The organism is Pseudomonas sp. GW823-FHT06E10, assembly GCF_058794995.1.
In genome coordinates, this window is sequence record NZ_JBXAHJ010000026.1 from 1 (window position 1) to 40,755 (window position 40,755).

28 protein-coding genes, 1 tRNA gene and 1 pseudogene are annotated in these 40,755 nt (G+C 56.5%); 16 read left to right on the top strand and 14 right to left on the bottom strand.

The window, feature by feature from the left end:
- Positions 1-208 precede the first annotated feature (208 nt).
- From AC1Q6Y_RS27395 to AC1Q6Y_RS27420, 6 genes are all read left to right on the top strand, one after another.
- Positions 209-688: a DUF927 domain-containing protein gene (locus AC1Q6Y_RS27395; RefSeq protein ID WP_492625608.1), complete on the top strand. Its 480-nt coding sequence runs from the start codon at positions 209-211 to the stop codon at positions 686-688.
- Between the two features lie 138 nt (positions 689-826).
- On the top strand, positions 827-1,384 hold the full coding sequence (locus AC1Q6Y_RS27400; protein WP_492625582.1) for a hypothetical protein: 558 nt from the start codon (positions 827-829) through the stop codon (positions 1,382-1,384).
- A 590-nt stretch (positions 1,385-1,974) separates the two neighbouring features.
- Entirely contained in the window at positions 1,975-3,807 is a 1,833-nt protein-coding gene (locus AC1Q6Y_RS27405; protein WP_492625583.1) for an AAA family ATPase, read from the top strand.
- Positions 3,808-3,809: 2 nt separating this feature from the next.
- Positions 3,810-4,454: a 4Fe-4S cluster-binding domain-containing protein gene (locus AC1Q6Y_RS27410; RefSeq protein ID WP_492625584.1), complete on the top strand. Its 645-nt coding sequence runs from the start codon at positions 3,810-3,812 to the stop codon at positions 4,452-4,454.
- A 14-nt stretch (positions 4,455-4,468) separates the two neighbouring features.
- Entirely contained in the window at positions 4,469-10,780 is a 6,312-nt protein-coding gene (locus AC1Q6Y_RS27415; protein ID WP_492625585.1) for an AAA domain-containing protein, read from the top strand.
- A complete protein-coding gene (locus tag AC1Q6Y_RS27420) occupies positions 10,777-12,135 on the top strand; it encodes a hypothetical protein (RefSeq protein WP_492625586.1) in 1,359 nt (452 codons plus the stop codon). Before AC1Q6Y_RS27415 ends, AC1Q6Y_RS27420 begins: the two co-directional genes overlap by 4 nt.
- Before the next feature lie 211 nt (positions 12,136-12,346).
- Here AC1Q6Y_RS27420 and AC1Q6Y_RS27425 read toward each other — a convergent pair whose 3' ends face one another.
- From AC1Q6Y_RS27425 to AC1Q6Y_RS27465, 9 genes and pseudogenes are all read right to left on the bottom strand, one after another.
- Positions 12,347-17,491: a RecQ family ATP-dependent DNA helicase gene (locus AC1Q6Y_RS27425; RefSeq protein ID WP_492625587.1), complete on the bottom strand. Its 5,145-nt coding sequence runs from the start codon at positions 17,489-17,491 to the stop codon at positions 12,347-12,349.
- A 1,100-nt stretch (positions 17,492-18,591) separates the two neighbouring features.
- Positions 18,592-19,065 carry a DUF411 domain-containing protein gene (locus AC1Q6Y_RS27430; RefSeq protein WP_492625588.1) on the bottom strand — a complete coding sequence of 158 codons (474 nt, stop codon included), beginning with the start codon at positions 19,063-19,065 and terminating at the stop codon, positions 18,592-18,594.
- Positions 19,055-19,792, bottom strand: a complete 738-nt coding sequence (locus AC1Q6Y_RS27435; protein WP_492625589.1) for a c-type cytochrome — start codon at positions 19,790-19,792, stop codon at positions 19,055-19,057. Before AC1Q6Y_RS27435 ends, AC1Q6Y_RS27430 begins: the two co-directional genes overlap by 11 nt.
- Before the next feature lie 9 nt (positions 19,793-19,801).
- Positions 19,802-20,788, bottom strand: coding sequence for a copper resistance protein B (locus tag AC1Q6Y_RS27440; RefSeq protein WP_492625590.1), 987 nt, complete (start codon positions 20,786-20,788; stop codon positions 19,802-19,804).
- Positions 20,760-21,026, bottom strand: a complete 267-nt coding sequence (locus AC1Q6Y_RS27445) for a hypothetical protein (RefSeq protein WP_492625591.1) — start codon at positions 21,024-21,026, stop codon at positions 20,760-20,762. Before AC1Q6Y_RS27445 ends, AC1Q6Y_RS27440 begins: the two co-directional genes overlap by 29 nt.
- 12 nt (positions 21,027-21,038) lie before the next feature.
- Positions 21,039-22,952: a copper resistance system multicopper oxidase gene (locus AC1Q6Y_RS27450; protein ID WP_492625592.1), complete on the bottom strand. Its 1,914-nt coding sequence runs from the start codon at positions 22,950-22,952 to the stop codon at positions 21,039-21,041.
- A 384-nt stretch (positions 22,953-23,336) separates the two neighbouring features.
- Positions 23,337-24,773 (bottom strand): IS1182 family transposase, encoded by a 1,437-nt coding sequence (locus AC1Q6Y_RS27455; protein ID WP_492625593.1) that lies wholly within the window; start codon positions 24,771-24,773, stop codon positions 23,337-23,339.
- 112 nt (positions 24,774-24,885) lie between these two features.
- The gene (locus AC1Q6Y_RS27460; RefSeq protein WP_492625594.1) at positions 24,886-25,062 is read right to left on the bottom strand and encodes a co-regulatory protein PtrA N-terminal domain-containing protein; all 177 of its coding nucleotides are present in this window, start codon (positions 25,060-25,062) and stop codon (positions 24,886-24,888) included.
- A gap of 338 nt (positions 25,063-25,400) precedes the next feature.
- Positions 25,401-25,550 (bottom strand): annotated as a pseudogene (locus AC1Q6Y_RS27465) (cation transporter); the annotation flags it as partial.
- A 140-nt stretch (positions 25,551-25,690) separates the two neighbouring features.
- Here AC1Q6Y_RS27465 and AC1Q6Y_RS27470 point away from each other — a divergent pair.
- The 4 genes from AC1Q6Y_RS27470 (at position 25,691) to copD (ending at position 29,515) form a co-directional block, all read left to right on the top strand.
- The gene (locus AC1Q6Y_RS27470) at positions 25,691-26,380 is read left to right on the top strand and encodes a heavy metal response regulator transcription factor (protein WP_492625595.1); all 690 of its coding nucleotides are present in this window, start codon (positions 25,691-25,693) and stop codon (positions 26,378-26,380) included.
- Positions 26,377-27,765 carry a heavy metal sensor histidine kinase gene (locus tag AC1Q6Y_RS27475; protein ID WP_492625596.1) on the top strand — a complete coding sequence of 463 codons (1,389 nt, stop codon included), beginning with the start codon at positions 26,377-26,379 and terminating at the stop codon, positions 27,763-27,765. Before AC1Q6Y_RS27470 ends, AC1Q6Y_RS27475 begins: the two co-directional genes overlap by 4 nt.
- A 424-nt stretch (positions 27,766-28,189) precedes the next feature.
- Complete coding sequence (copC, locus tag AC1Q6Y_RS27480) at positions 28,190-28,573, top strand: copper homeostasis periplasmic binding protein CopC (protein ID WP_154910261.1); 384 nt, start codon at positions 28,190-28,192, stop codon at positions 28,571-28,573.
- A 3-nt stretch (positions 28,574-28,576) separates the two neighbouring features.
- Entirely contained in the window at positions 28,577-29,515 is a 939-nt protein-coding gene (copD, locus tag AC1Q6Y_RS27485; protein ID WP_492625597.1) for a copper homeostasis membrane protein CopD, read from the top strand.
- A 283-nt stretch (positions 29,516-29,798) separates the two neighbouring features.
- On the opposite strand, the gene AC1Q6Y_RS27490 is transcribed toward copD, so the two are convergent.
- Complete coding sequence (locus tag AC1Q6Y_RS27490; protein WP_492625598.1) at positions 29,799-30,074, bottom strand: hypothetical protein; 276 nt, start codon at positions 30,072-30,074, stop codon at positions 29,799-29,801.
- A 179-nt stretch (positions 30,075-30,253) separates the two neighbouring features.
- Here AC1Q6Y_RS27490 and AC1Q6Y_RS27495 point away from each other — a divergent pair, with 179 nt between their 5' ends.
- The 3 genes from AC1Q6Y_RS27495 to AC1Q6Y_RS27505 all read left to right on the top strand — a co-directional run bounded on the left by AC1Q6Y_RS27495 (position 30,254) and on the right by AC1Q6Y_RS27505 (position 32,809).
- Positions 30,254-30,874 (top strand): TlpA family protein disulfide reductase, encoded by a 621-nt coding sequence (locus AC1Q6Y_RS27495; RefSeq protein WP_492625599.1) that lies wholly within the window; start codon positions 30,254-30,256, stop codon positions 30,872-30,874.
- A 6-nt stretch (positions 30,875-30,880) separates the two neighbouring features.
- Positions 30,881-31,624: a cytochrome c biogenesis CcdA family protein gene (locus AC1Q6Y_RS27500; RefSeq protein WP_492625600.1), complete on the top strand. Its 744-nt coding sequence runs from the start codon at positions 30,881-30,883 to the stop codon at positions 31,622-31,624.
- A 165-nt stretch (positions 31,625-31,789) separates the two neighbouring features.
- Positions 31,790-32,809: a YVTN family beta-propeller repeat protein gene (locus AC1Q6Y_RS27505; protein WP_492625601.1), complete on the top strand. Its 1,020-nt coding sequence runs from the start codon at positions 31,790-31,792 to the stop codon at positions 32,807-32,809.
- 212 nt (positions 32,810-33,021) lie between these two features.
- Here AC1Q6Y_RS27505 and dsbG read toward each other — a convergent pair whose 3' ends face one another.
- Both dsbG and AC1Q6Y_RS27515 read right to left on the bottom strand, forming a co-directional pair.
- Positions 33,022-33,789, bottom strand: coding sequence for a thiol:disulfide interchange protein DsbG (dsbG, locus tag AC1Q6Y_RS27510; RefSeq protein ID WP_492625602.1), 768 nt, complete (start codon positions 33,787-33,789; stop codon positions 33,022-33,024).
- A gap of 317 nt (positions 33,790-34,106) precedes the next feature.
- Positions 34,107-34,826, bottom strand: coding sequence for a tyrosinase family protein (locus AC1Q6Y_RS27515; RefSeq protein WP_492625603.1), 720 nt, complete (start codon positions 34,824-34,826; stop codon positions 34,107-34,109).
- A gap of 464 nt (positions 34,827-35,290) precedes the next feature.
- Here AC1Q6Y_RS27515 and AC1Q6Y_RS27520 point away from each other — a divergent pair, with 464 nt between their 5' ends.
- Positions 35,291-35,761: a hypothetical protein gene (locus AC1Q6Y_RS27520; RefSeq protein ID WP_492625604.1), complete on the top strand. Its 471-nt coding sequence runs from the start codon at positions 35,291-35,293 to the stop codon at positions 35,759-35,761.
- 99 nt (positions 35,762-35,860) lie between these two features.
- Here the strand turns inward: AC1Q6Y_RS27520 and AC1Q6Y_RS27525 are convergent.
- Both AC1Q6Y_RS27525 and AC1Q6Y_RS27530 read right to left on the bottom strand, forming a co-directional pair.
- Positions 35,861-35,972 (bottom strand) — tRNA-Thr (locus tag AC1Q6Y_RS27525).
- Positions 35,927-37,210, bottom strand: a complete 1,284-nt coding sequence (locus AC1Q6Y_RS27530) for a tyrosine-type recombinase/integrase (protein WP_492625605.1) — start codon at positions 37,208-37,210, stop codon at positions 35,927-35,929. The genes AC1Q6Y_RS27525 and AC1Q6Y_RS27530 overlap by 46 nt, the downstream gene beginning before the upstream one ends.
- Positions 37,211-38,035: 825 nt before the next feature.
- On the opposite strand from AC1Q6Y_RS27530, the gene gabP reads away from it, so the two are divergent.
- Both gabP and gbdR read left to right on the top strand, forming a co-directional pair.
- Positions 38,036-39,436, top strand: a complete 1,401-nt coding sequence (gene gabP, locus AC1Q6Y_RS27535; protein WP_492625606.1) for a GABA permease — start codon at positions 38,036-38,038, stop codon at positions 39,434-39,436.
- A gap of 106 nt (positions 39,437-39,542) precedes the next feature.
- Complete coding sequence (gene gbdR, locus AC1Q6Y_RS27540) at positions 39,543-40,655, top strand: choline metabolism transcriptional regulator GbdR (RefSeq protein WP_492625607.1); 1,113 nt, start codon at positions 39,543-39,545, stop codon at positions 40,653-40,655.
- Positions 40,656-40,755: the final 100 nt, after the last annotated feature.

Here is a 40,755-nt window from a genome sequence, read left to right on the forward strand (position 1 = left end):
CAATTCAACGGCGGGCTGGCGCCAGCTCGCGCCGAAGAAAAACTTAACGTCGTGTCCGGGATTAGTTGACCACTACACCATGCCGCGCGTGGCGGCAGAAGATGAATAGGTAGAATTCTGATGAAGGGCGTGAGGGACGCTTTGAGGGTGAACTACGTTTTATTGGTTCACCCCACCAATTGCGTTTCACACACTCGCCCCTAATCCAATCTTGATGTTGGCGGTATGCACGGCACTGGCCGGCCCGTTGTTGTTTCATTTGCAACGCGATGGTAGAGGCTTCCATCTCTACGGCGACAGCTCCAAAGGCAAGTCCGCTGCTGTTCAAGCAGGTTCATCGGTATGGGGCCATGGCAAAGAGTTCATGCGGTCGTGGCGTACCACTAGCAACGGCCTCGAAGGTGTGGCTGACCTGCACAACGACACTCTGTTGGCTTTGGACGAGATTGGCGAAGCTGACCCGAAGGAGATCGGCGCAACGGTCTATTGCGTTTCCAATGGTGTTGGTAGGGCCAGAGCAACGCGTACGGGTTCCGCGCGTAAAAATCGGCGCTGGCGGCTGATGTTGCTTTCATCCGGCGAGCTGACGTTATCTCAGCACATGGCTGAGGCAGGAAGGCATAGCCGCGCAGGCCAGGAACTGCGCATGCTCAACGTGCGTGCTGACCAGTTCGAGTTCGGTGCATAGGCAAAATTACATGATTTGCCTGGAGGGCGTGAGTTCGCCGACGCCATTCTCAGCGCAAGCGTGACGCACTACGGACATGCGGGCCCGGAGTTTGTTATCAAACTGCTGGAATGCGGTGAAATTCACGAGTTGCCCACAATGCTGGTGGAGTTGCGTCGATTGTTCTCGACCGTTAACGGACAGGAAAGTCGAGCAGCAGAACATTTTGCAATTGTGGCAATGGCTGGTGAGCTGGCTAGTGCCTGGGGAATATTGCCTGTACCCGAAGGTTCAGTCCGTGATGCCATGTTGGTGCTGTACAACGACTGGCGCAGTAATCAAGGTAAGTATTTAAGCGAGGATGCCAAAATATTGACCAACATTCGCAATTTCCTTTCCCGCTACGGGGAGGCAATGTTTTCGAAGTTGCATGATAAACCATCCCTGCCCATTCGAGATCGTGCCGGCTGGTGGAAGACGGTACACACTTCGAAAGGAGACCGACGCGTTTGGCTGTTCACCAGCGAAGCACTATGCCGCGCAACGGGCAACTACGACATAAACCGCATCATCAGTTCGTTAAACGCAGTAGGCTGGATCACTGAGAGCAGCGGCGGTAAGAACGCCAAGCGGGTAAGTATAGAGGGAGAAAAGATTCCACTTTACCACCTCGCCCTAACGGATGAAGATGAAACTACGCCGGATGGGGCGTATTAAAATGGGCAAATTGCTGGAACTAGCTTGGCGTCTAACTGCAGAAGCGGTTCCCCCAGTTCCCCAACAAGAAAAACAAAGGGAACCGCTAGAACCCGCGTCCTTACTAGCGGTTCCCTCGGGATACTCGGTTCCCCCGAAAAAACATGTAGTTGATGAAACGAATTTACTTGCCGCCCCTCCGGCAACGATACGTTCGGTTATCGAGCAACGCGCCCATAACACCGCCGCCACCGCTTCACCTGAGTGGCGCCAAGCCCGTGATTTGTACATAGACCACCTGATGATTTGCCGAAGCTGCTTTGCGCCGACAGGCCACTACTGCTCCACGGGTGCTGCGCTGCGCGCCCAATACAGCGCCACAGCAGTCGCCTCTATCGAAACCTCCCCTGGCAGCAGTTGAAGAGTCTAGCGGAAGGTTAAATTCGCTTTGAGAAACGCTTGGAGCAACCAGTTAAGGGGCATTGACCAGGCGTTTACCTAAGACCAACACATTTACCACTATTTCTGACAGACCTTTCGTAGCGATGGACTGGAAAATGCTCGCGTTGGGCAATACCCTGCGTGTATCTACCAACGTTACGAGCTGAAACATGTCAGGGAATAAGATGTTTGAAAGCCCACGTTGGCTTCGTGACCTTCTGCGCTTCTTGCCGCTGAAGAGCCAGTTCGTTCTGTCAGGCAACATCCGCGACCTGCAGGCCAGTCAAGTTGTGCCTGGCACGGTAACCGCGCAGAGCTTCAACCAGACTCTCTGCAATGCCTTGCTCAATGCAGGGTATGCCCATGTACTCGCCTGGGACCCGGTATCCGGCTTCCAAGCGATCAGCATCCCTGGCACTGACCCGACGGCCGGCCATACACTGATGCAGGAACTCGGGTTGACCCCAGTTGACGGTATCGCGCCAGCAGGAGTTGACCTACTCGGCGCCACTTTACCGCGCTTGATTGGCCGTGCCGGCGAGCCCATCGCGTTGTTGATCGACTTCGCCTCGCGCTTGGTAGTGCGCAACGACTCACTTACCGCTGTCGAACATCAAATGTTCACTCAGGCTCTGGTGCTGTCCCATCAGGCTCGCAGCCGTCCAGCCACGGAATTGCGCAGACCGTTCTTCAACACCCTTCTCTGGCTGGTAGAAAAGGAAGGTGATCTGCCCGATTGGTTGCTGATCGATAATCCCCGCATGCGCCACATCCCTGTTTCCAAACCCGACCAACTGGCGCGTCGTGCACTGGCACCAGCCCTACTCAAAGGGCTCAATGGTAACCAGGGTGCCAACGAAGAGGCCACTCGCCAGGCCGTGGACGTATTCGTACAGAACACCGAAGGGCTGCTGTTGCTCGACCTCAGTGCAATCGCGCAACTGGCACGGGTCGAGGGCGTGGCCATGGAGCAGATCGCCGATGCTGTACGCCGCTACAAGATCGGTGTCACAGAGGATCCTTGGCTAAAAATCGACCGTCAGCGCATCCGCCAGGCTGACGCCATCGTCCACCAGCGGATTAAAGGCCAGCAGCACGCCGTCACTCACATGCTCGACATCGTCAAACGAGCGATGACCGGCGTCGGAGCCGGCCGCAAAGGCAATAGGCCCCGGGGCGTTGCCTTCCTCGCCGGCCCGACCGGGGTGGGCAAGACAGAATTGGCTAAAACCGTCACCAGCCTGCTATTCGGCGACGAAAGCGCCTACATTCGCTTCGACATGTCTGAGTTCAGTGCCGAGCATGCCGATCAACGCTTGATTGGCGCACCGCCTGGCTACGTGGGTTATGACGTCGGCGGCGAACTAACTAATGCGATCCGCGAGAAACCTTTCAGTGTGGTGCTTTTCGATGAAATCGAAAAAGCCCACCCGCGCATCCTTGACAAATTCCTGCAGATCCTCGACGACGGCGTGCTCACCTCCGGCCGAGGGGATCGGGTGTACTTCTCCGAAGCACTGATCGTGTTCACGTCCAACCTGGGCATCTACCGCTATGGCGACAATGGCGAACGGGTTGCCAATGTCATACCAGGTGAAGCCTTCGAGCAGGTCCAGAGCAAGGTGCGCAGTGAAATCGACCGGCATTTCAAGCTGGTTCTGAACCGTCCGGAGATTCTCAATCGCATCGGTGAGAACATCATTGTCTTCGACTTTATTCGTGAAGACATCGCCGTGCAGATCTTCGACCAGATGGTCAACACCACTTTCAGCGACCTAGAGGCGCAGGACCTCTTCATCGAACTTACAATCCAGGCGCGCCAGACCTTGCAAGGACTATGCTTGCACGACCTGTCCAACGGTGGCCGAGGCATCCGCAATCAGTTGGAGGCAAATCTGCTTAACCCATTGTCACGAGCTCTGTTCGACCAGGATGCGCGCCCAGGCGAACATTTTAGGATCACCGAGTTGAGCAATCGCGGACTGACAATGGAACGTTACTGAACATGGAGCTGAGCCTGTCGCGCGTGCACTTTCCGGTTACTACCCTCGGTCCAGGTCGACGCTTGGGCATTTGGTTCCAAGGCTGCAGCATCCGCTGCCCTGGCTGTATCTCTGCCGACACATGGGGGGCAGGACATCTCCGTTTGTCGACGGCGAAACTGCTTGAACAGATTACGCCCTGGCTGCGCGAGGCAGAGGGCATCACGATTTCCGGCGGCGAACCATTCGACCAGTTCGACGCCCTGCTCCGCCTGCTCCAAGGCCTGCGTCGTCTTAGCCAGGCCGATATCTTGGTCTACAGCGGCTACCCCCTCGAAAAGCTCGACGAAAAACTGCGCAAGGCTAACGGCCTGATCGACGCTTTGATCAGTGACCCCTATGACGAAACACTCAGCCAAACCATGGCCCTGCGTGGCAGCGACAACCAACGCGTTAGTCTCCTCACCCCAATAGGCCGGACGCGCCTGGGCGACTACGATCGCCCACTCGAGCCCGCCGACAAGGTGCTCGACTTGATGTTCGACGAAACGGGCAGCGTGTGGATGGCCGGAATTCCCCAGCGCGGTGACCTGTTGCGTTTGCGCGACCTACTGCAGGACCAGGGCCACCATTTACAGATCAGTGCACACGCACCACGACGCCGCTGAGTGGAGTACACCCCATGATACGTTTCTGCCCCAATTGCAAAACTGAGCGCGCTCTCCATGAGATGTTTTGCGAGGGGTCTATCCGGGACCAGTCCTGCGGATGGGACCTTGCCGGTGAGCTCATCCACCCTGATGGATGGCGCCCCCAGGCTATCGTCACCCAGGAGAGCATCGCCGATGTTAGCCCGGCACAGGACAACGTCCTTGCTTTAGTTTGCGAAAACGGTCACCAGATGGACGATGGCGACCTGATGTGCCTCGAATGTGGTGGGGCACTTGCGCAAGCTGTGGCGCCCTCCGTCTCTGAGTCAGAAATCGGCGAGCCAGAGACCACCACTGAAACTTTAATTGATGGTTGGCGCCTGATCCGACAGATCAGCAATACCGATGGCGTGCATGAGCGATACCTCGCCAAACACGACGAAACCGCGCAGCAAGCAGTGCTAACCCTATATCGACAGGGTGCCGAACCGGATCCGGCGATCTACGACGTGATCCGCCGTCTGCCGCGCGAACATGTCCCTGAGATCATCTCCACTGGTCGCTGGGATGACCGCGCCTTCGAGGTCATCGAAGAACTCAACGGCGGTACTCTTTTAGACCTTGGCAACGTGATTCGCGATAGCGAAAGCGTTCGCTACGTGGTCAGTGAACTGGGCCAAGCACTGCATTCTTTCAACGAGGCAGGTCTGCGCCACCGTGATCTGCGCCCGGCCAGCCTGCTGGTACGTTCCCGCGACCCGTTAGACCTGGTGATCAGCGGCTTCGGTTCAGCACGCCTTTCGGAGTTCGACTTAGATATTGTGTCGCCACTAGAAACCAGTCGATACATGGCGCCCGAGGCCATCGCTGGAGGTGTTGCTGCGGCATCTGACTGGTGGAGCCTAGGCATGGTCCTGCTCGAGCAACTGACCGAGGGTGCCTGCTTCAATGGCATTAATGCCAATGCCTTCCTTATCCACGTGCTGGCCAACGGCGTGCCGATCCCTGACGACCTCGACCCGCAACTGAATCTGCTGCTGCGTGGTCTGCTGGCTCGCGACCGCCACCAACGCTGGCAATGGCGACAAGTTGAGGACTGGCTCAACGGCATTGCGGTCGAGGCACCCGCCTCCTCCGTCCAACAGAATGACGGCGGCGAAGGCGCCACACTGCAGTTGGGGCCACGGTCTTACCACAAACCCGGCGTATTCGCCCTGGCAGCGGCACTGGCGGACAACTGGCAACAGGCTCTGGACCATCTGATACGCGGTGTGATCGTGACTTGGGCGGAGCAGGTCGGCCTAGCTCCATCCCTGATCGCAGGCTTGCGACAGATTGTCCAGCACGAGGGCATCGAAGATGACTTCCGCCTCATGCTGGCACTGAAGGCTCTCAACCCGGAAATCCCCTTGATCCATCGCGGCGACATTGTCACCCCAGGATGGCTGCTGGAACACCCACTGGAAGGCTATCGTCTGATCAGCGGTTCGGTCCCAGACCTGCTAGATCAACTACAGACTGACCATTGGCTGTCGCGCCTGAAGACCCGCGGGGAGAGCGTCCGCCAGCGAGCCCTACATCAACACATCGAGTTGGTCGAGGAGACGCTGCGGATTTACCTATTGTCGACATCGCGCGCCAAGCTGGCGACAGAGTGGCAGGAACGTCAACGACTGCTTCCAGACACCGATCACCCGGGGCTAATGTGTTTGTCGGAACGCCGAGTGATCGCTGAAGAAGATCTAATCGTGTTGCTTAGTGCCGCAATCAGCCAATTCCGTTCGGCCACCTCGATCGTCGAAGAGGCCGCTGAGCTGGCCAGGACTGCCAATGTTGGCTGGTTCGACGCGGAAGCAGCAGCCGAACTGTTGCTGCATTCGCGTATGGAGCTGTACCGCAGCGTCGATGAACGCATCCGCGGCTTTGCTCGCTGCGGAGTACCGGCTGTGGACGAGTGGGCCGAGCAATTTCGCCTGGAGCGGCGCATGCCCTTGGCTCAGACTTTGGTACTGCTGGCCATCCCGTCGAACCAGTGGCTGGAACCACAGAAGCAGCAATATGTCTCGCAAATCCTCGACTTCTTCGAGAAAAAGGTGGTAACAGCCGTGATGCGCGGCCCCCTGGTGCGCATGAGCATTGGCAAGACCACCGCACGCGTCGATGTCAACGAACTGAATAGTGAACGCAGTCCGGCCACAGCCTTACTCGACCACCTCCTGCAACGCAATGCCAACGCAGTAAACCTCGACCCGGAATGCTTCCAGCTCATCGACCGACTGGAATCACGCCTGCACGCCCTGTACCGGCAGAGCGCGCTGTACAAACGCGACACTGGTATCGATGGCCTGTACCTTGGCTTCCCATTCCTGCTCAGCCGAGATGCACGTGGCACCACGCGTACGCGGATCATCCCGTTGCTGCTATGGCCGGTGAAACTGCTGCTTGAGCTGGGCAGCCGTGGCCATGCCGCACTGGCCTTCGACAGTGAGCGTGAAGAAGTCCGGCTCAACCCCGCCTTGGAAAGCGTGCTTGGCGTCGAAACTTTTAAGCGCTGGCGCAAGACCGCCGATGAACTTCTGGGCCGCTCGTCGATCCGCGCCGCGGATGTAATGGATGCCTTCGGTATGCTCGCCACCATCCGCTCGCGGACGCTCGGCAGCTTGCCGGCCAGTACAGTGGAAATTGCTCCTTACCAAGATGAACTGAGCTGCGCTGCGGTACTGTTTCATGTGACTTTCATGGGGCAAGCCATCGGCGAAGACTTGCGCCTGCTTAAGAACCTGTCGCCTGCCGGCACCGGCTTGGAGACTGCATTGCGCCTCAAAGCCGCCGACGCGGCAATTCCCGAGGTATCGACAAACGAACTGCAGCGGTTCTTTACTGTGGCCAGCGACCCTTCGCAGGAAGCAGCGGTGATCCAAGCACGTCAGAGTCCGGGGCTTCTGATCGAGGGGCCGCCAGGCACCGGCAAGAGTCAGACCATCGTCAATATGGTCGCCGACGCCATCGGCCGTCAACGCAGTTTGCTCGTGGTTTGCCAGAAGCATGCGGCACTAGAAGTGGTGTACAAGCGCCTGATGGCCGAAGGTCTGGGCCAACGCATCGTCATGCTCAATGACGTCAACCGAGACCGCGAGCCGGTTATCCGTAGTATCCGCGAACAGCTGGAAAACTTGTTCACCGATTGCAGTCAGACGCAAGGCTGGCAGCGTCAACGCGAGGAGGTCGCGGCCCGTATCGAAGCCCTGGAGGGCGAACTTGACCGCTTCCACCAGAGCCTGCATCGCCTCGATGAACACTCCGGCCTGAGTTATCGCCAACTGCTCGGCGAACTTATTGAATTGGAGTCCGGCCCGGCGCCAATCGAGTTTCCGGCCTTGCGTCAACGCTTGGCCCCCCTGGACCCTGCCAGCCTGACCCGCATAGTAGAAAACTGCGCCCCTCTGATACGCCTGTGGTTGCCAGCTCGCTTCGAGGGCAGCCCGTTGGTACAGTTGCAGCCTTTCGCCGCCGACCGCCCGACATTACAAGCCTTCACCGACAACTTGCACAGTTTCACCCAGGCCGAGATCAACCGTCAGGCTACGCTGCAGGCGCATTCCGCCAGCTTCGAAATCGACGATCCGACGCCGTACCGCAGTTGGATAGCGACCCATGTCGCTACTCTGCTCGGTTTGAATGAAGAACAACGCCTACGCCTAGCGCGCTGGCTGCCATTGTTTCGCAGCCGCGAAGCCGTCCAGACGCCAAAAGGTGAGTCGATTCTTGGCGAACTGCTCCAGCTCGATCAGCAGCTCGGTCAACTGGACCAGGACCACTACGCAGCCACCCTGTCGCCAGCACTCAGCCTGGTCGAGAGCAAGGCGCTCAGGCATCTGGAGCACGACAGCGCCAAGGTAATGGCCACCCGCTCCTGGCTGGCGAACATCAACCCGTTGCATCTGCTGCGGCGCAAGCGCCTGCGCAACTTCCTTCAAGAGCAGGGGCAAAGCCTGACCGTTGAAGTCCTCCCGATCCTGCACGCCGCCATCTGCCTGGAAATCCAGTGGCGTCCTCTGCGCGCCGAGCTGGCGACACTGCATCAGGCATTAGAGCTGGAGACAGTAAGTCAGCAAGCCTGCCTAGAACTGATCAGTGCAGTGAAGAGCGACATCCGCAACCTGCTGGAGATCCAGGCTCTGGCCCATGCCATAGCACAATCGCCGCGCCCCCAGGAGGCCGACGAGGCCGTCCTGGCCGGGGACAAGCAACACCTCGAGGCGCTGCTGAACAATCTCGACGCCTCGCTGATGCGCCACGGCGTTCGCCAATCCAGCCTCGACCAGCTTAAGGTGCTCGGCGATTGGCTGGGCGATGACCTGGTGCAACAACTACAACACGCCATCGCGCACAACCTGAATAATCAATTGATACTTGATCGCCTGCATGAGGCGCAGCCCTTCCTCGCCGACTATCAGGCATTTCGCGGCCGTGCTGGCCAACTGGCCGCGCCGGAGCTGGAGTTGCTCGCACTGCTGCGCCAGCGCCAGGAGCAACTGGACGATATCGCACCCGAACAACTCGAATCCGCCGTGAGGCGCTTGCTTAACCGCGAAGCGCGACTGGGCTGGAAACATCGCGTCGAGCAGGCGCACCCCGAACTGCTGTTCAGCCAGGACGAGGCTCGAGCCAAGGTCGCCAGCCTCGCACAAGCCGATGCACAGATGCGCGTGCTTAACCGCGAACTGCTGGCGAATGGCATCGACCTCGCTCGCCTAGGCAATCGCAAGCAGTGGGAGGATGTCACCCGCCTGACCGGTAAGCGCTCGCGGCGCCTGCGCGAGTTCATCGAACTGGGCAGCAACCTCGGCCTAATGAGCTTGCGCCCTGTGTGGCTGATGAACCCGGACGTGGCGAGCCGCGTACTGCCCCTCAAGGCCGGCCTGTTCGATACTGTGATCTACGACGAAGCCTCGCAGATGCCCGTGGAGTTCGCCTTGCCGACCCTATTTCGCGGCCAGGTCACAGTGGTCAGCGGCGACGAGAAGCAAATGCCACCGACAGCATTCTTCTCCAGCCGCATCGAAAGCGATGAAGCCGAAGTGTTCGACGGCGACGAGCCTGATGCAGACGCTGATGAGGAACAACGCGAAGCTTTCGAAGACACCTGGAACCGTCGCGAGATCAAGGACTGTCCCGACCTGCTGCAATTGGCGCGCAACGCCCTGCCCAACACTACGTTGCAGATCCATTACCGCTCGGCCTATCGTGAGCTGATCGGTTTCTCAAACGCCTCGTTCTACGGCAATCGTCTTAACGTCCCGGTCCGTCATCCGCAGGCGAACATCCTGCGTATCAAGCCGCTGGAGCTGATCCAAGTTAGTGGCCTGTACCAGAACCAGAGCAACGCCGATGAAGCCGAACGGGTCGTCGAATACCTCAACGAACTCTGGCAGCAACCCTATGGCCAGCGGCCTTCGGTAGGTGTGGTCACCTTCAACCGCAAGCAGGCCGAACTGATCGAGGAGCACCTTGAGCAGCGTGCCGAGCAGGACGAGTTGTTCCGTACTGCATACGCCGAGGAGCGCGAGCGCAGCGAGGAAGGCGAGGACATGTCAGTGTTCGTCAAGAACGTAGAAAACGTGCAGGGCGATGAACGTGACATCATCATCTTCTCCTCCACCTTCGGTCGCAACAGCCAGGGAACCTTCCGCCGCAGCTTCGGCGTGCTTGGGCAGACTGGCGGTGAGCGCCGTTTGAATGTGGCTGTGACCCGTGCACGACGCAAGGTGGTGATGATCACCTCGATGCCGATCGCCGATATCTCCGACATGCTCAACACGCATCGCGCGCCCAACAGCCCGCGTGATTACCTGCAAGGCTACTTGGAGTACGCCCGCGTGCTCTCCTCGGGCGATTTCGGTAGCAGTGGCAGGCTGCTCGAGCGTCTGCAGACGGATCGCAACAGCAAGCAACGCGAAAAAGGTCAGCGGCGTGATGGTTTCGTCAGACTGGTCGGCGAGTTCATCCACTCCCTAGGCTGGCAGGCCGCGCCCGCGAACGAGGGCGATGCTTTCGGTCTCGACTTCGCCATCGAGAACGCCAGCACGGGTCTGTACGCCATCGGCATCGAATGCGATGCCCCATGCCACGTGCTGCTCGAACGCGCTCGCGCGCGGGAGATCTGGCGCCCATCCGTGCTTCAACGGGCCATCCCTCATATCCACCGGGTCTCGTCAAAGGCTTGGTATCACAATGGCGAAAGCGAGCGCGTACGTCTGCGTGAAGCCATCGAGCAAGCAATGCAGGCCACGCTTCCGTCGCAACAAACGCCCACTACAACCAATACGGAATCCTGCCAATGAGTGGTCCGAAGGTCGTTCGAATTGTCACCCGCGAAGAAGTTATCGCCATCTGCGAAGGCCACCTGCAACGCCTGGAGTACGCAGTGGCACGTTGGCAGGCGCAAGCCAGCAAGGTCGGGGAGCTAAGCGAACAGGAGTGCGTCGCCACCTTAGCCAGACGCAATCGCCTGAGCGCCTTGCTCGCGCAGGAGCGCTTTGCCGAACTGCAGAAGGCCGTGCCTGTTGAGATCGAGCACCTGCGCCGTGACCTGGAGGATCGCGAAGAACGCGCGATCATTCGCGCCGCCGAGCGACGCCAACGCGAACGACGCCTCCAGGAAAACGCCGCGACGTTACTCAATGCCCTGCAAGCCAACCCCAAAGGCGACGATCAAGCCTTACTGCATTCACTCTCGCGACTAGCCAAAGGTACCAGCCAGGATGACGGAGAGCGTCTACTGGCCGAGGGTTTCGCCCAACTGGCCAAGACCAGCCAGAAAGAATCTCTGAGCGAAGCCCAACGTGCCTTGGCGCAGCAACTCAAAGTCGAGGAACCTAAACTCTCCTTGGCCAACTGGATGATGGCCCGACAACCAGAGGCATCGCAGGATGTACGCCTGCAACGCATCGACCGGTATATCGTCGAACTGGAACTACTGCAAGGCACCGACAGTGCCGCCCCCTTTCTCCAGGCACTGGAAGGAGCCGGAGAAGAAACCCAAGCGCAGCGGCGCAACCTGCTGCTGGACAGCCTAGTACTCGACCTGGCCACATCCACCCGTGATTTCCATAACAAACGCGGGTGCCTCGAACAGCTACAAGACCTGTCCAGCGAAATCGAAACATGGGCAGGTGCTGAACACGCTTCTCTACTGAGTCAGATCGCTACCTGCACCATAGTCACCGACCTCGCGGCGATGGCCGGGCTAATCGAACAGTGCGAAGGCCTTATTGCGGCTCATTTACAGGCCCAGACTGCCCTCGCCCGCCGCGAAGCTGTGCTCGGAGGCCTGGCCAGTCTCGGCTACGAAGTGCGCGAAGGCATGGCTACTGCCTGGGCAGAAACCGGCAAGGTCGTTCTGCGCAAAACCTCTACTCCCGGCTACGGCGTGGAAGTTGGCGGCAAGGCCGACAATGGCCGCATGCAAGTTCGTGCAGTCGCCCTCAGCAGCGACCGTGACAAGGCCCGGGATCGAGATGTTGAAACCATTTGGTGTAGCGAGTTTCAGCGGCTGCAAGCAGTGTTGAAAGACAAAGGCAGCGAGTTGCTAATCGAGCGTGCACTGTCGGTAGGTGAGGTCCCGCTCAAAGAAACGAGTATTTCCATATCCAACACAGAAACAAGCGTTGATCAGCAAAAGATTATCAATCCGTGAGGCTTACAAATGCCTATTCAAATATTCAGACAGTCAGTTTGACGTAGCTGAGCATCGATGTCCCACACCGTTACGGATCTCAAAACCATAGTGCTCCAAAAAAACATTGTGCAGCCAAGCTGGACGAACTCATCGATAGTAGCCTGAACTGCAGCAAGACTGCGAATCTTGAAGAGCTACGCCATGGGTTGCTTCCTTTTTTCAGGTAGCTTCAGGCTTTTGCACTGCTCTTTACGACCCGGCCAGCAATTCTCGGCACGATTAATTCCCACTCTTGCGAACGATGATGGGCTCGGAAGGCCTCTTCACACCGATCAGAATGCCGCACCAAAACAGCTGCCACTTCACAATCCTCAATCTCAAGGTCCAGATTGAATGACTTTGCTGTACGGCCTACAACCTGACCGTCCGCATCCTGAATCAGATATCTCCCTTCATGAGCCTTGAACGCAAGCGTGTCGCCAGGCTCAAGCGCCGCCAATGTCTTATGTATTGATGCCGTAGGGTTCTGGCGCCCAGCATAATCGAGATCAATATCCTTCAAAGAGAGCTGTAGGTAGCGCTTCTCCAGCTCTGCGAGGAATTCACCTTGGAAGGTGCGACCCATGACCTCCTCGGTAAGTTGGCGGCTGAAGGGATTGCCCCCAGGGAATTCACACACGGTCAGGGTTTGCTCGGCGCGGGTCATGCCCACGTAGTAAAGTCGGCGTTCATCGCTAAGAGTTTCCGGCTGAGTGGACCAGCCGCCATCAAGCACTACAACGTGGCGGAACTCCAATCCTTTGGCAGAATGGATAGTACCTAGGTAAAGTCCATTCCTGGGTTGCTGGCGTAGCTCCCGGAAATAGTCGTAGAGCCAATCGACCAGCGTCTGGGCGCTCAGAGGGCATTGTCCGAACTCTGCTGTGAGCTGTTCAAAGGTGGTGGCCAATATGCCGTGCCAATCCGGCGCGAGCTGCCTTTCGCTCATGCATGCCCATGCCTCGGAAGCACTCAGCGGCTCGGTAATCCCGCGTAGTATTTCAACAGCCTGCACGAAGCCGCGCTGAGCGGTCAAAGGCAAGACACCTTCCTTGTCAGCAGCAAGGCAATACGGAACGCCATGAGCTTCACACCAAGCCTGAAGGGGAAGCAGGTACTGGTGAGTACGGGCCAACACCGCGCAGCCCTGCCAATCCTCGGTGTCCAAACTGAGCAGACGCTGCAGCTCAGACATCGCAGCTTGGGCCTGCAGGTTCGCCCTCGTGTCGCCCTCAGCCTCTATCCTCAGGCGAACCACGCGTCCTGCCCGCTCGAGGTCCAGGGTCTCCCAATCGCCGCCCTTCGGCCGTGCGCGGCGAACAGTGTCGATCTGAATCGGGTGATCCTTTTTGAGCCGATCGGGGTTGCGGCCAATGACGCTGTTGGCCGCATCGATGATGCAGCCGCTGGAGCGGTAGTTGTCGACCAGATAGTTCTTTGTGGCCGAGTAATCCTCGCGAAAGCGCTCTATGTATCGATTATTGGTATCACGCCAGGCGTAGATGTTCTGGTCATCGTCACCTACCGCCAAAATGCACAAACGTCCTTCCTCTTCGGACTTGCGCCCGGCCAATGCACTCACGAGTCGATACTGCAGGTCGTCGATGTCCTGGTATTCATCGACGAGGATGTAGCGGTAGCCTCGCATCAGTTGCTCGCGTAGATCGTCCTCGCCTTCTACCTGACGCTTGCCCTCGAGCAACTCAACAGCGTCTCCCATCACTTGGACCAGGCGCCCTTCCTCGACCGTTTCACCTCGCTCGAAGCGGGTACCAGTCAGGCGCATCGCCATGCGGTGATAAGTCATCACGTTGACCCCAAAGGCATCGGGGCCCACCAATTTGAGCAGGCGCTGCTTGATCTCGTTGGCCGCGTGACGGTTGAAAGTTAGAGCCACGATGCAGCGCGCCGGCACACGCCGAACTCGTAACAGATAAGCGATACGGTGCACGATCACGCGCGTCTTGCCGGAACCTGGACCAGCCAGAATCAGGCGGTTCACGTCATCGTCGTCGGACACAATAACCCGCTGGGCAGCGCTGAGTCTCTCGACGATGCTACGCCAGGACTCTTCACTCGTGGCTAGCTTAAGCACCTCCTCGCGACCTACGAAGTAGCGGCGAATGAACTCCTGTTTAGCTAGCGTGAAATAGTGCTGAACCAGGTCACGGGCCTCTCGCATCGAGCCGAGCCCAACCTCTGCATACTCGCGCATAACGTGAACCTGAATACGTTTTTCTCGGTAATGCTCATCAAGGCGCTGGTACTCATCCTTGAGGTATCCGGTACGTTTTTCCGCGTTGACTTCGATCGTCATAGCGCGACGCATGACAGTCATGCCGTGGTTCAGCGTAAGCACGTCTTGCTTGTGCAGGTACAGCAGTACGTGCTCAATGGCCTTGCGGCGCTGCGACTCCGGGATTCTGGAGCGCAGCTCTAGATCCTGTTCAATCAGGCTCATGAGCTCGCCGAACGTGGTGTCGACCAACAGATCCTTGTTACGTGAGCCCGGCGGCAATTTGCCAATCAGAAACGGGAGAACCACGGCAGCCAAGGCCCGCCTGCGCTCACCCAACCCTTGAATACCGTTCCAGCTGTACCCACCGCGAATACGCAGCTTGAGGAAATCCTGACTGATCTGACGCAGTTCGAAGCTGCTACGCAGTTGACTTTCGCTGTCGTGATCTTGGGCCAGACTGCGCAGCAGTCGCAGGACGTGTAGCGGTATCAGATCTTTGTTGCCGGTGGCTGTTTTGAGCGCCGAGGTCAACAGTGGCACGGTAAGATCCTGCCATTCCCCACTCTCGGCCTCCGGCGCCAATTCCTGCAGCAGGTCGAACAGGGCAGACTCAAGCTTTAAGGTGGCTTGCAGACGTTGGGTGGAAGGGAAAACAACGCCATGCCGGACGTACAAAGTGAGCTTGGAGTCGTTGACTAAAAGTCCCAAGTCCTCCATCTGGCGCAGTGTCGCTGTGACCTCTTCGGACGTGAGGCTGGTCAGTGCCATCAGGGCGTCGGTGTTGATGCGCTCATCAGCACTCGCCTCGTACAGGTAACTCAGAATGGCCTTGAATTCTTCCAGCCGTCTGGCCGGCAGTTTGGCGGTAATCAGACGCTTGTCGGCTTCCTCCTTAGTCAGCTTCAGGCTTGCCGGAAAGATCTGGGTCTGATTCTCCTCCCGCTTTAAAAACTGCCCACGCTCAAGCCAGGACACGGCCGTGACGACCTTGGTTTCAGCATCGCGTTCTCCGGCCTCAAAGCTGGTCTCGACCTGCTCGTCCATCAATACTTCGCCGGCAGTGATGACGAGCCTGCCGCCCTTGCGTCGGTCGCTTTCCTTGCGTAGTTTGCGCAGGATCTGCTGAATATCACGCAGGGTCAGTTTCGACCCTTCGCACATCCCGAACTGGTTTTCGATATCCTGAGCGTCATACAGGAGCACGCATCGAGCCTGCCCTTGATCGCGCCCAGCGCGCCCAGCTTCCTGCAAGTAGTTCTCCAGCGATCCCGGTATATCAGCATGTACCACCAGGCGAATATCGGATTTGTCTACGCCCATGCCAAAGGCATTGGTGGCCACGATGATCTTGAGTTCCCCAGCCTTGAAGGCGTCTTGAATGTCCTTCTTCTCGTGTGGCTCCAGCCCAGCGTGAAAATGCTTGCAGGCCCAACCGTGGCCGATCAAAAAATCAGCGAGTTCTTCAGCGCCTTTGCGGCTAGACACGAAGATCACCGCGCCGCCCTCGTTACGGCCTAGCTCTTCCGCAAGTAGCGCCTGAGTGTGGTGGCGCTTCTCTGAACGGGCACAGGGCAGGACTTCGAAGTGCAGATTGGTACGCTCGTGAGTACCGATGAAGCGCTTAAAGGTGATGCCCAGCTGCTCTTCGAAGTGCTGCTCGATGTCCTCAAGCACGTCAGGCTTGGCAGTAGCCGTAAAGCAGCCGATCGCCGCGAGCTGACCGTCACCGGTGAACTGCTTGATGAAACGCGAGACATAGAGGTAATCCGGGCGAAAATCTGCGCCCCATTTGGACAAGCAATGCGCTTCGTCATAGATCCAGGCGCCGACCTGGCGTTGGGCGATCGCGCGGCGAAAGGCCTTGTTGCGAAACTGCTCGGGCGAGACCAGCAGAATGCCTACATCCCCCAACTGGATTTTCTCTAGCGCCTCGGCCCGTTCAGGCATGGTCAACAGGCCGTTCAAGGTCGCAGCACATTGGACGTTGCGAGCAAGAAGACCGTCGACCTGATCCTTCATCAGTGACTGCAACGGCGAGATGATGACTGTCAGGCTGCCGTTGCGGTGAAAGCGATTCAGGGCCGGCAGTTGGTAGCACAGGGATTTGCCGCCCCCTGTCGCGAGAATCGCGAGCACGTGCATGCCCTGCATACCGGCCAGCACCACGTCATGCTGTAGGGGGCGCCCGTCGGGCTCAGTCCGAAAATCCTGAATTGGGGCGAAGTATCGCCTGAGCTCGTGGCGGGGATCATGAGTAGTGCTGCAGTAGCCGCAGTGGCTTTCTCCGCAGGGTACGTCGCGTAGCTCGGCGATCAGCCGACTGACCGCGGGAAATTGGTGGCGCACCCAGGGCGCCAGAACCGAGTTGCCGCCCGAGACGCGCAGCCAGGCCAGCGCATAAGCTAATGGCCAATGCAGTGTCTCGTCCATGAGGTCGGTTTCCAGCAACTCGTTCAGACGGGTGCTGCAGACCTTGAAAGTACGAGTCAGGGTCGGGTCAGTTTCCCTAAGTAACTCGGGAATCAGATTGCGTAATTCTGGGAGACTACTTGGCTCCTGGCCAGTGATCGAGACGAAGAGCGGCCCCAGGTAGCTCTTCGGCGTTGAGGCGAGCAGCGCTTGGTAGCAGAGCAGTTCGGTATGATGCTTAATGTTTAGATCTGCGAATGCCTGACGCTGGTCGTTGAACAGTGTCAGGGTGGAGCGGCAATCAGACAGCGGTGAGTTGAGGCTGTCACGAATGATTTTGTAGTCCTTGACCAAGCGATGATACGGGTTCTGCGGAAAAGCCAACGGCGATAGGCGCAGGGTGTCGATCACCGGCAGCTGGTGTAAGGCCAGGTTCGCAGCTTGCTCTTGGAGTATCGGCAAGTCATGGTCGATGACGTTATGGCCGAGTACGAAGCTGGCGCCATGCCCTATGCGATCCAGGGCCTCGAGGACTGCGGGCAGATCCCTGTCGACCTTACGTTCGAGCTCCTCTTCCGTGTCGGGACGCATTCCGCCAACCATAAAGATGCGGTCTGGTTGATTGGCTTTGCCGGGGACGACTTCCAAGTCAAAAATCAAGCTTTTGGGTTGAGTCGGTGAAACCATCCGAACAGCATCCTTGAAAAAAACTTCTGAGCTTGCCGCACTTTAACGGCAATTGAGCAGCGCAGATAGGTGCGCGAGGTCGCGGTGAGGCGCAGTCAGGCAGGTCAGCGATTGGTATCGAGGCATAGGAGTGGTGATCCAATGCGGATCGACCAGGCGCGGCAAACGCTAGTCGGGCTTTTACGAAGAAGAAATACTCATTTTCACTCAAGGCATCTAATCAGACAGTCGCGATAAGTCTCGCTCAACGCGCTCACGATAATCCCAGAGCGCCCCCCCTCCATTCAGCGATGCCTTCATCAAGCGAAGGCAGCCAAAACCTTGTAAACCTATGCAATTTATTGCTCATTGAAACCGCTGTATGCCGCAGGCTTGCTGGACTGGGAAGTGTTTTCTTGGCTGGGCAAAAATCATTCTCTACCTCAAAGCACACTAGGTAATACGTCCCGGCATTGCGAACCAACAAATAAGGCTTGCCGAGAGGATAGTGAGAAGGAGTTTATAGACGGAGGGGCTGCCCACCTTTCATTTGACGACAGCGCCTTATCATTTCAGGACAATCCATGACCTTTGATCTGTATGGCACATGACGTTGCTTGATTCGTTTTTGCGTGGCAGTCATGCCTCTCTCTAGGCGTGCCGATATGTCGCCAGTGGTTTGCGAATTTGTGACTGGGGTTTGAGAGTTTGAAATCCTGAGCGCCAGCTGTAGGTCGATATCAGCCGCTCACGAGTGACCGTTTTCGACCTTAGCCGCCCTTCGCAGAGGGCAGATAAGGGCCGATTCTGTTGAAAAAGTCGTCTTGGTTTCCATGGCCAAAAAGTACGCGTCTGAGATTGAATTTTTGAATCGTCGCAGAGACATTCGGACTCGGATTTCACGTAGCAGCGTACTAAAAAGGCGCATTCACCGATCAGTCTTCTGGCAATTTGAGAAAACCGACTTTTCAACAGAATCGGCCAGAATCGGACATTCAGCATGCGCCCTTACGCTTGCTCATGCTTTCCATCACGCAGCGTTCTGCGTTCTTGGGTAAGGGCTCGCCTCACCTGCATGGTCACGAGCAGTGATCATGCAGGGATGACGGGCAGTTTGAAAACTAGTGTGCTGGGTACTCAGCGAGTACTTCATCAGTACCTGCTTTGGTCAGGCCGATGACTTGGTAGACTTCCTGCGGTCCCTCGCCCTCCATCCCGGGCGAGCCTGCCGGCATGCCTGGTACAGCAATCCCGAGAAGGTCGGTGCGCTTAGTCAACTCGACTATTTGCTCGGCAGGCACGTGGCCTTCAACAAATTTCCCATTGATCACCGCAGTGTGGCAGGACGAGAGGCGCGGAGCGACGCCCAGCTCCTGCTTGACCGCGCTCATGTTTATGTTTGTTTCTACATGATCAATGACGGTGAAGCCGTTCGCTTCAAGGTGCTTAATCCACTTCTTGCAGCATCCGCAGTAAAGCTCTCGATAGACATCAATCGTCAGAGGTTCAGCAGCGTGGGCAGCCGAGCCGATAAACAGAACCGCAAATGTCGCGAGGCGAAGTGCCCGGCCGGAACGACGAAAATTATTGCGCATGAGTGTGCTCCTTGCCATCGGCATGGGTATGAGTCTTTGGCTGAGCAGCTGAAGGTGCAGGAGCATGGGCGCCGCTTGTGTCGCTGTGGTGAACGTCAACTTCGGCGAGCTCTTCAGTGCCACCTGCATCATGACGATGTCCAGATGTCGCTTCTTTTTGCTCATCATGCTGACCTTCATGGTTATGCATCTTGGTTTCACCACCACCATGCTGATGGCCACTGCTGCTCGCGGCTAGCGCTCTGTATCCCTGAGCATCCATACCCGGAAGCTGCTGAAGAAAAGCGACCATTCCCCAGATATAGGGATCGGCCATGCTTTTTCCCCAGGCAGGCATGCCCGTGGACTTGATACCGTGCTTGATGATCCAGAACGCTGCTGCTGGGTTTCCATCGACACCAAGGCTCGACAAGTTGGGAGGTGCCGGATAGAGACTCTTACTCAACTCGGTTTGCGCGACCCCTGGAGCCAGGTGGCAACCAATGCACATAGCATTGTAGTTGCCAGCACCTGCACGAATGAGCGCTTCGTCTGTCAGGTCGGGGACTTCAATGTCTCGGGAACGTACTTCGATCGATCGATCCCGAGCGATCGAGAGTAAGGAGTGTACGGGTTGCGAATGTGGGTCATCGGCGCCCACATTAAACACCCCGAAATACACGACACCGCCGCCTACAATGGCGGCGACCACACTGGCAGCGGTCAACGTTTTGATTGGTCCTTTCATGTCAGTCCCTTAGAACCACATGCGAATACCGGCTACAAAGCGAGCCTCGTTGGTGTCGTCCCCTTCATCGCTGGCCAGGTCGGCGGTCTTGCCGTAAGAGCGATTCCAGGTAACCCCGATATAAGGGGCAAACTCACGAACAATCTCATAGCGCAACCGCAAGCCCACTTCGGTATTGGCTAATCCAGAGCCAATGCCGCGCTGTGGGTCGTTTTTCCCGTAGAAGTTCACTTCGGCGGTCGGCTGCAAGATTAAGCGGTTGGTGAGCAGAATGTCGTAATCACCTTCCAGTCGAGCGGCGGTCTGGCCGTTCTCGCCGATGAAAGCGGTTGCTTCAGTTTCGAAGTTGTAGAGGGCCATGCCCTGGATCCCAACAGCCCCCCACGTCTGCGGTGAACCGGGTTTGAAGTCCTGGCGCACACCGGTGACAACATCCCACCATGGACCGATGGAATGGCCCCAAAGCGCCTGGAGTTCGGCATCTTCCGTCACACCATTAGTACGCTCACCTTCCGAGCGTAGCCACAAACGATCGACGTCGCCACCGATCCAACCTTTGGCATCCCAACTCAGAGCGCTGCCGTTATCCGCGTCTTGGTATTCAAATTTATCCAGGAGGACGAAAGAGTTGAGTTTCTTGTCATGAACGCCATGACCTGCGACAGGCGGAAAGGCGGCCTTACGATCAGCATCGGTCAATACAGGAATGGGCGTCCGACTCATGGTGGTTGCCCCAGCATCCATATTCATGGTGCTGTGATCCATGCCCTCCATTTGGCCTTGGTCCATGTTCATACTGCCGTGATCCATTGCCCCCATGCTGCTATGGTCCATGGTTCCCATCGAACCGTGATCCATCTTGGAGTGATCCATCTCTTCAGCCGCGGAAGCGATACCAACAAACACAGAGCTGACTGAAACCGTCAACGCCATCAGGGTCGGACGTAAAAGCTTAAGGGTCATGGTCTCAATCCGCTTTTTTAGTGTTTGAGTCATGATCCATCGACTCGTGATTCATTTTGCTGTGGTCCATCGTTCCATGGTCCATAGAACCGTGATCAGACTTGGACTCACTTGTCTTGGTCTTATGCTTTGTTGCTGACTTGTCTGTGTCGGCAGCAGCGTAAGCGTGCTCGGCATTGCCTTCCCCAGCTTGTACCAAGGGCACTCCACTCAATATGCCGATGGCAAGGGCGCAACCGATCAATGACTGACGATTCAGATATCTGCTCATAATCCGTCTCCCTTACTCATCAACCCGTACTTCACGGAACATGCCCATCTCCATGTGAAACAGCAGGTGGCAGTGATAGGCCCAGCGTCCCAGGGCATCGGCGGTGACGCGATAGCTGCGTTTGGTACCGGGTGGCATGTCGATCGTGTGTTTGCGCACCATGAATTTTCCGTGCTCATCCTCAAGGTCGCTCCACATGCCGTGGAGGTGGATGGGGTGGGTCATCATGGTGTCGTTCACCAGCGTGATGCGCAGGCGCTCGCCATACTTGAGGCGCAACGGCTCGGCGTCGGAGAATTTGATGCCATTGAATGACCAGGAAAACTTCTCCATATGACCAGTCAGGTGCAGCTCGATCGTACGATTGGGTTCGCGACCATCAGGGTCCTGGAAAGTGCTCTTCAGGTCGGCGTAAGTGAGCACACGACGGCCATTATTCCGTAAGCCAATACCCGGGTCGTTGAGTTTTGGCGTAGTGCTCATGGCTTGCATATCGACCAGGGGGTTGTTGGTCTCGGAGGCCGGGTGCGACTGCATCTCCATGCCTTCCATTCCACCCATGCCAGCCATCCCTGACATGTCACCATGGGCCATACCAGCCATCTTGTTGTGGTCCATGCCGGCCATGCCGGACATGCCGCCCTGGTCCATGCCAGTCATCTTGCTGTGATCCATACTGGCCATGCCGGACATGTCACCTTGATCCATGCCAGTCATCTTGCTGTGATCCATGCCGGCCATACCGGACATGTCTCCTTGCTTCATGGCGCTGTGGTCCATACCGGCCATGCTACCATGGTCCATTCCCCCCATCCCCATGTCATCCATGGTCAAAAGCGGGCGCGGATCAGTTGCCGGTACCGGTGCACTCAGCCCCTCGCGCAGGGCCAAGGTGCCGCGGGCATAGCCGGTGCGATCCATGGACTGGGCGAAAATGGTGTAAGCCTCTGCGCTGGCAGGTTCGACGATCACGTCATAGGTTTCCGCCACGGCAATGCGAAACTCATCGACGCTGACCGGTTTGACGTGCTGGCCGTCGGCCGCCACGACGGTCATTTTCAAGCCTGGAATACGGACGTCGAAGTAGCTCATGGCTGAGCCGTTAATGAAGCGCAGGCGAAGTTTTTCCCCCGGTTTGAAAATCCCGGTCCAATTGCCATTAGGGGCCTGGCCGTTCATTAGGTAGGTGTAAGTATCTCCACTGACGTCGGCGAGATCGGTGGGATTCATTTTCATTTCGGCCCACATTTTCCGATCCGCCACGGCCGCGGACCAACCCTTCTCGCTCACATCGTCGATGAAGTCGCCTACGGTCCGCTTGTGGTGGTTGTAGTAGTCCGACTGCTTCTTGAGCTTGGCCATGACTCGGCCAGGATCTTCATCGGTCCAGTCAGACAACATCACCACGTAGTCGCGATCGTATTGGAAAGGCTCAGGCTCTTTGGCATCGATCACGATCGGCCCGTAGACACCGACCTGTTCCTGCATGCCCGAGTGACTGTGATACCAGTAGGTGCCGTTCTGATGCACCTTAAATTTGTACTCATACATGCCATCGGGCGCGATGCCGTGAAAGCTCAAGCCCGGCACGCCATCCATATTGGCCGGCAGGATGATCCCGTGCCAATGGATGGAGGTGTCCTGATCCAGGCGGTTCTTCACCCGCAGTGTAACCGTATCCCCTTCACGCCACCGCAGCAGAGGCCCCGGCAAAGTGCCATTGATGGTCATGGCTGTACGCGGCGAACCGGTGATGTTCACGGGGGTTTCGCCAATGAACAGGTCAAATTCGTTACCGGTGAGAACACTCGGCAGACCCGGGCTGGTTACGGCCCATACAGGAGTGCGCCACAGACCAAGACCGCCGAGAATGCCACCAGCGGCCAGGCCTTTGACGAAGGTCCGCCTAGAGGTTTTGGAATGCATGCCGTTTATATCCAATCAGTCAAAAGGGAAACCGTGCGAAACACACTGAGCGTTGTGCTTATCGGTTAGGGGCGTGCTCTCAGGAGTTCGTCGCGAATCCAGATGAGCCTTGCCCGCCGCCGCAAATGACAAAATTCATACGGCAGGCGAGCGCTGAAATTGCCACACTTTAACCACCGAAGTGATTACATTTCTGTCAGCTTGGGATCCAGGCTGTGTGAAAACGCGCTGAATACGTCGAAAATTGAGAGTCGCGAGGATTGCCTGTGGAATCAGCGGGCGGAAGCGCGAATTACCTTAGTCAGCTACATAGACGTTTGTAATGCCGCTTGGGCCGCGTCAGCGGCCCAAACGGCTTCTAACGGGCGAGCCAAGCGGCTGGGTTCACGCCCTGATCGCCCCAAGCAGTCCTGCGATGCCGAAGATGCTCATCATTCGTTTGAGGTTGTAGGCGAGCACATGAAGGCTCATCTCAGTGCTCACTCGCCGCAGGGTTTTGGTCAGGAAGTGGGTACTTCCCATCCAGTACTTGAGCGTTCCAAAAGGATGTTCAACGGTCTGTCGACGAACCCTCATCATCGCTGGATCATGTTCTAGCCGAACCTGCATCGCGTCGATTACCGCCTCATGTTCCCAGCGCTTCACACGGCGCTCCTTACCCGTCGTACATTGCTTTTGCATTGCGCAGGACTGGCAGCCCGAGAAGTAGTAACAATGCAACAACATGCCGTCTTCCATCGACGAATGCCGCCGGGTCAGTAACTGTCCCGCAGGGCATCGATACTCGTCCGATGCAGCAACGTAGATGAAGTCCTGCTTACCGAATCGGCCTTCGGCTTTGCTGCCTGAGGTCAGGGGTTTCGGCACGAAGGTGGCGATGCCAGCCTGCTCGCAGGCAAGGATTTCCAGACCTTTGTAATAGCCTCGGTCGGCCACCACCGTCAGCGACTCAGCGCCGATCTCTTCACGCGCCTGGTTCGCCATATTGCTCAGTTGCCCACGGTCGTTACCAACGTTGGTCACCTCATGGGCAATGATCAGATGGTGTTTGTCGTCGACAGCTGTTTGTACGTTGTAGCCAACCGTTCCGGTGCCTCGACCGCTCGTGGCCATTGAGCGTGCATCTGGATCGGTAAGAGAGATTTGTTGGTCTGGACTGTCGTGGAGCTGCGCCTCGATGTCCTTGAGTTTTTGCATCTGCTGTTTCAGCGTTTCGATTTTTTCTTTCAGACGCTCGGCCTTGGCCTCGGCCACTTCGGGTGTTGCCCGATCCGCCGAATCCATCGCCGCCAGATAGCGATCAATGCTCTGCTTGATCTGCTGCATGCGTGCCTTCACCTTGCCCTGAGTGAAGTTGCGGTCGCGATTATTGACGGCTTTAAATTTGCTGCCGTCGATGGCGATGATCGACTGGGAGAAAAGATCAAGGTTGCGGCAAAGCACTACGAACTGGCGGCAGACGCTGCGAATGGCTTTGCCGTTGTCTTTGCGAAAGTCGGCAATGGTTTTGAAGTCCGGAGCCAAACGCCCGGTCAGCCACATCAACTCAACGTTACGTTCGGCCTCTCGCTCAAGTCGGCGGCTGGATTGAATCCGATTGAGATAGCCGTAAATATAGATCTTCAGCAACACCGCTGGGTGATAGGCCGGACGCCCCGTTGCAGCAGGATCAACACCTTCAAAGCCAAGCGCGCCCAGGTCGAGTTCATCGACGAAAGCATCGACCACGCGCACTGGATTTTCTTCGGTTACGTAATCGTCCAGACACTCCGGCAGCAAGGTGACTTGCGCCCGAGCCTCACCTTCAATAAATCGCTTCATGATCGTCCTCGCCACGATCTCGACGATCAGAAGATTAGACAATCGCAGGCGTTTTCACACAGCCTGGGTCGCATCAAGACGCTCAGTATTCGGCTTGGTCGGCCGCCGTGGCTCAGCTCTTAGCTACAGGAGCTTGATCGGTTCGCTTTTGGGCAGCTTGGTACGCTTCCATTGCGTTCTTCTTTGCTGCTTCCATACAAGCGAATGTCCGGTCACCACCGCCTGAGGCCATAGCCAGAGAAGAGACGGTCAAAGCGGCAATGATCAACAGTGCTTTCATGGATTTCATTGGGGGTATCCTCGAATAAGATTTGCTTAACCCGTTGAACCCACATCAAGAGATGATTCGCGGGGGGAGTGAGCTCAAAGCTCGATGTAACTTTAAGACTCTCCCCCTGTCAGGAACCTTAGGTGAAAATTACAGTTCTGTAAGGTTTTGATTTTCTGACGATATTTTGAAAGAACAAGCGAGAGCAGGCCGCTCCCAATTGCTCAAAAATGATAGCGCTTTGATGCTTCAGTTTATGCTCGGCTAATAATTGGTCGCACAAATCCCCCCCACTGGGAGTCGTGCTCGCTAATCCGTGGAAGTGCGCTGAATATCCGACCTGAACTGTTGAAGCAGGCTTATTGGGAAGGGTTAAGTTCAACGGTGATGTGAACCAATTCCTCATGCACTGACAAGAGATCCTTGAAGTAAGCGGGCGTTGCATTTTGGTCCGTCGTCAAACTCAGGATGCAGGCATATTTCCCTTTACCTACGCGCCACACATGAACACCTCAAAGTGCTCATGCTCGAACCCTAGACAACGCTCGCTGACATCTACCTGAGCCCAATATTACTTTTCTGTCAGTTGCTGGTTGGCTGGACAGATTCGTTGCAAACTCACTCCTATCATCACTTGAGAGCCACCCCCATGAGACTTTTGGTTGCGGAAGACGAGCCAAAGATAGGTATCTATTTGCAGCAAGGCCTCACTGAGGCGGGCTTCAACGTGGATCGCTATACCAATGGTACCGAGGCCCTTCAACATGCCCTGAGCGAAGCGTATGACCTGCTGATTCTGGACGTCATGATGCCGGGTATGGACGGGTGGGAAGTACTCCGGAAGGTGCGCGCCTCCGGCAAAGATGTCCCCGTGCTTTTCCTGACCGCTCGCGACCGCGTTGAAGATCGGGTCAAGGGGCTTGAGCTCGGCGCTGATGATTACCTGATCAAACCTTTCGCATTTTCCGAATTGCTGGCACGGGTCAGAACGCTGTTGCGTCGCGGTAATAGTGTACCCACTCAATCCCACATGAGATTGGCTGATCTTGAAGTCGACCTGCTCAAGCGCAGAGCCATTCGAGGAGGTAAACGCATAGACCTCACGGCCAAGGAGTTTGCGCTGTTGGAGTTGCTGCTCCGACGCCGGGGCGAAGTGCTACCAAAATCGCTCATCGCCTCGCAAGTCTGGGACATGAACTTCGACAGCGATACCAACGTAATCGAGGTCGCGGTTAGAAGGCTCAGGGCGAAGATTGATGACGACTTTGAAGTCAAGCTGATCCAGACCGCACGTGGCATGGGCTACATGATCGACTCACCGGATACTGATTCGGAATGAACCGTCTATCCCTAACGACGCGCATGAGCCTGATGTTCATGCTTGCGGTCACGGCCGTCCTCACTGTCGCTGGGCTCAGCTTCAACCACCTCAGCCAGCACCATTTCAAAATGCTGGATCAGCAAGCCCTGACCGAAAAGCTCCAATCCACCCAGCGAATCCTGGGAGATCTGACCAGCGTCGATCAATTCAACGAGATAAAGCCCGAGTTACAGACATTGCTCGGGGCCCACCGTGATTTGACAGCCATCATCCTGGACAGTGAAGGAACATTGCTTTTCGCTGATCCAAGGCCAATCAACGTTCCACAACAGTTCCGCACGACGTCAAACAGCAATGTGTGGGAGTGGCAGGAACATGAGCAGATGTTCCGCGGGATGACGGCGGAAGCGATGATTACCGGCCAGGAGAAGCCATTTACGGTCATCTTGATCTATGACGTCACTCAGCATATGTCCTTCTTCGCGACGCTTCAGCGCTGGTTCTGGATTGGCTTGGTAATCAGTGCGCTCGTCAGTGCAGGGTTGGGGTGGATGGTTGCAAGCAGTGGTATGCGCCCAATTCGTCAGGTGACCAGGGTCGCGGCTTCGATGTCGGCTAAATCACTCAATAAACGCATTCCGTTAGCGCCCGTTCCCAAAGAGCTTCAACAATTGGTCTCGTCGTTCAACGCGATGTTGTCCCGACTGGATGATGCTTTTGTCCGGCTATCAAATTTTTCTGCGGACATTGCACACGAACTGCGTACACCAGTCAGCAATCTGATGACTCATACGGAAGTGGTCCTCTCCAGAAAACGGGACATCGAGGACTATGAAGACAATTTGTACTCGAATCTGGATGATTTGAAGCGCATGTCTCGAATGATCGACGACATGCTTTTCCTGGCAAAGTCCGACAACGGCTTAATCAAACCGAAAAGCAAGGAGATAGAGCTACAGGAGGTGGTTGGGAAACTGCTCGAGTACTACCGTCTGCTGGCAGATGAACGCAGTATCGAACTCAGTCTCTCAGGAGCCGGAAGTGTTCGAGGCGATGTGCTGATGCTGCACAGAGCCATCTCGAACCTGCTTTCGAATGCCCTGCGCTATACCCCGGAGGGACAAACCATCAGCGTGAATATCCGCCAGGATCTGAAGAGTGCAATCGTGACAGTGGAAAACCCAGGGGAGACCATTGCACCCGAGCACCTTGAAAAGCTCTTCGATCGATTCTATCGCGCTGACCCGGCACGTCGCGAAGGAAGTCCAAGTAACGCAGGGCTGGGATTAGCAATAACTCGGTCCATTATCGAAGCTCATGAAGGCAGGATCTGGTGCACTTCATCCAATGGGAAAACCGCGTTTCATATGGAGTTCCCTAGCTCCGGACTGGAACATGCGTAAATCCGGAAACGCGCAGGTAGAAGACATAGGCACTCACCACAGGCAATCAAGACGCCTCATTGGAACAAAGATTGGCGCCCCCTTGCTTCTCCTAGGAGGAGTGAGCCGCCTAGGGCTGAGGGGGCCGTCAGGAAGTCAAGGTAACGCTGATTGTGCAGGTGAAACACCGCATTGCCTGCCCTCAGCGTTGGACCAAAGAGCCACCTCTAAGCTTACTGAATTGTAATCGAACCGTCGGCGGTCATGTGGCATCGTGTCCTGGCGCAATGATGTGGCTACCTTGATCCATTACCTGGGTTCAGTGCGTACCAGGACGCGGTATTCGCTTGGTATTTGCCAGTGGTTTTGACCAGCATCGAGAAATAAAAACTAGAACTTCCCCACCAAACCTCGAACCAACAGCTTCTGCTGTGAGGAGCCCTGCATGTCTTTCTTTAAAACTACTACCGTAGCTGCTGCACTTACCGCTGGTTTGCTATTGAGCGCTATGGCCCAAGCACATCCAAAGCTCGTGTCCTCTACCCCTTCGGAAGGTTCGACCTCCGCAGCACCTTCCAAAATTGAACTGCATTTCTCGGAAAACCTCACGACCCAGTTCTCCGGTGCGAAGCTGATCATGACCGACATGCCGGGCATGCCAAACTCTCCAATGGCTGTTAAAGCGGGTGTCTCCGGGAGCGACGATCCGAAAACGATGGTCATCACGCCAACCGCTCCGCTCACCACTGGTACCTACAAGGTTGAATGGCGGGCAGTCTCTTCAGACACTCACCCGGTAACAGGCAACCTCGTTTTTAAAGTGAAATGATCCATGAGCGACTCACTCAATATCGCCGTTCGCTTCGCTCTTTACATGGACCTCATGCTGCTGTTTGGATTGGCCATTTTTGGTTTGTACAGCCTCAGGGGAAAAGAGCGAGTATCCGGCGCCGTCTTGAACTTTGAGTCGCTAGTTTTCGGCACAGTCGTTGTTGGCATACTGCTGTCTCTTACGGCCATGTTGTTACTTGCTAAGGCAATGAGTGGCGTTTCCGAATTTATGGAGCTTCAGCGTCATATCTTCGAAATGGTGCTTATGGGGACCGATGTCGGGCTCATGTGGATGGTCCGCATCGCTGCCCTTGTTTTAGCGGGTCTCGGCTTGACGCTAAACAAACGCTTTCCGGCCCTCAGCTTGTGGGTCGTTACCTTGTGCGGTGCCGTCGCGCTAGCCACCCTCGCTTGGACTGGACATGGCGCTATGGATGAAGGCGATAAGCGTTACATGCATTTCGCCAGCGACATCTTCCACATGTTGGCAGCAGGAGGCTGGCTCGGCGCCCTGGCGGCATTCGCTTTATTGCTGCGTACGAAGATACTGAATGGCGAACAAGAAGTGCGAATTCTCTCTCGAGTGCTTACCGGCTTTGAGTCAGCGGGTGCATTGATCGTAGTGAGCCTAGGTATCACCGGCGTAGTGAACTATCTGTTCATTGTCGGCCCAACACTCGATGGTATGGTGTTTAGCACTTATGGCGCGCTGCTTTGTTTGAAAATTTTACTATTTGCAGCGATGCTCGTATTAGCCACGATGAACCGTTTTCACTTGAGCCCACTTTTAGCGCGATCGATCCAGAGTGGAGAATACACTGGTGCCGTTAAGGCATTGCGGCGCAGTATGGCCCTGGAGTTCTCAATGGCAATAATCATAGTGTGCCTGGTCGCTTGGCTTGGAACCTTGAGCCCAGAGATGGATATGGGCACTGTATAGAGGGAAAAAATTCGCATACAACAGGGAGTGTCATAGCACCATCCTCAGCCCTGCTTCTGCTTGGTTTCTTTATGGGCAGCCATCTCTTTACCCTATCCGGTCGCGGTAGGGATGGCAGTTACCTGCCACCCCCCCGCACAGATCCGTACGTGCGAAACTACCGCATACGGCTCCTGCCTCGGGTGCGTGACGCGAAGCTATCCTCAGGATACGGGTGTGCATTCTTTGGGCTCGGTATGTAGTGATCTGTGAGCAACCCGAAGCGAGACCATTGCAGCCGATTTCAATGACTGCGTCGCCGAGAGCCTGACGCCAATATCGGCATATGGCCTTCCTGAAGCCACTCAACAGCTTCAAGTTTCATGGCACCGCGTGGTAATTGAAGTAACCACACACCACCCCAAGTGAGCCATTGCCCTTGAGCCCGGATGGGGTCATGACTTCGGCGCTTCAACTCATCTCGAATAGCCAGCAGCGTCACACGCATTCGCTTCTTGACCGTCAGGCGCAGTATTTGAAACCCGCCGGCCCATCCGACAATCTCATCCAACATCGCCATATCAGCCTCCCTTACCCAAGAAGCCGATTAAAGAGGTTCGCGACGAGGAATGGCAAGGGGCCACATGAACGGCGGTTAGGCACTGCTATAATCCCAATGGCAGCCTTGCCTCCCCGGTAATTGTGGCCAGCCAGCGCCGCTTCGACAGTTTAAAGCAACAGTTGCTCGTGAGGTGTGCCATGACCTGCGCTTTACCCCGCGCCACGCACCGGGCCTCAGGTTGCACTGGGCAGTCCTGGTATTTACGGACCTGCTGGCTGCCGCTGTATCTACTCCTGCCTTTGGCCGGGGTTCACCTCTCGTTCGGCGCCGAGCCAACTGCTGAAACCAGCACTCGGGCGGGGTTGATCGTCTGGGCTGAGCCCAAACCGGTAGACAATGTGAGTTTCGTCGATGGAGAGGGAAAACCACGAAGCTTGGCTGACTTCCGGGGTAAGGTGGTTCTGCTCAACCTCTGGGCCACCTGGTGCGTCCCTTGCCGTCAGGAGATGCCGACCCTGGATCGCCTCCAGACAAAACTGGGCGGCAACGACTTCCATATGGTAGCGCTATCGCTCGATCAAGGCGGACTGCAGGTGGTACAGGACTTTTACCGGGAGATCGGTATCCAGCATCTCCAAATCTACCTCGACGAGCAGATGCAAGCCCTCCAAAGTCTCGGCGCCTTCGGCTTGCCGGCCACCCTGCTGCTGGACCGCGAAGGGCGGGAAATTGGCCGCAAAACCGGTGCGGCCGAGTGGGACAGCCCGCAGGTCATTGAGTTTGTGCAGGAAGTAATGGCCTCCACAGCGAGGAAATAGTCTGTGATGAACCTTAGCGACATCGGCATCCTCAGCGCGTTTGCAGCGGGCATGATCTCGTTCCTGTCGCCCTGTGTGCTGCCCTTGGTACCAGGTTATATGTCCTTCATCGCCGGCCGCTCGGTGGATGAACTGCAGGTCCTGGAAAGCCATCGGGAGCGGCTTGCCGTGATCGGCATGAGCCTGAGCTTCGTGCTGGGCTTTTCCACCATCTTCATTGCGCTGGGGGCCAGCGCTACTGCCATCAGCCGGCTGCTGATTGCTTATCGGCAGGAGACCAACCTGGTTGGCGGCATCATCGTGATTGCCTTCGGCCTGTTCATCACCGGTCTGATCAACCCGCGTTGGCTGAATATGGACGTGCGCTTCGTCCACCAGTTCAAAGTCCACCGGCGGACCGCTGGCCGCCTATGTGTTGGGTATGGCCTTCGCCTTTGGCTGGACGCCCTGTATCGGCCCCATCCTGGGCAGCATCCTGACGCTGAGCGCTACCACCGGCCGTACGGGCGCCAGTGGCGTTGCATTGCTGTCGACCTACTCGCTCGGCCTGGGTCTCCCATTCCTGCTGACGGCCTGGTTCACCAACCATTTTCTGGCCCAGATGAAGCGTCTTCGCCGTTGGAGCCGGTCCATCCACATAGGCGCTGGTGTCATTCTGATTCTCATGGGGTCGCGATGGTGACCGGCCAATTGACCGGCTTTGCCTGGTGGTTGCTGGAGATATTTCCGGTCCTCGGCAGGATCGGCTAGCTAGCGGTACTCCTCTGGAAAATTTTTCGCGTTCAATCACCCAGTATCGAGCCTGGTAGAGATCGTTGACCGCGATCAACAAACTACTTCGCGATTGGCGCTTAGCTTGAGCATCGGTTTAGGCCTGCCTGGCTCAATACCATGTCCTTCGTTGGAGGCACCACGATGAACGCTAAGCGGTTTACCTCTCTGGCCTTAAGCATATCCCTAGGGGCACACCTGGGCCTTGCCTTGGCAAGCCCGACTGGCAGCGTCTACACCGCCAACGAGCGGGCGGCGTCCATTAGCCAGGTGGACCTCGATACCGGTGTGACCAGCACGGTCGCCTTGCCGATTTCCCCGCACAACGTGCAGGTTTCACCCGACGGCAGCTTGCTTTTGGTTGTTGGGATATCCGGTCATGCCGGACATTCGAGTGGTGAAAAGGCCAGTGGACAGTTGCTGGTATTCAGTACCACCGCTCTGGATAGACCGCAGTTCAGCCTGCCGGCAGGCGATCACCCGGCTCATGTGGTCACCGACGCCACTGGGCAGCGCGCCTTTGTTACCGATTCTGCCGCCAATCGGGTGCGGGTCTTCGACCTCAAACAGCGGGTCGAACTACCTGGCATTCCGACTGGGCGCTACCCCCATGGGCTGCGCTTGAGCCCCGATGGCCAAACACTCTACGTCGCCAATATGCGCAGCGATAGCGTATCGCTTATCGACGTCGCCACACTCAAGGAGACTGCGCAAATTCCAGTGGGTAAAGGTCCTGTCCAAGTGGGCTTTGCCCCCGACGGCCACCTGGCGTTCGTGTCGCTCAGTACCGCGAACCAGCTTGGCATCATCGACACAGCCAGGCGCGAGGTGATCGGCAAGGTTGATGTGGGCCGTACGCCGATCCAGATGATGGCCACCGTTGACGGTCGCCAGGTCTATGTCGCGAACCAAGGCAGTGGCCAGAACCCGGACGATCGAGTCTCCATCGTCGATCCCCAAACGCGCAGCAGCATTGGCACTGTGACCACCGGCCGGGGCGCCCATGGTGTGGCCATCAGCACGGATGGCGCTTATGTGTTTGTCAGCAATATTGAAGCGGGCACCGTATCCGTAATTGATACGAAGAGCCGTAAGGTCGTCGGTACACACAAGGTCGGCGCTGGCCCGAACGGGATCAGCTACAAGCCGCCGAAAGCCGAATAGCCCTTCGATATGCCGTGGGGGATGGCACCAAAACTAAGTCTTGAAGCATGGATCGGGTCGTTTGAACGACGTTCGAGCGACCTGACTACGACTCAACCTATACCGGAAACTTCCAAGACGAACATAACGGGCCTCTCATGCTAGAGCGGCATCTCTTGCCGCACATGCAGCTTCGACCTTGACATGATAGGAAGGTCAACCCCGGCTGGGGTTTATTCCGGCCCCAGAAGCTCCGACATGACCTGAGCTGGTCGTAAGCCTTTCTGCATTTGCAGGCGGCCCATTGAATCGCGATAGACGATCGTGGGCGTTGACTCGCTGCCCAGCCCAGTCATCAGCGCAAGATTGGCGTCGAGTTGCTCCTGAACATTGCTGGGCACCGTTTCCAGAGCCTTGAGTAAGCTCCCGCCACCGGCCACCTCATGCTGTTTCAGCGCGGCTTCTGGTTGCTTGTCTGTCAACAGCGCCGCGGACTTGCCGGCACTGTCGGGACTGAGCAGGCCCACCATGATGTGGCGCAACTGAACCTTACCGGACTCAACCCACGGGCGCGCCTGGTGCCAGAACTTATTGCAGTAGGGACAGTTCGGATCATCGAACATGTAGACGATGCGTGGGGCATCCTTGCGCCCATCGGCAATCCAGATGCTCTTTTCCAAGCGTGCCCACACCTCCTTGGCCATCGGTTCGTAGATCAGACGCTCCAGCGTTGCACCCGTCAGATCCTCACCCTGGGCATCGAACAGGGTGCCAATCAGGACGTGCTGGCCATCGGCTGTGAGGTACAGAGCCAGCCCTTGCCCGTTATAGCGCGCGGCATAGCCTCGCAGACCACCGGGTGCCGTGAACTCGCCCACGATGGTGGCTCCGCGAGCCTCAAACGCTTTGATGGGCGCTGGCAACTCCTCCGCCTGCGTAACCGAGACGAGCAGTGAGCTGACAAGGGCGAGCAACAGGGGGAGGTACTTGTGGCGCAACATGGCTGAGGGCTCTCTCGCGCAGAATCGCCAGGGCCCCCGCGAGTATCACGGGGATATCTCACCAATCAGGTACGACCTGGCGATTGGTCACACCCGGTATCTTCGCGCCGCTTGCAGAGACTTGGTAGCGGACCGGTTTAGTCAATGTTAGTACGCCGCAGGCGCATGGACGACTCTCCCTGCACAAGCCCAGAGGCGCAAACACGACTGACGGAAATCAACTTAAAGCCGTCGGTCTCATCTGTCGGCAAACCATGGTCAATGCATCCGAACCCTCGTCGATCAGAATTTGGGATTCGACGTCGCCGTACATCTAGCTACTCATAGGAGTAGCCAAGCGTATTGATGCTCAGTAGTGAGGAGATTTTCACGCCAAATGGGATACCGACATCCATATTGACAGGCTTTAGAACCTGGCTAGGCGTTGGTGGTTTTTTCCCATTCGGACTCGCTTGCCAATTAGCCCAAGTCATGTCGATAAATGCATGATGCAACCAAAACAAAGGGTCGGTGGGTGAACTGGAGCCTGCCATATCCCCTCCAACAGCATTATGCGTCCCCCCATGCACTGCGCCCTCAAGCAGCGTTTGAAATCCAGTGAAAGTACCTTGATAAGTTTTAACAGCGGCCAAATCGGCGGCAGCACCGAGCTTCGAAGCGTCCCAGTGGCGAGGTGTCACTGACCAGCGCGCGAGAAGGCTGGGATCAGCCAATGCAGTCGGTATGCTGCGGTCGGTAATGGAGTCCCAATAGGGTATTGAAACAGCTGGGTCGATGGTCTGAATGCGCGCCTCAAAGAGTTTCAAGAATCGCCTGTGCCAGCTAAGGAAGTTCTTTCCTGGCATCCATACCCCACTCATTCGCATAGTGTGGACACTCCAATCCATGTGGGCCATGTTCATGGCATCGACGTGAAGTGATACGAATCGGCGATATGCAGGAGCCGATGCCCCTGCGCCATGCATGGCATCGATGGCGGAAATCAGCGTGTCCCATTCCGTCGCGGTCAGGTTCTTCTGATTCTTTCGGATACCCATGACATTCTCCTTGAAGTGGAAACACCGTGGACAGAATGGTCAATCTGCTTGATCAGTCCAGTAGCAGAGTGAGCGTAGCTAGTCATCTGCCACTCCTTCACTGAATCGACGAGCTGTAACAGACGGACGCCTGTGATTTCTCAGGCGAAATCGACAAGCAGCTATTGGCCGGATTCTGCCTCATGCGAAGGGCAGCTTTGGGTTGCAGACATTCGATGGTTAAGGCAGTCGCTACATCTTACTGTTCGTCCAGTTCGAATTCGACCGGGCACGCCACCTGGGCGCTTTCAGGCCTAGGCACCGATCAATCGCCTATCCTGTAGGTATGCGTTCTGGTTTCATTATCAGACCTAGCTGGGGGCATGGCTGGCCGCGGGGGGCGTCTCGCTAAAATTAGCGATCAAGGCTCCAGCGGCCACTGAGCCTTTCTTCAATACTGATTAGAGTGATTTCGAGGCCCAAAAATGGCCAGACAGCAAGCGGGAACGCGAAAGGAACCTGACACCTCGATCAACTCCAAGGTTGAGGCGATGCAGGCGACGAAGCTGGTTTTGATGCCGACACGCAAGCTTGAACCCCGAGCGCGGCAAATTTTCGAGATGATCGTGAGCATGCGGCCGGCGACCATGTGGGGGCCCTATGACCTGCAATTGGCGACGGACTTGGCCGAGATCAATGCCCGGATCGAGTGGACTCAAGAGGTGTTAACGGTCGAAGGTGATGTGCTGACCACTCGACTCGGTACGCCAATCATCAATCCTCGGGCGACCCACTGCGGCAACCTCAAGCGCCAGGCTGTTACGTTGGTGCGGGCGTTGGGGCTTTCGGCAGGTGAACGGCACTTGGGGGATGAACCGAACCGCAAACATGCGGGCAAGCAAATGGAGTTGCAACAGGCCTCACGCGATGCCGAAGGCGATCCATTACTGGCTTGAGCATGAACATAAGGCAAATGCGTTTACCCCTCTGTTTACCCCTAAGCCAGAAATGAAAAATCCAAACCTGAAAAGATTGGGCTAAATCATTGAATAATATGGTCGGGACGGAGTGATTCGAACACTCGACCCCTAGCACACCATGCTAGCAATAACTGCCCGACATCAGCGGGGATGAGTAAGAAGCGGTGCCTCATTGATCGCCATCCCACTGACTTGTACTTCCTGTATGCCACACACATATCGTGACCAGTGATCCATTAACATTTGCCGCTTGCCGAAAAGATCTCCACGGCGATACGCCGCCTCCACTGCACTCTCTACCGCGTGCGCCAGTGCCTGCTCACAAACCTCTCGCGGAAAGTGGGTGACCTCACTCGCCCAATCCCTAAAAGTCGAGCGGAATCCGTGGGTCGTGAGGTCGTTGCGCTTCATTCGACGCAAGACCATCAACATCGCCATATTGCTCAGCGGTCTCCCTCTTCGAGCACCAGGAAACAGATGATGGTTCCCCTTTACACGTGGGAGAGCGATCAGTAGATCACACGCCGCTTGTGACAAAGGAACCCGGTGCTCTTTCCCTGCTTTCATTCGCGACGCTGGAATGGTCCAAATCCCTGCCACGAGATCAACCTCCGCCCAGGTAGCCTCAAGCACTTCGCTGGTTCGGCAGGCTGTCAGAATGGTGAAGCGCAGGGCTTTGGAGCTCAGATCTTCTGCTTTCTCAAGAGTTTCCATAAATGCTGGAAGCTCGACCCATGGCATGGCTGAATGGTGTTTTACAGCGCGAACTTTTAAGCGAGGCGGCAAAAGCTTGTCCAAGTGGCCCCGCCATCGAGCGGGATTTTCACCCTCGCGCAGCCCTTTGGCCTTTGCTGCATCAAGGACCACTTCGATTCGGTTTCGCAACCGGCTGGCGGTTTCAGGTTTGACTGTCCAAATCGGCTTGAGGATTGTCAGCACATGCTCAACGCTTACCTCTTGGGTAGGAAGATCACCTATGAGCTTGAACGCATAAGTAGCCAACGTATTTTCCCACTGCTGAGCATGCTTGGCATTTTTCCAGCCCGCCCTGTGGACAGCAATATAGTCGAGAGCAACGTCTTTGAACGGGGTAGCCTTGGCTATCGCGATGGCCTGAACTAAACGCTCGGCCTCTTGTTCCAACCGTTGTCGCTCCACCCCTTCATCCCGACTGGTGAGAGGATCAACGCCTGATCTGCTCAGCTTTCTGGCCTCTGCTGCTTTCTCACGAGCTTTCGCGAGACTGACTTCAGGGGTCCCGCCCAGGCCCATGTCTCGGCTTTTGCCGGCAATCTTGTAGCGAAAGATCCAACTGGCACCTCCGGAGCGGCCGACTTTCAAATAGAGGCCGTCGCCATCATTGGTCATTCCAGGCAACCCGGCCCTGATGATTTTCTCCACGGTTTTTGTCGTCAGTGATGCCATCAGTCACCTCCTATTGAAAGGATGACGACTCAATGTAGATGAGTCTCAGCCCATACTCCAGCCCATACCTTGGCCCCTGGCTTTCCGTGGTTGCGCCCGGAACATACAAGACACAAAACTTCATAACTGACTGTTTTTGCGGTTGTTTTTCGCACAAAATAAAACATCAGTGGACGTCAATGAACATCAAAACAGAAGACATCGCCTCCGCCATCTTTATACGACAAAGCCCTGATTTTTCAGGGCTTTGTCGTTTCTGGGGTTTGGGAATCGGTGCTGCTTTTCAGAGCCGTTACAAAACCATTTGGTAACCCCTCGACCAAGCTGAAAGCGCCGCTATAGGGAAAAGGTCGCCAGCTGACCTTCTTGACCGGCAGTAAACGGCTGTGGATTCAGCCGGTCGCGACAGGCAGTAATCATCCAATCCGCTCTTCCCGGAGAGATCTCGCGGCCCTCGGCCCGAAACCTTCTCGGCCGCTTAAACCTTCCAGGCAATCCCCATCCGTTGCTGCTTTAGCAGAATCCTCAAAAAAACAAAACGACTCCACCTGGCCAATTCGTGACCGATTGGTATTCGCTGTGAACGCTAAGTTGGCACGTGTCGATATCAGGCAAGGAGGCGGCGTGGACAGGTAACTGAATTATCGAACAAGCCGGGTAAGGTGGCGCCTCTTTTCATGGAAATAACCACATCGCGACGATGGGTTTGATAAGTACGGCAGCGTTTGAAGGGTGCCACTTTCAGGAAGCGGCAGCAGGAAACGATGATGATCCGTTGCCCCCATCAATTCGCTTAAATGTCGATCAGCAGAGAAAAAAAACCCGATGATTAGCCCGAGCTCCAAGGATTCGAATGGCCAATTGGCACAGGGCTTCAAGCCTCGTCACGTAACAATGCTGTCAATCGCCGGGATTATCGGCGCCGGTTTATTCGTTGGCTCAGGACATGCCATTGCAGCTGCTGGCCCGGCCGTCCTGCTGGCCTACCTATTCTCAGGCCTGCTTGTCGTTCTGGTCATGCGCATGCTCGGTGAAATGGCGGTGGCCAACCCGGACACAGGCTCGTTCTCCACCTATGCCGACCAGGCAATAGGTCGTTGGGCAGGCTTCACCATCGGTTGGCTGTACTGGTGGTTCTGGGTACTGGTGATCCCTATCGAAGCACTGGCCGCCGGCCATGTGTTGAACCAGTGGTTTCCCCAGATCGATGCCTGGCTGTTCGCCCTGGTGTCGATCATTGCGTTGGTGATCACCAATCTGTTCAGTGTCTCCAAGTACGGCGAATTCGAATTCTGGTTCGCCATGGCCAAGGTGGTGGCGATCATCGGTTTCATCGGCGTGGGTTTTGCCGTGTTGATGGGCTGGGTGCCCGATCGGGAAGTCAGCGGCTTGAGCGGACTGATGGCCGAGCATGGCGGATTTGCCCCCAACGGCCTGTCGGCGGTAGTCGGCGCTTTCATCACCATCATGTTCAGTTTCATTGGTACTGAAGCGGTCACCATCGCCGCCGCCGAATCCGACAATCCCTCGCAGAACATCGCCAAGGCCACGCGTTCGGTGATTTGGCGCATCGGCGTGTTCTACCTGTTGTCGATTTTCGTGGTCATCTCCGTGGTGCCCTGGAACGATCCGCTGCTCGCCCAGGTAGGCTCCTACCAGCGGGCACTGGAGATCATGAACATTCCCCACGCCAAGTTCATGGTGGACGTGGTGGTGCTGATCGCCGTGGCCAGTTGCATGAACTCCTCGATCTACATTGCTTCGCGCATGCTGTACTCGCTGGGTCGTCGTGGCGATGCGCCGAAGGCGCTGAAGGCGACCTCCTCCGAGGGCGTGCCGCGTGCAGCAGTCATCACCAGCACCGTGCTGGGCGCGGCGATCACCGTGTGGAGCTACTTCATGCCCGCCGGGCTGTTTAACTTCCTGCTGGCCAGCTCCGGCGCGATTGCCTTGCTGGTGTACCTGGCCATTGCGGTGTCGCAACTGCGCATGCGCCGGATGTTGCGTCGGCAGAACGTTGAGCTGACCTTTCGCATGTGGCTGTTTCCATGGCTGACGTGGCTGGTGATTGCGTTCATTTGCGCAGCGCTGGCAGTCATGATGATCACCCCGGAGCACCGTACCGAAGTCAGCACAACCATTGGCCTGGCGCTGGCGATTTCCTTTATCGGCCTTGTTACGTCCCGTCACCCTGCGCAGGCTGCCAGGGTGACGTCAGTGGGATAAACCAAGGAGGCATTTGCACCAAACCTACTCCCTACGCCAAGGCTGGGGAGTATTACCAGCTCCTGCGTCTCAGGCCGTAATTGCTCTCTGTGAGGACATGACCACGATGTCATCGAACTCCACCGTATCCGACGGTACGACTCAATCCGTTGGTTTTCTGCTGTTGGATAAATTCACACTTATTTCCCTGGCGTCCGCAGTAGAGCCACTGCGCATGGCCAATCAGTTGTCGGGACGAGAGCTATATCGCTGGCATACGTTCAGCCCCGATGGAGAGCCTGTCTGGGCCAGTGACGGCGTGCCGATCACTCCGGATGCTTCGTGGAACAATCCATTAGTGGCGGACACTGTAATCGTGTGCGGTGGTGTTGGAATCCAGAACGTGATTACCCGCGAGCACATTACCTGGCTGCAAGCCTTGGCGCGTCAATCCAGACGGTTGGGAGGTGTGTGCACCGGCAGCTGGGCGCTCGCCAAAGCCGGGCTGCTCGACGGCTACGAGTGCAGCGTGCATTGGGAATTCTTGGCTGCCATGCAGGAAGCTTTCCCGCGAGTCAGTATCAGCGCGAGTCTCTTCACCCTCGACCGAAACCGTTTCACCAGTTCGGGCGGCACCGCGCCGCTGGACATGATGCTGCACCTGATTGGTCGCGATCATGGTCGTGAACTATCCGCAGCCATCTCTGAGATGTTTGTTTACGAGCGCATACGCAACGAACAGGACCATCAGCGGGTTCCGCTCAGGCATGTGCTGGGAACTCATCAGCCTAAGCTGCAGGAGATCGTCGCGTTGATGGAAGCCAATCTCGAGGAACCGATCGACCTGGATAACCTTGCAGAATACGTTGATCTGTCACGTCGACAGCTGGAACGGCTATTTCAGAAATACCTTCACTGTACGCCGTCACGCTACTACTTAAGGTTACGTCTTATTCGAGCGCGACAACTGCTTAAGCAAACATCATTGTCGATCATTGAGCTGGCGTACGTATGCGGTTTCGTGTCCACACCACACTTTTCCAAGTGCTATCGCGAGTACTTTGGTGTTCCACCTAGCGACGAGCGTTCCGGCTCTGAAATGAGTCGCAAACCGGCAACGCTCGCGACTACGCAGCAGTCATCAACTAAACAACTGACAGCGCTCGACCAGGCACGAAACGAATCGACTTTTGCCAGTGTTCGAATGATTGATCGTTTCGACTTGGCGCAATCGTGCTGACAGGACGTCCCTGCCGCCCCATTCATCCGTAGTGCATGGGTTTACTCAATAAGATCACGCAGGAGATTTGACGTGCACATTGGTGTTCCTCTCGAAACCC

Coding starts and splice junctions, on each gene's coding strand:
- AC1Q6Y_RS27400 (WP_492625582.1), top strand. CDS start 827: ATGCTGGTGGAGTTGCGTCGATTGTTCTCGACCGTTAACGGACAGGAA.
- AC1Q6Y_RS27405 (WP_492625583.1), top strand. CDS start 1,975: ATGTCAGGGAATAAGATGTTTGAAAGCCCACGTTGGCTTCGTGACCTT.
- AC1Q6Y_RS27410 (WP_492625584.1), top strand. CDS start 3,810: ATGGAGCTGAGCCTGTCGCGCGTGCACTTTCCGGTTACTACCCTCGGT.
- AC1Q6Y_RS27415 (WP_492625585.1), top strand. CDS start 4,469: ATGATACGTTTCTGCCCCAATTGCAAAACTGAGCGCGCTCTCCATGAG.
- AC1Q6Y_RS27420 (WP_492625586.1), top strand. CDS start 10,777: ATGAGTGGTCCGAAGGTCGTTCGAATTGTCACCCGCGAAGAAGTTATC.
- AC1Q6Y_RS27425 (WP_492625587.1), bottom strand. CDS start 17,491: ATGGTTTCACCGACTCAACCCAAAAGCTTGATTTTTGACTTGGAAGTC.
- AC1Q6Y_RS27430 (WP_492625588.1), bottom strand. CDS start 19,065: ATGCGCAATAATTTTCGTCGTTCCGGCCGGGCACTTCGCCTCGCGACA.
- AC1Q6Y_RS27435 (WP_492625589.1), bottom strand. CDS start 19,792: ATGAAAGGACCAATCAAAACGTTGACCGCTGCCAGTGTGGTCGCCGCC.
- AC1Q6Y_RS27440 (WP_492625590.1), bottom strand. CDS start 20,788: ATGACTCAAACACTAAAAAAGCGGATTGAGACCATGACCCTTAAGCTT.
- AC1Q6Y_RS27445 (WP_492625591.1), bottom strand. CDS start 21,026: ATGAGCAGATATCTGAATCGTCAGTCATTGATCGGTTGCGCCCTTGCC.
- AC1Q6Y_RS27450 (WP_492625592.1), bottom strand. CDS start 22,952: ATGCATTCCAAAACCTCTAGGCGGACCTTCGTCAAAGGCCTGGCCGCT.
- AC1Q6Y_RS27455 (WP_492625593.1), bottom strand. CDS start 24,773: ATGAAGCGATTTATTGAAGGTGAGGCTCGGGCGCAAGTCACCTTGCTG.
- AC1Q6Y_RS27460 (WP_492625594.1), bottom strand. CDS start 25,062: ATGAAATCCATGAAAGCACTGTTGATCATTGCCGCTTTGACCGTCTCT.
- AC1Q6Y_RS27470 (WP_492625595.1), top strand. CDS start 25,691: ATGAGACTTTTGGTTGCGGAAGACGAGCCAAAGATAGGTATCTATTTG.
- AC1Q6Y_RS27475 (WP_492625596.1), top strand. CDS start 26,377: ATGAACCGTCTATCCCTAACGACGCGCATGAGCCTGATGTTCATGCTT.
- copC (WP_154910261.1), top strand. CDS start 28,190: ATGTCTTTCTTTAAAACTACTACCGTAGCTGCTGCACTTACCGCTGGT.
- copD (WP_492625597.1), top strand. CDS start 28,577: ATGAGCGACTCACTCAATATCGCCGTTCGCTTCGCTCTTTACATGGAC.
- AC1Q6Y_RS27490 (WP_492625598.1), bottom strand. CDS start 30,074: ATGGCGATGTTGGATGAGATTGTCGGATGGGCCGGCGGGTTTCAAATA.
- AC1Q6Y_RS27495 (WP_492625599.1), top strand. CDS start 30,254: ATGACCTGCGCTTTACCCCGCGCCACGCACCGGGCCTCAGGTTGCACT.
- AC1Q6Y_RS27500 (WP_492625600.1), top strand. CDS start 30,881: ATGAACCTTAGCGACATCGGCATCCTCAGCGCGTTTGCAGCGGGCATG.
- AC1Q6Y_RS27505 (WP_492625601.1), top strand. CDS start 31,790: ATGAACGCTAAGCGGTTTACCTCTCTGGCCTTAAGCATATCCCTAGGG.
- dsbG (WP_492625602.1), bottom strand. CDS start 33,789: ATGTTGCGCCACAAGTACCTCCCCCTGTTGCTCGCCCTTGTCAGCTCA.
- AC1Q6Y_RS27515 (WP_492625603.1), bottom strand. CDS start 34,826: ATGGGTATCCGAAAGAATCAGAAGAACCTGACCGCGACGGAATGGGAC.
- AC1Q6Y_RS27520 (WP_492625604.1), top strand. CDS start 35,291: ATGGCCAGACAGCAAGCGGGAACGCGAAAGGAACCTGACACCTCGATC.
- AC1Q6Y_RS27530 (WP_492625605.1), bottom strand. CDS start 37,210: ATGGCATCACTGACGACAAAAACCGTGGAGAAAATCATCAGGGCCGGG.
- gabP (WP_492625606.1), top strand. CDS start 38,036: ATGATTAGCCCGAGCTCCAAGGATTCGAATGGCCAATTGGCACAGGGC.
- gbdR (WP_492625607.1), top strand. CDS start 39,543: ATGTCATCGAACTCCACCGTATCCGACGGTACGACTCAATCCGTTGGT.